Origin of the sequence: Streptomyces sp. CBMA156 (assembly GCF_014596515.1) — a bacterium.
Lineage (GTDB): Bacteria > Actinomycetota > Actinomycetes > Streptomycetales > Streptomycetaceae > Kitasatospora.
This window is the reverse complement of sequence record NZ_MSJQ01000432.1, coordinates 1-54,872: the sequence shown is the minus strand read 5'-3', so window position 1 is coordinate 54,872 and position 54,872 is coordinate 1. Positions and strand designations below refer to the sequence as shown.

General features: G+C 72.6%; 43 protein-coding genes and 2 pseudogenes. 21 read left to right on the top strand and 24 right to left on the bottom strand.

Features of this window, described 5'->3' with window-relative positions; translation table 11 throughout:
* A partial coding sequence (locus BU198_RS38960) for an SAM-dependent methyltransferase (protein ID WP_317620504.1) occupies positions 1-1,359 on the bottom strand: 1,359 nt, incomplete at its 3' end.
* 137 nt (positions 1,360-1,496) lie between these two features.
* Here BU198_RS38960 and BU198_RS38955 point away from each other — a divergent pair.
* Both BU198_RS38955 and BU198_RS38950 read left to right on the top strand, forming a co-directional pair.
* On the top strand, positions 1,497-2,162 hold the full coding sequence (locus BU198_RS38955) for a hypothetical protein (protein ID WP_188301457.1): 666 nt from the start codon (positions 1,497-1,499) through the stop codon (positions 2,160-2,162).
* 112 nt (positions 2,163-2,274) lie between these two features.
* On the top strand, positions 2,275-3,153 hold the full coding sequence (locus BU198_RS38950) for a PIG-L family deacetylase (RefSeq protein ID WP_188301456.1): 879 nt from the start codon (positions 2,275-2,277) through the stop codon (positions 3,151-3,153).
* Positions 3,154-3,219: 66 nt separating this feature from the next.
* On the opposite strand, the gene BU198_RS38945 is transcribed toward BU198_RS38950, so the two are convergent.
* The 4 genes from BU198_RS38945 to BU198_RS38930 form a co-directional block, all read right to left on the bottom strand.
* Complete coding sequence (locus tag BU198_RS38945; RefSeq protein WP_188301455.1) at positions 3,220-3,561, bottom strand: hypothetical protein; 342 nt, start codon at positions 3,559-3,561, stop codon at positions 3,220-3,222.
* Between the two features lie 122 nt (positions 3,562-3,683).
* Entirely contained in the window at positions 3,684-4,508 is an 825-nt protein-coding gene (locus tag BU198_RS38940) for a carbohydrate ABC transporter permease (protein WP_188301454.1), read from the bottom strand.
* A complete protein-coding gene (locus BU198_RS38935) occupies positions 4,505-5,422 on the bottom strand; it encodes a carbohydrate ABC transporter permease (protein WP_188301453.1) in 918 nt (305 codons plus the stop codon). The genes BU198_RS38940 and BU198_RS38935 overlap by 4 nt, the downstream gene beginning before the upstream one ends.
* A complete protein-coding gene (locus BU198_RS38930; protein WP_317620503.1) occupies positions 5,412-6,701 on the bottom strand; it encodes an extracellular solute-binding protein in 1,290 nt (429 codons plus the stop codon). Before BU198_RS38930 ends, BU198_RS38935 begins: the two co-directional genes overlap by 11 nt.
* Positions 6,702-6,990: 289 nt before the next feature.
* Here BU198_RS38930 and BU198_RS38925 point away from each other — a divergent pair, with 289 nt between their 5' ends.
* The 3 genes from BU198_RS38925 to BU198_RS43595 all read left to right on the top strand — a co-directional run bounded on the left by BU198_RS38925 (position 6,991) and on the right by BU198_RS43595 (position 8,618).
* Entirely contained in the window at positions 6,991-7,707 is a 717-nt protein-coding gene (locus tag BU198_RS38925) for a flavodoxin family protein (RefSeq protein WP_188301452.1), read from the top strand.
* A 146-nt stretch (positions 7,708-7,853) separates the two neighbouring features.
* On the top strand, positions 7,854-8,411 hold the full coding sequence (locus tag BU198_RS38920) for an SMI1/KNR4 family protein (RefSeq protein WP_188301461.1): 558 nt from the start codon (positions 7,854-7,856) through the stop codon (positions 8,409-8,411).
* Positions 8,412-8,486: 75 nt separating this feature from the next.
* On the top strand, positions 8,487-8,618 hold the full coding sequence (locus BU198_RS43595; protein WP_262987107.1) for a hypothetical protein: 132 nt from the start codon (positions 8,487-8,489) through the stop codon (positions 8,616-8,618).
* Between the two features lie 228 nt (positions 8,619-8,846).
* Here the strand turns inward: BU198_RS43595 and BU198_RS38915 are convergent, their stop codons facing one another.
* A complete protein-coding gene (locus tag BU198_RS38915; protein WP_223245526.1) occupies positions 8,847-9,674 on the bottom strand; it encodes a YhjD/YihY/BrkB family envelope integrity protein in 828 nt (275 codons plus the stop codon).
* Positions 9,675-10,181: 507 nt separating this feature from the next.
* Here BU198_RS38915 and BU198_RS38910 point away from each other — a divergent pair.
* Positions 10,182-11,372: a hypothetical protein gene (locus BU198_RS38910; RefSeq protein ID WP_317620502.1), complete on the top strand. Its 1,191-nt coding sequence runs from the start codon at positions 10,182-10,184 to the stop codon at positions 11,370-11,372.
* Positions 11,365-11,517, top strand: a complete 153-nt coding sequence (locus BU198_RS38905; protein ID WP_188301451.1) for a hypothetical protein — start codon at positions 11,365-11,367, stop codon at positions 11,515-11,517. The genes BU198_RS38910 and BU198_RS38905 overlap by 8 nt, the downstream gene beginning before the upstream one ends.
* An 11-nt stretch (positions 11,518-11,528) precedes the next feature.
* Here BU198_RS38905 and BU198_RS38900 read toward each other — a convergent pair whose 3' ends face one another.
* The 9 genes from BU198_RS38900 to BU198_RS38860 form a co-directional block, all read right to left on the bottom strand.
* Entirely contained in the window at positions 11,529-12,905 is a 1,377-nt protein-coding gene (locus tag BU198_RS38900; protein ID WP_188301450.1) for a hypothetical protein, read from the bottom strand.
* Between the two features lie 44 nt (positions 12,906-12,949).
* Positions 12,950-14,812: a non-ribosomal peptide synthetase gene (locus BU198_RS38895; RefSeq protein WP_188301449.1), complete on the bottom strand. Its 1,863-nt coding sequence runs from the start codon at positions 14,810-14,812 to the stop codon at positions 12,950-12,952.
* 49 nt (positions 14,813-14,861) lie between these two features.
* A complete protein-coding gene (locus BU198_RS38890; RefSeq protein ID WP_188301448.1) occupies positions 14,862-16,211 on the bottom strand; it encodes a condensation domain-containing protein in 1,350 nt (449 codons plus the stop codon).
* A 76-nt stretch (positions 16,212-16,287) separates the two neighbouring features.
* On the bottom strand, positions 16,288-18,030 hold the full coding sequence (locus BU198_RS38885; RefSeq protein WP_188301447.1) for an acyl-CoA dehydrogenase family protein: 1,743 nt from the start codon (positions 18,028-18,030) through the stop codon (positions 16,288-16,290).
* 8 nt (positions 18,031-18,038) lie between these two features.
* Positions 18,039-18,833, bottom strand: coding sequence for a thioesterase II family protein (locus BU198_RS38880; RefSeq protein ID WP_188301446.1), 795 nt, complete (start codon positions 18,831-18,833; stop codon positions 18,039-18,041).
* On the bottom strand, positions 18,826-20,115 hold the full coding sequence (locus tag BU198_RS38875) for an MFS transporter (protein ID WP_188301445.1): 1,290 nt from the start codon (positions 20,113-20,115) through the stop codon (positions 18,826-18,828). Before BU198_RS38875 ends, BU198_RS38880 begins: the two co-directional genes overlap by 8 nt.
* The gene (locus tag BU198_RS38870) at positions 20,112-20,318 is read right to left on the bottom strand and encodes an MbtH family protein (RefSeq protein ID WP_188301444.1); all 207 of its coding nucleotides are present in this window, start codon (positions 20,316-20,318) and stop codon (positions 20,112-20,114) included. Before BU198_RS38870 ends, BU198_RS38875 begins: the two co-directional genes overlap by 4 nt.
* 34 nt (positions 20,319-20,352) lie before the next feature.
* Positions 20,353-23,292, bottom strand: a complete 2,940-nt coding sequence (locus BU198_RS38865; protein WP_188301443.1) for a type I polyketide synthase — start codon at positions 23,290-23,292, stop codon at positions 20,353-20,355.
* Positions 23,289-25,127 (bottom strand): non-ribosomal peptide synthetase, encoded by a 1,839-nt coding sequence (locus BU198_RS38860; RefSeq protein ID WP_188301442.1) that lies wholly within the window; start codon positions 25,125-25,127, stop codon positions 23,289-23,291. Before BU198_RS38860 ends, BU198_RS38865 begins: the two co-directional genes overlap by 4 nt.
* A gap of 427 nt (positions 25,128-25,554) precedes the next feature.
* Between BU198_RS38860 and BU198_RS38855 the strand changes: the two genes are divergently transcribed.
* Positions 25,555-26,994: an alpha/beta hydrolase gene (locus tag BU198_RS38855; protein WP_188301441.1), complete on the top strand. Its 1,440-nt coding sequence runs from the start codon at positions 25,555-25,557 to the stop codon at positions 26,992-26,994.
* A gap of 18 nt (positions 26,995-27,012) precedes the next feature.
* On the opposite strand, the gene BU198_RS38850 is transcribed toward BU198_RS38855, so the two are convergent.
* Positions 27,013-27,705: a type 1 glutamine amidotransferase domain-containing protein gene (locus BU198_RS38850; protein ID WP_188301440.1), complete on the bottom strand. Its 693-nt coding sequence runs from the start codon at positions 27,703-27,705 to the stop codon at positions 27,013-27,015.
* Between the two features lie 270 nt (positions 27,706-27,975).
* Here BU198_RS38850 and BU198_RS38845 point away from each other — a divergent pair, with 270 nt between their 5' ends.
* On the top strand, positions 27,976-29,163 hold the full coding sequence (locus tag BU198_RS38845) for a cytochrome P450 (RefSeq protein WP_188301439.1): 1,188 nt from the start codon (positions 27,976-27,978) through the stop codon (positions 29,161-29,163).
* A 254-nt stretch (positions 29,164-29,417) separates the two neighbouring features.
* Positions 29,418-30,065 (top strand): hypothetical protein, encoded by a 648-nt coding sequence (locus BU198_RS38840; protein WP_188301438.1) that lies wholly within the window; start codon positions 29,418-29,420, stop codon positions 30,063-30,065.
* 112 nt (positions 30,066-30,177) lie between these two features.
* On the opposite strand, the gene BU198_RS38835 is transcribed toward BU198_RS38840, so the two are convergent.
* Positions 30,178-30,570, bottom strand: a complete 393-nt coding sequence (locus BU198_RS38835; protein WP_188301437.1) for a hypothetical protein — start codon at positions 30,568-30,570, stop codon at positions 30,178-30,180.
* 498 nt (positions 30,571-31,068) lie between these two features.
* Here BU198_RS38835 and BU198_RS38830 point away from each other — a divergent pair, with 498 nt between their 5' ends.
* The 5 genes from BU198_RS38830 (at position 31,069) to BU198_RS38810 (ending at position 36,804) form a co-directional block, all read left to right on the top strand.
* Complete coding sequence (locus BU198_RS38830) at positions 31,069-32,196, top strand: hypothetical protein (protein WP_188301436.1); 1,128 nt, start codon at positions 31,069-31,071, stop codon at positions 32,194-32,196.
* 485 nt (positions 32,197-32,681) lie between these two features.
* Positions 32,682-33,977 (top strand): molybdopterin-dependent oxidoreductase, encoded by a 1,296-nt coding sequence (locus BU198_RS38825; RefSeq protein WP_188301458.1) that lies wholly within the window; start codon positions 32,682-32,684, stop codon positions 33,975-33,977.
* A 2-nt stretch (positions 33,978-33,979) separates the two neighbouring features.
* A complete protein-coding gene (locus BU198_RS38820; RefSeq protein WP_188301435.1) occupies positions 33,980-34,486 on the top strand; it encodes a hypothetical protein in 507 nt (168 codons plus the stop codon).
* Between the two features lie 73 nt (positions 34,487-34,559).
* Positions 34,560-35,414 (top strand): S-methyl-5'-thioadenosine phosphorylase, encoded by an 855-nt coding sequence (locus BU198_RS38815; protein WP_188301434.1) that lies wholly within the window; start codon positions 34,560-34,562, stop codon positions 35,412-35,414.
* The gene (locus tag BU198_RS38810; protein WP_188301433.1) at positions 35,407-36,804 is read left to right on the top strand and encodes a glycosyltransferase 87 family protein; all 1,398 of its coding nucleotides are present in this window, start codon (positions 35,407-35,409) and stop codon (positions 36,802-36,804) included. Before BU198_RS38815 ends, BU198_RS38810 begins: the two co-directional genes overlap by 8 nt.
* A 51-nt stretch (positions 36,805-36,855) precedes the next feature.
* On the opposite strand, the gene BU198_RS38805 is transcribed toward BU198_RS38810, so the two are convergent.
* The 5 genes and pseudogenes from BU198_RS38805 to BU198_RS38790 all read right to left on the bottom strand — a co-directional run bounded on the left by BU198_RS38805 (position 36,856) and on the right by BU198_RS38790 (position 46,089).
* Positions 36,856-37,509 (bottom strand): class I SAM-dependent methyltransferase, encoded by a 654-nt coding sequence (locus BU198_RS38805; protein ID WP_188301432.1) that lies wholly within the window; start codon positions 37,507-37,509, stop codon positions 36,856-36,858.
* Entirely contained in the window at positions 37,506-38,033 is a 528-nt protein-coding gene (locus BU198_RS43075; protein ID WP_223245527.1) for a DUF2064 domain-containing protein, read from the bottom strand. The genes BU198_RS38805 and BU198_RS43075 overlap by 4 nt, the downstream gene beginning before the upstream one ends.
* A gap of 99 nt (positions 38,034-38,132) precedes the next feature.
* Positions 38,133-38,846, bottom strand: a pseudogene (locus tag BU198_RS43070) (glycosyltransferase family 2 protein); the annotation flags it as partial.
* Between the two features lie 209 nt (positions 38,847-39,055).
* Positions 39,056-40,111 (bottom strand): NAD-dependent epimerase/dehydratase family protein, encoded by a 1,056-nt coding sequence (locus BU198_RS38795; protein ID WP_188301430.1) that lies wholly within the window; start codon positions 40,109-40,111, stop codon positions 39,056-39,058.
* A gap of 344 nt (positions 40,112-40,455) precedes the next feature.
* Positions 40,456-46,089 (bottom strand): DUF11 domain-containing protein, encoded by a 5,634-nt coding sequence (locus BU198_RS38790; RefSeq protein WP_188301429.1) that lies wholly within the window; start codon positions 46,087-46,089, stop codon positions 40,456-40,458.
* Between the two features lie 774 nt (positions 46,090-46,863).
* On the opposite strand from BU198_RS38790, the gene BU198_RS38785 reads away from it, so the two are divergent.
* The 5 genes from BU198_RS38785 to BU198_RS38765 all read left to right on the top strand — a co-directional run bounded on the left by BU198_RS38785 (position 46,864) and on the right by BU198_RS38765 (position 52,413).
* Positions 46,864-49,416 carry a collagenase gene (locus BU198_RS38785; RefSeq protein WP_262987106.1) on the top strand — a complete coding sequence of 851 codons (2,553 nt, stop codon included), beginning with the start codon at positions 46,864-46,866 and terminating at the stop codon, positions 49,414-49,416.
* Between the two features lie 201 nt (positions 49,417-49,617).
* Positions 49,618-49,932 (top strand): type VII secretion target, encoded by a 315-nt coding sequence (locus tag BU198_RS38780; RefSeq protein WP_188301427.1) that lies wholly within the window; start codon positions 49,618-49,620, stop codon positions 49,930-49,932.
* On the top strand, positions 49,929-51,524 hold the full coding sequence (locus tag BU198_RS38775; RefSeq protein ID WP_188301426.1) for a hypothetical protein: 1,596 nt from the start codon (positions 49,929-49,931) through the stop codon (positions 51,522-51,524). Before BU198_RS38780 ends, BU198_RS38775 begins: the two co-directional genes overlap by 4 nt.
* Positions 51,521-51,910 carry a hypothetical protein gene (locus BU198_RS38770; RefSeq protein WP_188301425.1) on the top strand — a complete coding sequence of 130 codons (390 nt, stop codon included), beginning with the start codon at positions 51,521-51,523 and terminating at the stop codon, positions 51,908-51,910. The genes BU198_RS38775 and BU198_RS38770 overlap by 4 nt, the downstream gene beginning before the upstream one ends.
* Positions 51,910-52,413 (top strand): hypothetical protein, encoded by a 504-nt coding sequence (locus BU198_RS38765; RefSeq protein WP_188301424.1) that lies wholly within the window; start codon positions 51,910-51,912, stop codon positions 52,411-52,413. Before BU198_RS38770 ends, BU198_RS38765 begins: the two co-directional genes overlap by 1 nt.
* Before the next feature lie 68 nt (positions 52,414-52,481).
* Here BU198_RS38765 and BU198_RS38760 read toward each other — a convergent pair whose 3' ends face one another.
* Positions 52,482-53,357 carry a methyltransferase domain-containing protein gene (locus tag BU198_RS38760; RefSeq protein ID WP_188301423.1) on the bottom strand — a complete coding sequence of 292 codons (876 nt, stop codon included), beginning with the start codon at positions 53,355-53,357 and terminating at the stop codon, positions 52,482-52,484.
* A gap of 261 nt (positions 53,358-53,618) precedes the next feature.
* Positions 53,619-54,101 carry a hypothetical protein gene (locus BU198_RS38755; RefSeq protein WP_411293288.1) on the bottom strand — a complete coding sequence of 161 codons (483 nt, stop codon included), beginning with the start codon at positions 54,099-54,101 and terminating at the stop codon, positions 53,619-53,621.
* 433 nt (positions 54,102-54,534) lie between these two features.
* On the opposite strand from BU198_RS38755, the pseudogene BU198_RS38750 reads away from it, so the two are divergent.
* Positions 54,535-54,872, top strand: a pseudogene (locus BU198_RS38750) (hypothetical protein); the annotation flags it as partial.

The window sequence follows — 54,872 nt, the reverse complement described above, 5'->3', positions numbered from 1 at the left end:
CCGGGCCGCCTCCGGGCTCGGCCGCCGCCGGACACCGCGGGCGGCGGCCTGTACGGCCAGGTCCTCGCGCCGGGCCAGTAGGGCGCGTTCGGCCGGGCCGAGGCCGGCCGGCGGGTGGCCGGCGGCTCCGGGGTCAGTGGCTCCGGGGCTGGCCGTTCCGTGGCCGAGTGTCCCGGGGCCGGACGGGGCCCAGTCCGCCACGGCGGCCGCGGGGTCGCGGACGTAGTGCCGGCGCAGGGCGCTGTCCTCGCCGAGCGCGAGGACGAAACGGGCGCCGGGGGTGTCCTCCTGCCAGTGGAAGCCGGCCGGGACGCGGAAGTCGGCGAAGCCGTCGAGGGCGGCGAGTTCGCGCGGACCGTACTCGTCGATGACCCGCAGCGGGCCGTCGGGCGGGCGGACGGTCAGGCCGGGCGCGAGCAGGCCGAGGCGTTCGAGCACCTGCGGGTCGGCCGGGGCGGCGACGGCGGGCGGCAGGTACCAGGTGGAGGCGCTGGTGACCGTGTGCCGCACGGCCGGGTCGCGCAGGGCGGCGACGGTGTGGTGGTCCGTGACGGGGTCGAGGCCGGGGTAGCGGGCGCCGACGTAGTTGACCACGGGGTGGTCCGGCCCGTACACCTCCTCCAGCCGGTCCAGCAGCACGGGGAGATGGCGGTTGCCGAACCCGCCCCGTCGGTAGCCGAGTTCGCCGACGATGCCGACCTGCCAGAGCACCAGGTGCAGGCCCGGGTCGATGCGCCGGCCCCGGATCAGCAGGTCGGAGGCCTCGAAGGTCTGCATGCCAGGGGTGCTCGGGTCCACGCCGAGGTCGGCGCAGAGCACGTCCAGGGCGCTGATGCCGGGCCGCATCACGGCGCGGTGCCCCTCGCGCCGGGCGATCCGGACGGCGCGGTGGCTGGACAGGACGAAGATGCCCGGGTGTCCGTAGAAGACCGCCGCCACGCGCCGGCCGGCGCGGACGAAGTGCAGGACGGCCTCGGACATCTGGACGTATGTCAGGTAGCGGTCCTTGGCTTCGTCGTAGAGGACGCCGAGGTCGTAGGCGTCCGGCCGCCAGGCGTTGATGCGGACGACCGTGGCGGGGTCGGCCACGCAGTGGAAGACGTGGTCCGCCTCCCGGAGCAGGCGCTCGTCCGCCCGGGTGAAGCCGGCCGCCTCGATGCCGGAGCCGAGGACGGTCAACTCTCCCTTCCGGCCGGTGGATTGACCGCCCGGTGGCGGTCCGGCGGTGGCGATGGCGCGGGACAGTCCGGCCCAGCGGTCCTCGTGCTCGCGGCGGGAGGGGAAGTGCTCGAAGGGGCGGGTGTAGCGGTGCGCGGAGCGGCGGTCGGCCGCGAGGTCCGGGTCGGTCACGGCGGTCACTCGTCCCCTCGGGGCCGCGGGCGGAGGCGGGATCATGCTACCGAGCGGATCTCCGGCCGCCCAGAGGCCGGCCCAGAGGCCGGCCGGCAGACCGTCCCGGCGTCGGCCTGACAGTGCCGCATGGCACAGTTCGCCCCATGAACATCGCTACCACGTTGCACAGTTGGGACGAGTCCGTCGCCCTCTTCGAGCGCCGCGGCCTGCCCGTCTCCTCGTACGAGAACCTCTACGAGGAGGAGTACGACGTCCACTCCGGCGCCCTGTCGGTCGACGGCCACTTCGACCTCGACACCGCCGAGCTGGACGGCACCGGATACATCGTCGACGGCGACCTCACCGTCAGCGGCGCGGTCCTCAACATCGACGACGGCTGCCCCGCGCTGGTCGTCCTCGGCGACCTCAGGGCGGCCGCCGTCTACCTGGAGGGCGATGCCAAGCTCATCGTGCGCGGCAGCGTCCACGTGGAGGCCTTCGTCGGCAACATGACCGACAAGCTGGTCATGCTCCACGGCGACCTGCGTGCCGGGGTCACGGTGCTGTCCAGCGAGTTCGAGCCCGACCTGGTCGAGGGCACCCTGCACGGCCCGGTCCTGGTGCCCCCCTACCTCGCCGACGCCTACCCCGGGCCCGCGGGCGCCGGGATGCCCGCCGCCGAGGCGGTGCTGGTGCCCGAGGTCCTGCGGGCCGGAGCCGACGACTCGGACGGGCTGCGCAGCTTCAACACTCCCGGGGTCCACGGCGGCCGGCTGCTGAGCCGTATCGAGGCCGGTCTGCCCGTCACCCTGGCCGCCGGGCGCCGCTGACCCGGCCCGGGCAGCCGTCCCGGCGCCTGCCCCCGGGCGGATACTGCGGGCGACCACCCGCCCCCGTGGCGCAGACTGGGGGCCAGCACTTATAGATCAGAGGATGGTATTCATGACTGACCGGCCCTTGACACTCATGGCAGTGCACGCCCACCCCGACGACGAGGCCACCGGGACCGGGGGAGTCCTCGCCCGGTACGCGGCGGAGGGCATCCGTACGGTCCTCGTCACGTGTACGGACGGTCGTTGCGGCGACGGACCGGGCGGGGCCAAGCCGGGCGAACCCGGCCACGATCCGGCGGCCGTGGCCGCGATGCGCCGTCAGGAGCTCGAAGCCAGCTGCGAGGTGCTGAAGGTGAGCCACCTGGAGCTGCTGGACTACGCCGACTCCGGAATGATGGGCTGGGAGAGCAACGACGCGCCCGGTTCGTTCTGGCGCACGCCCGTGGCGGACGGCGCGGCCCGCCTCGCCGAACTCATGCGGCAGTACCAGCCCGACGTGGTCGTCACCTACGACGAGAACGGGTTCTACGGCCACCCCGACCACATCCAGGCGCACCGCATCACGATGGCGGCGCTGGAGCTGACCGGTGGGATGCCGAAGGTCTACTGGACGACGGCGCCGCACTCGGCGATGCGGCGGTTCGGCGAGGTCATGCGGGAGTTCGGCGCGGACTGGGAGGAGCCGGAGTCCGCGGAGGAGGGTTCCCCCGAGGCGGGCTCCGCAGACGCGGGCTCCGCGGCGGTGGACGCGATCCCGCCGATCGGACTGCCCGACGAGGAGGTCACCACCTGGGTGGACACCACCGAGTTCGGCGGCCTGAAGTTCGACGCCCTGGCGGCGCACGCCAGCCAGGGCGAGAACATCTTCTTCCTGAAGATGGGCAAGGAGCGGTTCACCGAACTGATGGGCGTGGAGACCTTCGTGCGGGTGAAGGACCCCACGGGGTCGGCCCTGCCGGAGAACGACCTCTTCGCCGGCCTGCGCTGAATCCCGGTGTGGTCCGTGCGAGTTCGCGCGGACCACACCGTCGGGTGGCGCTCACCCCGGTGTCCCTCAGCGGGTCCGCGCGCGGCCGGCGCCCGCCCGGCCGACCGGCGCCGTCGGCGCTTCCACCACGAGCTGGACGGGAGGGTCGAGCTGGACACACCCCTGCGCGTCGAACTCGAAGTCCATCTGGGTGCTCTGCGGCGGGGTCATCAGCACCGGAGCCCCGGACACCGGGACTCCCGTGTCGGGCGGCTGCACGGTGTCGTCGCCGTCCAGCAGCAGGTCGACGTCCACATCGATGTCCAGGACGTCGTGCACGTCCAGAACATCCAGAACGTCCCGGGCATCCAGGACGTCCGGGACGTCCACGGACAGGCTGCTCGCGTTCAGGGTTGTCACGGCGGTCACTCGTCCCCTCGGAGCCACGGGCGGAGGCGAGGCCATGCTACTGAACGGCCGTGCGGCCGAACAGGGTCCTGGCGGCCGGCCCGGGTCCTCCGGCCGGCCGCCCGCTCCTCCCGCGCCAGGGCTCAGCCCTTGACCGCGCCGACGGCGAGGCCGGAGGTGATCCTCCGCTGGACGATGAGGAAGAACACCACGACGGGCAGGGCGGTCAGCGTGGCACCCGCCATGAGGCCGCCGTAGTCGGTCCCGAAGCTGGTCTGGAAGGAGACCAGCCAGATGCTGACCGTCTGCTTGTCCGGGCTCGACAGCAGGACGTAGACGAGGACGTACTCGTTCCACGCCTGGACGAGCGCGAAGACGGAGGTGGCGACGATGCCGGGCGCGAGCAGGGGGAGCACGACCCGGCGGAACGCGCCGAGGCGACCGCAGCCGTCGACCATGGCCGCCTCCTCCAGTTCGACGGGGATCCCGACGATGAAGCCGCGCAGCATCCACACGGTGAACGGGAGAGTGAACACCAGGTAGGTGAGGATCACCCCGCTGAGGCTGTCCGTCATGTCGACGTCGTTCAGCAGCAGGTAGACCGGGATGATCAGAGCCGTCAGCGGGACCATCTGGACGATGAGGATCACCACGGCGAAGGCCTTGCGGCCCGCGAAGCGGAAGCGGGCGAGCGCGAAGGCGGCGAGCACGCCGACGACCAGCGACACCAGGACGGTGCCGAGGCCGATGACCACACTGGAGCGGACGTTGGCCCAGAACGTCTCGGAGCCCAGTGCCCTGGAGAAGTTGCCGAGCGTGGGCCGGCCCGGCCAGAACTGCGGTGGCAGCCTCAGGATCTCGGTGGCGGGCCGGAACGCGGTGAGCACCATCCAGTAGACCGGGAACCCGACCACCGCGGCGACGAGCAGCCCGAGCAGGTCGTGGCCCAGCGACCGCTTGCGTCTCATTCGACCTCTCCCGTCCTGAGCATCTGACGCAGGTACACGACCGATCCGGCGAGCAGCAGCACGACCGTCACGAGCGCGATCGCCGCCCCGGTGCTGTACCGGTTCACGGCGAACGACTCGATGAAGGAGTAGACGCCCAGCAGGTAGTACTCGCGCTCGGGCTGGCCGCCGCGCATGATCCAGATCTGGTTGAAGGTGCCGAAGTTCCAGATGGCCATCAGCGTCGTGACCATGAGCAGCACCGGCCTGATCGAGGGCAGGGTGATGTGCCGGAGGACCTGGGACGACCGGGCGCCGTCGAGCACCGCGGACTCCTCCAGTTCGGGCGGCACCTGCGCCAGTGCGGCCCGCAGGGTGATGGCGGCGAACGGCAGCGAGCCCCACACCACGACGGCGACGATGACGGCGAAGCCCTGCAAGGGATCGGTGAACCAGTTGTGCCGGGCCAGGTCGACCCCGGGCAGCCGGGAGAGCAGCCAGTTCACCACCCCGTAGTCGGCGTCGAAGAGCCAGCGGAAGATCGCCCCGGCGACCATGACCGGCATCGCCCACACGGTGACCAGCACGCCGGAGATGACGGCGCGCACCCACGGGGAGACGCGGTGCATCAGCAGCGCGGTCGCCGTCCCGCAGACCACGGTGAGGACGACGGACACCGCGGTGAAGAGCACGGTGCGGAGCACCACCGTCCAGAAGAAGCCGTCGCCGAGGATCCGGCGGAACTGGTCCAGCCCGGCCCAGGGCGGTGCCGAACCGTTGAACAGCTGCTCGCGGGTCATGTCCTGGAAGGCGAGGACGACCATGTCCACGAGCGGGTAGCCCAGCACCAGGACGAGCGCGACGACGGCCGGGGCCATCAGCAGGTACGGCAGCAGCGTCGGAGGACGCCGCCGCCGGACCCGGTCAGCGCTCATTGATCACTTCGTCGATCCGCCGGTCGGCCTCCCGCGCGGCGTCCTGGACCGACGCCTTGCCGTTCGCGATCCGTTCGAGCATCTCGGGCAGGACGTTGGACTTCTCCGCCGACGTCCAGCCGGGGGCGAACGGGGTCATCCAGCCTCCGGTCGCCGCGGCCTGGGCGGACGGACCGTTGATGCCGCCGGCGGCGACCTCGGCCAGCTGGGTGGTGTTGTTGGGCAGGGTGTTCGCGGCGATCAGCGTCTTCTGCGACTCCCGGTCGGTGAACAGCTTGATCCAGTCGGCGGCCAGCTCCTTGCGCGTCGACTTGGCCGGCACGGCCAGGGTGGAGCCGCCGAGGAACGGCGGCAGGAGCTTCCCGGACGGGCCGGGGAAGGGGAAGGTGGCGAACTTGCCCTTCAGCTTCGGGTCCCCGCCGGAGCGTTCGTCGGCGGCGGCGTCGGCCTCCCAGGTGTTGCCGTAGAACACGCCCACGTGGCCCTGGCCGACGACGCCGGGCTGGTCGCCGTTGTCCTTCGCGCGGTCGCCGACGTAGTAGGTGTCGATCAGCCGCTTCCACTCGGTGAGCCCGGCGACGGACTTCGGCGAGGACAACGAGGCCTTCCAGTGGTCGCCCTCCTTCACGGCGATCTCGCCGCCGGCGTCCTTCACGAAGGCCATCGCCGCGTTCCAGTAGCGGCCGGGCAGGTAGAGGGCGGAGAAGTTCGGGTCCTCGGGGCCGTAGGCGGCCTTGAGGCGGTCGAACGCGGAGAGGAGCTCGGGGTAAGTCTTCGGTGCGTCGGGCACGCCGGCGCGGGCGAAGTAGTCGGTGCGGTAGACGCCGACCCTGGCCCCGACGTAGTAGGGCACGCAGTAGGTCTTGCCCTTGTCGCGGCACGCGTCGGCGAGCGCCGGGAGCCAGGCGTCCGACTGGTCGAAGCGGGCCGGGTCGACCGTGGCGAAGGCCCCGTTGACGATGTAGTTGGTGGTCTCGCTGTTGCCCATCTCCACCACGTCGGGCACGTTCTTCCCGGCGAGGACGGCATCCAGCTTCTGGTTCTTCGTCGGCCACTGCTGGTACTGGACCTCGACCTTGACCCCGGGGTGGGCCTTGGTGAAGCGGTCATTAGTGGACTGGACCAATTCCGGCCAACTCTCCTGGGCGTCGACGGCCAGCCACACCGTCAGTTTGCCGCCGCCCTCCGATCCGCCGCCCGAGCCGGAGCTGCACCCGGCCGCGGCCAGGGACAGGAACAACGTGAGGACCAAGGGGCGGTAGCGCATGCGAATGGCCACGGAATCTCCAAGTTCACTGTGGGGGTGTCTTTCTGACTACCCATCGGCTTCACGGTCCGAGCGGCTGCGCGGACATTCGGCCGGAAGGCGATGTCCGGCGCCCGCGGAGGCCGCCGCGCCGCGGACGCTCCCGGGTGGCGGCCGAAGGCCGGGCTTCGCGTCGTCCGGACAGCCGAACGGGGTCAGCCGGGAGGCCCAGCCTGACGCGCGCCCACGGTGCCTGCCTGGTGGGCTGGGCGGGGGAGTCCGCCACCCGACCGGCCTCCCGGACCACACGGAGGAGGAACCGGTGCCGGACCCGACGACGACGTACACCGACCTGAGCGCCCTGGTGATCAACTGCACCCTCAAGCGCTCCCCGGAACGCAGCCACACCCAGGGCCTGATCGACGTCAGCACCGGCATCCTGGAGCGCCAGGGCGTCCAGGTCGCGGTGCTGCGCGCCGTCGACCTGGACATCGCCACCGGCGTGTGGCCGGACATGACCGAGCACGGCTGGGAGACCGACGACTGGCCGGTGATCTACTCCCAGGTGATGGCGGCCGACATCCTCACCCTCGCGGGCCCGGTCTGGCTGGGCGACAACTCCTCCGTCATGAAGAAGGTCATCGAGCGCCTGTACGCCTGCTCGTCGATCCTCAACTCCGAGGGCCAGTACGCCTATTACGGGCGGGTCGGAGGTTGTCTGATCACCGGGAACGAGGACGGTGCCAAGCACTGCGCGATGAACGTGCTTTACAGCCTCCAGCACCTCGGGTACACCGTCCCGCCGCAGGCCGACGCGGGCTGGGTCGGCGAGGCGGGGCCTGGGCCGTCCTACCTCGACCCCGGATCGGGCGGTCCGGAGAACGACTTCACCAACCGCAACGCCACCTTCATGACCTGGAACCAGCTCCACCTGGCCCGGATGCTGAAGGACGCCGGCGGCATCCCGGCCTACGGCAACCAGCGCTCCGAGTGGGACGCGGGCTGCCGCTTCGACTTCGAGAACCCCGAACACCGCTGAGCCGCACCCGGAATCCCCGGCGGCCCCCTGAAGCGGAGTTCCTGCACGGGCCGGCCCTCGAAGAGGATTTCGTTGCGGAGCCCATGTCCGTCGATATCGCCGCAACCCTGCGCCCTTGTCAGAGCCGGGTGGTACCAATGGGCCGCATGGACACAGAGCACGCGGACCCCCGCGATCTTGCCGCGATTCGAGCAGCCGTCGACGCCGACGATGCCCGGGCGTCGGCGCTGGGCTGGGAGGCCGTGGGTGCCTTCGAGGCGGAGCACGGCGTGGTCCTGCCCGAGCCGTACCGGACGTTCGTCGCCGAGATCGCGGACGGCTCGCGCTCCGGGCCGCCGGACTTCGGGCTCGTGGGACTGGCGGAGATGCCCGGGGACTGGGGTGACGGCCGGCCGGAGCGCCACCTGAGCAGGCCCTTCCCGCTGACGTCGAGGTGGTTGTGGGAGGACGATCCCAGGCCATCCGAGGAGATCGACCCGATCCTCGAACAGGTCTTCAGCCACGGATCGATCGTGTTGGGTACCGACGGCTGCGGGATGTACTGGCACCTCATCGTCACGGGTCCGCACCGGGGGCACGTGTGGAACATCAGTGGGGAAGGCGCGGTTCCCTTCGGCTCGGAGTTCGGTTTCACCACGGCGGAGTCGGGCTTCGGGGGCTGGGTGAAACACTGGTCCGCCGACAAGCCGTGGTTCGACGCGTGAGTGAGGGCTGTGCGGCTCCCGCTCGATCCGGGCGGGGGTCAGTCGTCGATGCCGAAGTACCGGCCGAGGTAGTCGATGATCTCGACGGCGTGCGGCAGGAGTTCGGGCAGCTCGGTGGCGAGCACCTGCCGGGTGGCGGCGGACAGCGCGCCGGTGCTGGTGGCGGCCGGGCGGACGTACGGTTCGAGGCGGCGGATCAGTTCGTAGTTGCTGTCGATGTCCCGGCTGACGAAGGTGGCCTGGTGCAGGACCCGCCAGCGTTCCGAGGGGCCGCCAGGGCTCGAACCCTGAACTCACGGATGGAAAGAGCAATGCGGACCGTGATCCGACGGGGTGGGGCGTGCTGCTGATGACGCCCGGCGACGCGTGCGCGACCGCGTCGGCGACGGGCGCCGAGGAACCGAGGAGGAGCCGGTCCGTTCCGGGGCCTTGCCGTCAGTCCTCGTCCGCAGGGGCCGGGTTCGGAGTCCCCAGCAGCCGGGCCAGTCGGCCCTGGCCCGCCACCACATACCCGATGCCGATCCCGAGCGTGATGGCCGTGAACATCACGATGAGCCAGCTGAGCAGGGTGAACACCAGACCGAGCGGGCCGAACTGCGTCACGCTGCGGTTCAGCGAGCGGGGGATGTAGAGCCGCGATCCCCAGGCGAGCGCCGTCAGCGCGGCACTGGTCAGCACGGCCCCGGGGAGCAGGGGAAGCCAGGGGACCCGGCCACCGAGTAGGAGGTGCTGCGTCCACCACCAGAGAAGAGTGGCCGTGACGAGGTAGAGGATGACCCCGAGGCCGTCCCCCACCCCGAATCCGGTCCGGACCTGCCCCTGGACGGTCAGAGCGGCGATCCACACCAGCAGCCAGGCGAGCCATCGCCACGCCGCCAGGCGCCCTGCCAGATGGGGAAGGTGCCAGCTCCGTTCGCACAGACGCTGCAGGACACGGCTGCAACTCGTGGCCGAGAGCAGGGTCACCACGATTCCGACGACGCCGAAGGCATCGGTGGCGGTGTTCTGGCCGGTCTGGAGCACCTGTCTGATCTCGTCGATCGAGGCACCGTGGAGCCCCAGGACGGTACGAAGGGAATCCGAGACGCTTCTGCGCACCTCCTGCGGCATGAAGGCGGCCAGGACGAACAGCACCGGGAGGGCGGTCAGGAACACTTGCGCCGCGAGACGGGTGGCGGTGTCCAGCACATGGATGTGGATCAGCTGCGCCGCGAACCGGCGGGGGAACGGGGCGTCGCGCAGCGTCGCCGTCCGCCCCCGCAACCAGGCGGATCTGGCACGGATCCAGTGAGCGCGGCTGGGCTGACCACGCTGTTCCGCCACTCCGTCCTCCCTCCGACGTCGGCACTCCGTCCGCCGCTGCGGTCCGTCGCCGGCGCGGGCACCCCGGATTCCGTCCAAGCCTGGGCGACGGGATGGTGTGCGGCATCTCGGGAGGACCGCCGTTCGGCGCAACGGACGGAGGGCCGGGCCGGGCCGGCGGGACGGTCCGGTCGCGGGAGCGCACACCGGTCGCGGCCGCTCGGGAGCGCGCGGCCCGTCGGCCTCGCCTCGTCCGGACGGACCACCCCGGGGTGCCGGTGGCCGGGCTCTACGGGGCAATGGTGGTCAGCGGTGCCACGGCCGCGCGGAGAGCTGGGAGATCCGATGACCGAGCCACCGGGTCCTCCGTCCGCGCGGGGGACGGGCGAGGCGGGGAACGGCGGCTCGCCCTCAGGGACCAGGCGCCCCGCCAGGGCCGGGCGGATCATCGCGAGCACAGCCTCGGCCGTGCTGATCACACTGACCTGCATCCTCGTGCCGGTGTCGCTGCTCACCGTCTGGGTGCACGACATCGCGCTGGACACCGACCGGTACGTCGCCACGGTCGCTCCGCTGGCGACCGACCCCGCCGTTCAGGACGCCGCGGTCAACCGGCTCACCCAGGCGGTGGACGTGAAGGTGGACGGCCCGGCGGTCGCGTCCGACCTGGCCGCCTGGCTTCAGTCGCAGGGTCTGCCGCCCAGGGCCGCCTCCGCGGTCAAGGCACTCGGGCCGAAACTGGACGACGCCGTCGGTCAGGTGGTCACCAAGGCCGCGACGGAGGTCGTGCGCAGCGACGCGTTCGCGACGGTGTGGACGCAGGCCAACCGTTTCGCCCACGCGGCCGTGGTTCACGCCCTCACCGGTCACGGCCGGGGTGCGGTCGGCGTCACCGACGGCACGGTCACCCTCGACATCGGGACGGCCGTCGACCGGCTGAGGGACGAGCTGGTGGCGGCGGGGGTGTCCCCGGCCGCGAGGATCCCGGACGTGAACAAGCAGATGGTGCTCTTCCAGTCCGACGAGCTGGCCGAGATCCGCGGTGCCGCGCACGCGCTCGACGTGGTCGGCAACTGGGTCCCCGTCCTCACCGTGCTGCTCGGCGCGATCGGCGTCCTGCTGGCGCGGCGCAAGCGCCGGGCCCTGGTGACCACCGCCCTCGGTGCGGCCGGCGCCTGCCTGCTGGTGGCCATCGCCCTGGTGATCGCCCGGCACTACTACCTCGACCATCTGTCGTCGGCCGTGCAGTCTCCGGCCGCGGCTGCGGCGATCTTCGACACGCTGCTCCGCTTCCTGCGGGTCAGCCTGCGCACCGCGATCGTCCTGGGCGTGCTCGTGGCGCTCGGCGCCTACCTCTCCGGCACGGGACGGTTCCCCCGCGCCGTCCGCGGGCGGGCGGACGGCGTCGCCGACTCCGCCGCGCGCTGGGGCGACGCGCACGGGGTGCGCACCGGACGGGCCGGCACCTGGACCGAGGCCCACCGCCGCTGGTTCGTCCTCGCGGCGGTGCTGGTCCTGGCCCTGGTGTTCGCCCTGTGGAACCACCCGACCGTGCTGACCGTACTGCTGCTCGTCCTGGTGCTCCTCGCGGTGCTCGTCGTCGTGGCGCTGCTCGCCGCGTCCGGACGGGTGGGTGGCAGGCGGGGGGCCGGTGAGTGAGGCCGGGTGGGCCGGTGCGGCGGCGGCCGGTGCCACTGCCGCAGACATGCTCAAGGACGCCGGCGGCATCCCGGGGTGCGGCAGCCGGCGCTCCGCGTGGGGCGCCGGCTGCCGCTTCGACTTCGAGGACCCCGAGCGCCGCTGAACCGGAAACGGTTACCCGCCGGTGTGCTCACGGGGTGGCAGCTCGTACAGTCCGGTGCCGCCGTGTGCTCCGGTGGCGACGTTGACCACGCCGACGTTGGCTTCCAGGCGGGTGCCGCGGGCCATGATGCCGGCGAAGCCGCGTGCCATGGTGAATACGCCCCAGACCGTCAGCCATGGCTGCAACGTGCCGTCTTCGTCCGGGAACAGTTCGGTGACCGGGCGGATCCGGCGTTGCAGTATGGAGGGCCTGTCGAGCGCGGCGGCGTCGAGGTGCGCGGCCCAGCTCGCCTCGGTCACGTCCTCGCCGAGGACCACACCGCTGCCGCCGTGCAGGACCGTCGGCTTGAGGACGAGGTCGTGCCGGTTGGCCCGGGCGTAGTCGAGCAGGTCCACCGTCCGTCCGCTCTCCAGCGTCACCGTGCCGGGCCGGACGGTCCGGGTCCAGGGCAGGATGCGGTCGAACGCCGCCAGCTCCCCGGCGCTGAACAGGTGCCGGTTGTTCTCGTCCGAGAGCATCGCGAGGGTGGCCTTGCTGGCGTAGAGCTCCGCGTCCAGCGGGACGAACAGCTTCACCTGGCCGGCCGCGGCGGCGCGGACGACCCGGTCCATCAGCGCCGGGGCTTCGGGGGATTCGAGCAGGTCCTCGGCGAGGAAGATCCGGTGGATGACGTCCACGGCCCGGTCGCCGAGCCAGACCCGGCCGTCGCGGTAGTCGAGCTGGCCGATGTGGCAGGGGTGCGCGTCGGCGCCCAGGACCTGGAGATGGGCGCAGAACTCCTTCAGGAAGGCGCCCCAGCCGCTCAGGTAGCTGCTCGGCCAGTCGGCGACCGCGATGACCGGCCGGGCCTCCGGGTCGAACCCGGTGGCGGCGTACATGGTGTGCAGCAGTTCCCTGGCGGTGTCGGCGAAGCCGAGGCCGTGCCGGGCGGCGAAGTCGGCGAGGAGCGGGTGTTCCAGCAGGGCCTGGGCCATCACGCCGTTGTCCATGCCGCCGAGTGAGCTGGTCACGTTGACTTCGACGACCTTGAATCCGCTGTCGTCGACGCACAGGTCCGTACGGGCCATGCGGGTCGCGGCGGCGCCCTGGCTGCGCAGGATCACCTCGATCTGGGTGTCGGTCATGCCGACGGCCCGGGCGAACGCGCCGAGGTCGCCGTCGAAGAGCCGGTCGGGCAGGCTGAACAGCGCGGTGCGGAGCGTTTCCAGGTCCTCCATCAGCTGCTCGTGCTCTTCGTGGCCGAGGAAGAGCGGACGGGGCAGGAAGCGGTTCCGGTAGTAGGTGGTCAGCAGGGTGTCCTGCGGTGCACGACCGAGCAGTTCGGCTGCGGTGGGCGTGCTTTCGCGCAGTTCGGCCAGATACCGCTCGGTCAGGGTGGGGCGGTCCATGGAAGTCCTCTCAGGGGGCGCGTGGGCGGTCGTGGCGGGAGTGTTCAGCCGCGCGCCGACGCCGCGAGGCGGGTGGCGACCAGGGCGGCCAGGGCTGCCAGGTCGGGCTGGCGCATGACCTCCGCGGCCTTGACCCGGATCGGGTAGGTGCTTTCGATCAGTGCGAGCAAGCGCGCGACGGCCAGCGAAGTCCCCCCGGATTCGGCGAAGTTGTCGGTGACCGTGAGGTCGGGCTGGTCGAGCAGCCGGCGGCAGGCCGCGAGCAGGAACGCTTCGGTGTCCTCGGCCCGCGGGGTCTGCCGGGTCGGCGCCGCCCCGGGTGCGGTGGACGCCCCGGGTGCGGTGGACGCCGCGGGGGCGGCCTGCCGGGTGAGCAGTGCGCGGTCGACCTTGCCGTTGGCGTTCAGCGGGAAGGCGTCGACGAAGCGGACCACGGCGGGCACCGCCTGCTTCAGCACCCGGGCGCGGGCGGCGGCCAGCACGGCGTCCTCGTCGGCCCGCGCCCCTTCGGCGAGCAGGAGGAAGGCGGCCAGCCGCAGACCGCCGCCGGTGCCCTGGTACGGGACCACGACGGCGTGCCGGACCGAGTCGTGGGTCTCCAGGGCGGCCTCGACCTCGGCCGGTTCGATCCGCGCGCCGCTGATCTTCACCTGGTCGTCCATCCGGCCGAGGAATTCCAGCGTTCCGTCGGCGCGCATCACCGCCTTGTCGCCGGTCCGGTAGACGCGGTCCACGTACGGTTGGCCCGCGGGGGCCGGCACGAAGCGTTCGGCGGTCCGCTGCGGGTCCACGTAGCCGAGCGCCAGGCCCGCACCGCCGATCCGGACCTCTCCGGCACGTCCTCGGGGCAGGATCCGGCCGTCCTCGTCGGTGATGAGGACGGTGTAGCCGGTCAGCGGCTGTCCGATCGGCACGACGGCGGCCGGGTCGTCGCTCCGGGGACGCACGCGGTGGGTGGTGGTGAGGACGCAGGCCTCGGCGGGACCGTACACGTTGTGCACGACCGCCGCGCACTGCTCGGGCGGCCGCACCCGCATCCGGTCGCCGCCCACCAGGAGGTGGCGCAGGGCCAGGCCGGTGGGCCACGGCTGGGTGAAGGCGAGTTCGGCGAGCGGGGTCGGCAGCAGGCAGTGGGTGAGGCCCGACTCCCGCCACCACTGGAACAGTTCGGCCATCGAGCCGCGGGCGTCCTCGGGCGCGACGTGCAGGGTGGCGCCCGACGACAACGCCTCCCACAGCTCCTTGAGGTGCGCGTCGAAGGTGGTGCCGACGAAGAGGCCCACCCGGGACTCGGGGCCGATCTCCAGCCGGTCGCAGGTCCAGCGGACCAGGTTGGCGATCGCGTCCTGCGGCAGCAGTGCGATCTTGGGCTTGCCGGTGCTGCCCGAGGTGGTGACGGCGCAGAAGGCATCGCTGGGCGCACCCTTGGCCCGTCCGCCGCGACGAGCCACCGTGAGCCCGTCCACCGCGTCGTCCGGCGCGACGGTCCAGCCGGGTGGCGGCGGCGTCGTGCCGTCGGTGAGCAGGCAGTTGATGCCGGCGTCCCCGGTGATCGACTCCACCCGCGCGGCCCCCGGCCGCGCGCCGAGGGAGAGGTAGACCGCGCCGATCCTGGCCAGCGCGACCGCCGCGGCCACCAGCGGCGCGGAGCGTTCCAGGCAGACTCCCACCAGCTCGCCGCGGGTGACCCGGCCGCCGAGGGCCCGCACGATCCGGGCGGCGGCCTGGTCGAGCTCGCGGTAGCTCCAGGTGGTGGTGCCGTCCACGACGGCCGGGGCGTCGGGCTGCTTGGCCAGCCAGCTGTCGAACCACTCGAGTGGTCCCGCCCCCGGTGCGGGGGCGGGCGCGGGCTCACCTCCCCAGGCGATGCCGGGCAGCTGATGGGCGGTCGGTTCGTGGGAGGTCATCCGGGCTCCTCGGTTCGTGGTCCGTGGTTCGTGGTTCGGGGCGATGGGGTCAGCCGTCGGCTGCTGCGGTGAGTGCCGCCAGGCCGGTCGCGGTGTCGGCGAGGTAGGCCTCCAGCAGCGCGGTGAACTGCCGCTGCAGTCCGGCGATCCGGGCGCGGTCGTACACGTCGGTGGCGAAGTCCCAGATCAGCAGCATGCCGCCGGGGCCCGAGCGGGCGTTGACGGTCCGGCGGGAGTCGGGGATCAGCACCACGTCGAGGGCGAAGCGGGAGGTACCGGTGTTGAACGCCTCGTGGACGGACACCTCCAGGTCGAGCCCCTCGACGTGCGGGACCGGCGCGTCGTGCGCGCTGAACATGACGTGGAACAGTGGGTTGTCCAGGCCGGTGCCGGAGTGTTCTCCGAGTTCCCGGGCCAGGTCCTGGACCGGGACGCCCTGGTGCGGCAGCGAGCGGATCAGGACCTCGGTGACCTCGTCGACCGCGTCCAGCGCACTGTCGTCGGGCTCCAGGCGGATGCGCAGCGGGATGGTGTTGACGAACATCCCGACGCACTCCTGGAAGCCGGGCGGGCGGTTGCCCACCGCGCTGCCGATCACCAGGTCGGACCGGCCGCTCTCGCGGCGCAGCAGCTCCGCGAAGAGGGTGAGCAGGACCGAGAACGGGGTGTGTCCGTGGCGGTGGGCGGCTGTCCGCAGGCGCTCGGCCGGCCCGGGCTCCAGCAGTTGGCGCAGTTGGTCGCCGTGCGGGACGTCGCGGACCCGTCCCGGGTCCAGGCCGGGCAGCGGCAGGTCGAAGGCCGCGCCGTCGAGGGCGCCCCGCCAGTACGCCACGGCTCCGTCCCGGTGGCCAGGCCGCTCCTCGGCGGCCACCGACCGGCGGACGTGCTCAAGGTAGGAGCGGGGGTCGGGCAGGTCGGCCGGGATGCCCTGGGCCAGCGCGCGGTAGGTGGTGAACAGGTCGCGCAGGACCAGGCCGAAGGACCAGCCGTCGTGCACCAGGTGGTGCTCGGTGTGCAGCAGCCGGTGGTGCTCCTCGGCCAGCCTGACCAGGGTCCACCGCACCATGGGCGCCTCGGCGGTGTCGAAGGGCTCGTCGTGCTGCTCGCGCCACAGGCCCTCGAAGGCCGCCTCGTGGTCCTCGCCACCGGTCAGGTCCACGGTGCGGTAGCGCGGTGCGCAGGCGGCGTTCACCCGCTGCTTCGGCGGGAAGTCCTCGGGATCGAGTTCGAGGCGGAACGCCTCGTGGCGGGCGAGTACGGTCGCCAGGCTCTGCCGCAGGGCCGGCTCGTCCAGCGGGCCGCGCAGGTCGAGGGAGGCGGTGAAGTTGTAGGCGCGGCTCTCGGGGAAGAGTTCCTCGTGCAGCCAGACGATCTCCTGGGAACGGGAGAGGTTGAACATCGCTGCGGCCCTTTCCGGGTCGGTGGTCGTTCGGTGTGCGGGGCTGGTGGCCGGGGCGGCCTCGGATACCACCTGCTCAGGCGGGTGGGGTGGCGGTGACGGTGTCGCGGAGCAGGAACTCCAGGCCGTCGCCGTGGAGCCACTGGGCGCAGGCGCCGGCGTGGTCGGGTCCGTCGGTGTCGGCCAGGCGCCGCCGGGCGTCCGCCATGCGGTGGCGTGCTTCGGTGCAGAACACGTCGGCGAGGTCCTGGGCCGGTCCGGTGCCCTCGCGGTGCAGCCGGGCGGCATTGGCCAGCACCGCGGACATGCTGAACAGCTCGGCGGAGAGCTGGTTGAGCAGGATCAGCACGCGTTCCTCGGCGAACAGCTCCTCGGGGTCGGGGTGCCGGTCCACCAGGTCGCGGCTGAGGCGCGCGAACCGCACGGCCTGTTCGGCGACGAAGCGCAGGTGGTCCCGGTTGCGCGGGGACAGGCAGTCGTCCGCCGCGGTGAGGTCGGTCGCGGCCTCGGCGATGGCCTGCGGCTTCGGGTAGTGGCGCGAGAGCAGGTGCCTGGCCGCCCAGTGGTCCACGAGGAAGTCCACCCCGCCGGCCACCCGCAGGGCACGCGCGTCGCGGAAGAACCGCTCCACCGGCAAGGGCTGGGCGCCGCGCCGGGCCTTGCTCGTCGCCGTCTCGAAGCCCTCGGCGGCCAGCAGGGACAGGGTGCGGTCGACGATGCGCCAGCTGGTCATCGAGTTGATGTTCTTGGCCACCGTCTGCTCCGGGTCCAGGTCGATCCCCGGGTGGCGTTCCTCGGCCAGCAGGCACCACTCCACCACGCTCTCCATGGCGAAGGTCTCGGCGAGGTTGGCGGCGATGATGCGCTGGATCTCGTCGTACCGCTCCAGCCCGAGCCCGCCGACCGAGCGCCGCCGGACGAACTCCCGGGACCAGTGCAGGCAGAGCCGCCCGATCGCCAGGGCGGGCGCCGAGATGGGGTACATCCGGCCCCGGACGCTGATGGTGTGCAGTTCGGGGGCCAGCCGCCACTCGTCCTCGGCGGTCAGGCCGTCGAGGGTGAAGACCCGGCTGTGCGGGACGAAGACCCGGTCGAAGGTGAGGGCCGCGTTGGGCAGGCCCTTGAGACCCAGGTACTCGTGCCAGGACCTGACCGTGAAGCCGGGGTCGGCGGTGTCGACGAAGAACAGCCGGATGTCCTCCCGGTCCTCGTCGTGCACGGTGGCCGAGACTCGCAGCAGGCCCGCGATCGGGCCGTTCTGGATGAACACCTTCTCGCCGCTGATCCGGTATCCGGTGCCGTCCTCGGTCGGCACCGCGGTGGTGGCCCGGGTCCGGTTGATCGCACCGGCGGGCTCGGTGTCGGCGTCGCCGGAGATCGCGCCCGCGGCGAGCAGCCGTTCGAGTTCGGACTTCAGCTCGCCGTCGGCCAGGATCGGCAGGTAGGCGCCGGCGCCCAGTCCGAGGTGGACGGACATGGCGTAGCAGGCGGTCACCGACCAGCTGGCGGCGGCCTGGATCATCCGGAAGGCGTTGTGGGCGGACAGGCCCAGACCGCCGCGTTCGAGCGGGTCCTGGAGCTTGAAGTAGCCGCGGGCGGCGCAGGCTTCGTGGAAGCCGTCGGGCAGCCTCGCGGTGCGGTCCACCTCGGTCGGGTCGACGGTCTCCTGGAGGAAGCGCATCAGCTCGGCGACGGCGGCGTCACCGCGGGCGCGGTCCTCGTCGGACGGGGTGGGGAAGGGACTGATCAGGTCCCAGCGCACGTGCCCCAGGTGGAGCTCGGCGAGGAAGCCGGCCGGGGTGCTGGTGTCGTGAGTCATGTCTGCCTTCACAGGTCGTGGGAGAGCGAGTCGACGGGCGACCCGGAGTGCCGGCGGTCGGTGAGTGCGGCCCGGACCAGTGCGAGCAGGGCGGCGCGGTGCTCGCGGAGGTAGAAGTGGCCGCCTGGCAGCAGGTTCAGGGCGAACGGTCCGCGGCTGTGGCCCTGCCAGCGGGCGAGTTCCTCGGCGGGGAGCCGGTCCTCGGTGCCGCCGAAGACGTGCAGCGGCAGGTCGAGGGGCTCGCCGGGGGTGTGGCGGTAGCTGTCGACCATGTCGAAGTCGCAGCGGTGCGAGGCCATCATGATCGCGAGCAGGTCCGGGTCCTCGGCCACCTCGTCGGGGAGCGAGCCGTACTGACCCTGGATGGCGGTGAACAGCTCCCGGTCGCCGAGGTGGTGGATCGGCGGCAGTCCGCGGGGCCGGTGCGGGGCCGGGCAGGCGGACAGCAGCAGGCGTTCGGGGCCGTGCAGGCCGTGCGCGCGCAGGGCGCGCGCGGTCTCGTAGGCCAGCAGGGCGCCGAGGCTGTGCCCGAAGAAGGCGAACGGTGCGCGGAACGCGGCCTGTTCCACCAGATCGTGAACCAGCGGGCCGGTCCGGGTGTACCGCGGTTCGTCGAGCCGCGAGCCGCGGCCGGGCAGTTGCACGCCCCACACCTCGATGCCCGGCACGTCGTCGCCCCAGCGGACGTACTCGGCGGCCGAGCCGCCGCTGTGGGCGAAGCAGTACAGCCGAACCGCGGCGTCGGGGCGCTTGCGGCGGTTGACCAGCCAGCGTGGGGCGGGGTGCCCAGGAACGTCAGGCATGAAGGGTCTCCTGGTTCGTCGGTCGGGTGGTCGGTGCGGCGTCGGGCATGGCCCGCAGCGGGTGCACGGCGGAGAACAGCAGCGGCAGCCCGGCGAGGACGCTGCCCGCACCGGCGAGCCAGAGGACGCCGCGCAGTCCGAGCGGGCCGACCAGCGCGCCTCCGAGGAAGGTCCCGACGGGGATGACGCCCCAGACCACGAACCGCAGCGTCGCCGTCATGCGCCCGCGCATCGGGGCGGGGGTGACGGACAGCCGCAAGCTGATCTGGTTGATGTTGAAGACGGAGGCGCACAGCCCGGCCAGGGCCATCGCGACCGCCAGGACGGGCATCGCGGTGCCGGGGGTGGCCAGCGGCAGCAGCAGGATGGTGCCGCCCAGCGCGAAGATGGACCAGGTGAGCGCCGGCCCGACGCCGAGGCGCCGCACCACCCGGCCGTTGGCGAGCGAACCGAGCAGCACGCCCGCGTTGGCGATCGCGAGCGTGGTGCCCAACCCGGCCGGTGAGAGCCGCAGGTCACGGACCGCGTAGAGCACCAGGATCGCCTGGACCATGCCGAACAGGCCGAAGAGGTTGGTGATCCCCGCACTCAGCGCGATCGGGCGCAGCAGCCGGTGCCGGAACACGTACCCGAGGCCCTCCCTGACCTCCGCCACCAGTCCGGGCCGGACCGCGTCGCGGACCGGCCGCTCCTCCACCCGGACCAGCAGGAGCAGGACCGCCGACCCGGCGTAGCTGAGCGCGTCGGCGAGCACGGCGAGTGGCGCGGTCAGCAGCTGGACCAGGAATCCGCCGACGCTGGGGCCGGCCAGCTGGCCGGAGGTCTGGGACAGCTGGAGTTTGGTGTTGGCCTCGACGAGCTGCTCCTCGCCGACCAGGGTCGGCAGGAAGGACTGGGCCGCCAGGTCGAAGAAGACCGTCATGACCCCGACCGCGAAGGCGACCGGATACAGCAGCCACAGGTTCAGTACCCCGGAGAGCGCGGCCGCCGGCACGGTCAGCAGGACCGCGCAGCGGACCAGGTCCGCCGCGATCATGACGGGCCGCCGGCGCATCCGGTCCACCCACGCCCCGGCCGGCAGGCCGACCAGCAGGAACGGCAGGTACTGCACGGCGGCGAGCAGTCCCACCTGGAACGGGGTGGCTTCCAGGACCGTCACGGCCGCGAGGGGCAGCGCGAGTTCGGAGATCTGGGCGCCGAGCACGCTGACCGTCTGGGCGGCCCACAGCCGTCGGAAGCCCTGGTGGCGCAGCAGTCCCGGCGGGGCGGCCGCCTGTGTCATCGGGTGGCCGCCCGTTCACGTACGCTCCTCGGCCGGAGGTCACGCCACAGGCCGTCGATCAGGGTGAGGCAGTGCGCTTTGCCGCCCGATCCGCCCGTTCGCTCCCACCCGGCGGGCAGCGCTCGGCCGGCCGGCCAGATGGAGTACTGCTCCTCGGTGTTGCGGACCACCTGGTAGGTCCGGTCGTCGTTGTCCTCGAACATGGCTGTCCCTTGGGTCGGTGTGTCGGGTGACGGTTCAGGCCGGTTGCCGGGCGGCGTCGACCACCCGGGCCAGTCGGCGCGGGGAGGGGGCGGTGAAGACCTGCTTGACGGTGATGCGGACGTCGAAGGCCGCGCGGACGGCAGAGGCGAGTTGGACGGCGATCAGGGAGTCGCCGCCCAGTTCGAAGAAGTCGTCCTGCGCCGCCACGTGCTCCAGTCCGAGCAGTTGACCGAAGATCAGGGCGAGTCGTGTCCCGGTGTCGCCGTCCTGTGCGGGGTCGGCGGTGACGGTCTGCGCGGGGTCGGCGGTGACGGTCGGTGCGGGGTCGTCGGCGGGGAGCGGTGAGTACGGCCGCGGGCTGAACGGGTAGGTCGGCAGCGGAGTCCGGCCCGGCCGGTGGCCTTCGTGCAGCCGCGGCCAGTCGAGTTCGACGCCGGCCGCCCACAGCTGTCCGGCGGCGGCCAGCGTGGTCCGCAGGGCGGACTGCTCGCCGGCGGGGTGCGGCAGGCTGGGCAGCGCCAGGTGGGCCCCGGTGCGGGCCGGGTGCCGGCGGGCCAGTGTGGTCAGGGTCAGGCCGGGGCCGACTTCGAGCAGGATCCGGCCGGGCTCGGCGAACAGGGTGGTGAGGGTGTCGCCGAAGCGCACCGCCCGGCGCATGTGGGCGGTCCAGAACCCGACGTCCGGAGCGCGGTCCATGCGGACCCACTCCCCGGTGGTGTCCCCGACCCAGGGGATCGAAGGCGCCTTGAGGTCGAGTCCGGCGACCAGGGAGGCGAACCGGTCGAGGATCGGCTCCACCAGCGCGCTGTGTCCGGCGGTGGCGATGTGCAGCCGGCGCGCGTCGACACCGGCCTCCGTCAGCCGTGCGAACACCGCGTCGACCGTCCCCCGCGGCCCGGACACGACGCACTGGTTCGGTCCGTTGACGGCCGCGAGCTCCAGGCCGTCGCCGAGGAGTTCGGTGGCGTCGCGCTCGGCCAGCGGCACGGCCAGCATCGCCCCGACGGGCAGGCTCTGCAGCAGCCTGCCGCGCTCGGCGACCAGCCGCAGGGCGTCGGGCGGGCAGAGCACACCGGCCACGCAGGCGGCGGCGAAGGCACCGAGGCTGTGCCCGGCGACAGCCGCCGGCCGTACCCCTCGCTGCTCCCACATCCGGGCGAGCGCGTACTCCACCACGAAGACGGCCGGCTGGGCCACGCCCATGTCGCGCAGCGACTCCTCGGCCGCCGCGCTCTGCTGCTCGCCGGCGGGGTACAGAACCGTCCGCAGGTCCAGGCCGAGGGTGGGTTCGAGCTGCGCACAGCACGCGTCGACCTCGGCGCGGAAGACCGGGTCGTTCTCGTACAGTTCGCGGCCCATGCCGACGTGCTGTCCGCCCTGCCCGGGGAAGACGAACGCCACCGGCCGCCCGCCGCCCACGGGCGGGTGGCCGGAGGTGCCGGCCCCGGTCAGTGCTTCGACCGCCTCGGTGTGGTCGGCGGCCACGGCGAACCGGCGGTGCGCGAAGGCGCGGCGGCCGGTCTGGAGCGTCCAGGCCGTGTCGGCCAGTTCCCGGCCGGGGTCGGCGGCGCCGGCGGCCTGCCGCTGCAGGTGCTCGGCGAGTCTGGCGGCGGCGCGGTCCAGTTCGGGGGCGGTCCGGGCGGACAGCACCAGCAGGTGGCCCGCGGGCGCGGCGGGCGGGCGAGGCCGCGCGGGCGGCTCCTCCAGGATCGCGTGCGCGTTGGTGCCTCCGATCCCGAACGAGCTGACTCCGGCCCGTCGGGGACCGTCGGGGCGCCACCGGTGCAGTTCGGTGTTCACCACGAACGGGCCGTCCGCGAAGGGGATCTCGGGGTTGGGCGAGGTGTGGTGCAGGCTCGGCGGGATCAGGCCGTGCTGGACGGCGAGCACCGCCTTGATGAAGCCCGCCACCCCGGCGGCCGCGTCGGTGTGGCCGATGTTGGTCTTCACCGAACCGATCCGGCAGAACCCGCGCCGGTCGGTGCCGCGCCGGAAGGCCTGGGTCAGTGCGGCCAGTTCGATCGGGTCGCCCAGCGGCGTCCCGGTCCCGTGCGTCTCGACGTAGCCGATGCTGTCCGGATCGACCTCGGCCACCAGGTGGGCCGCGCGGATGACCTCCGCCTGGCCGGCCACTCCCGGAGCGGTGAAGCCCACCTTGTCCAGGCCGTCGTTGTTCACCGCGGTGCCGCGCAGGACGGCCCGGACGTGGTCGCCGTCCCGGAGTGCGTCGGCGAGCCGTTTGAGGACCACGATGCCGACACCGTTGCCCGCCACGGTGCCACGGGCCCGGGCGTCGAAGGCCCGGCAGCGCCCGTCGGGCGAGATGACACCGCCCTCGGAGTACTCGGGCAGCCGCGCCGGGACGTTGACACTGGCCCCGCCGGCCAGGGCCAGGTCGCACTCGCCGGACAGCAGCGCCTGCGCGGCGAGGTGGACGGCGACCAGGGAGGTGGAGCAGGCGGTCTGCACCGTCACGGCCGGCCCGGTCAGACCGAGCCGGTGGGCGACCCGCGACGTGAGGAAGTCGATGCCGGTCGCCAGCCGCAGCTGCCACTCGCTGACCGGGCCGAGCCGGTCGCGGTGGGCCATCAGCGTGTCCAGGTAGCCGGTCTGGCTGCTGCCCGCGTACACGCCGACCGGCCCGGCACAGGACCGGGGGTCGTACCCGGCGTCCTCCAGCGCCTCCCAGGCGCAGGTCAGGAACAGTCGCTGCTGCGGGTCGAGGATCAGCGCCTCCCGCGGCGAGTAGCCGAAGAACGCCGCGTCGAACCCGTCCGCGTCCTCCAGCACTCCGAGTGCGGGGACGTACTCGGGCGTGGACGGGTCGCCGGGGAAGCGGGTGACCGATTCCGTGCCCTTGACCAGGTTGTCCCAGAACTCGCCGAGGTCGCGCGCTCCCGGGTACCGCCCGGCCATCCCGACGACGGCGAGGAAGGGGCTGTCCGGATCCACCGGCTGCGCCGCCCGCGTCATCGGGCACCCCCGGCGCTCTGGCGGGCGCGGCGCTGCTGGAGCCGGGAGTTCCCGCTGCGCCGCTGGTCGGCCCGCTCGTCGCCGAGCGCGCCGTCGGCCGGCCCGGAGCCGCCGCGCAGATGGGCGGCGAGCTTGCGGACGGTCGGATGGGCGAAGAGCGCGACGCCGGGAACCCGGCGTCCCAGCGCCCCGCTGAGCTTGCGCTGCACCTGGACGAGCAGCAGCGAGTGACCGCCGATCTCGAAGAAGCTGTCGTCCGGCCCCACGTGGCCGACCCCCAGCACCTCACGCCACACGGCCGCTATCTGCTCCTCCAGGCCGGTCAGCGCCACTGCCCGCGGTGCGCCGGACGCGGCGTCGCCGGCGGTCGGCACCGGGAGCGCCCGGTGGTCGATCTTGCCGTTCGCGGTCAGCGGCAGCTCGTCGAGCACCACGTAGGAGGCCGGGACCATCGCGGCGGGCAGACTCATGGCCAGGTGGGCGCGCAGCTGCGACGACTCGACCCCGGCAGCGACCACGTAGGCGACCAGCCGCTTGCCGTCCGCCTCGTCGTCCACCGCCCGCACGTGCGCCTGACGCACCGCGGGGTGCGTGCACAGGGCCGCGCCGACCTCCGCCGGTTCGACCCGCTGGCCGCGGATCTTCAGCTGGTCGTCGGCCCGCCCGGCGAAGGCCAGGGCACCGTCGGCGCGCAGCACCACGAGGTCGCCGGTGCGGTAGAGCCGCCCGCCCGGAGCCTCGCCGAACGGGTCCGGCACGAAACGGTCGGCGGTGAGCCCCGGCAGCCCCAGGTACCCACGGGCCAGCACCGCCCCACCCAGGTAGAGCTCGCCCCGGGTGCCCGCCGCGACCGGCTCCAGACCGGCGTCCAGCACGTACGCCCGTGCCCCGGCCAGCGGCCGCCCGATCGGCAGTGTCTCCCCTTCGGGAACCGAGTCCCCGGTGAACGCCTGGAGCGTGGCGGTGATGGTGGTCTCCGTCAAGCCGTAGGCGTTGACCACGGGCACCGGGGTGTGCCCTCGCCAGCCGGCCAGCGTACGGGTGTGCCCGGTGTCGCTGCCCACGACCAGGAGCCGCAGGGCCTCGGGCACCTCCCGCGGTTCGGCGTCGAGATCGCGGACCCACTGGTCCCAGTACGGCGTCGGCAAGTTGGCCACCGTGACCCGCTCACGGCGCAGGTGCTCCTCCAGCTCCGCGGGCGACGGCACGGCATCGGGAGCCACCACCACCCGGGCGCCGGCCAGCAGGGTCGGGAACACCTCCTCGCCGAACACGTCGAACCCCGGACCGGCGAACTGGAGCACCCGATCGGCCGCGGTCAGTCCGAAGGCCGCGCCGACGGCGACCGCGTGGTTGGCCAGCGAGCCGTGGGTGACGGCCACCGGCTTGGGGCGCCCGGTCGAACCCGAAGTGAAGATCACATAGGCCAGGTCGCCGGGGATGACCGCCACCGCCGGGTTCCGCGCGGACGGCCCGGCCGGCTCGCCGGCAGCCGGGTCGACCACCTCGACCCCCTCACCGCCCCCGGGCCCGATCCGCAGGGTGACACCGGCGGCCTCCAGCTGGTACCTGCGGCGCTCGGCCGGCAGCGCCGGGTCGAGCGGCAGGTAGGCGGCACCGGACTTCAGCACGGCCAGCACCGCCGTCACCAGTCCACGCCCGCGCGGCAGGTCCACCGCGACCACGCTCTCGGCGCCCGCACCACGCTCCACCAGCACCCCGGCCAGCCGGTCGGCGGCAGCGTCGAGCCCCGCGTACGTCAGGCACCCGTCGCGGTCGACGACGGCCACAGCGTCAGGGCTGGCCCGTACCCGCTCCTCGAACAGCTGCGGCACACAGACCGCGGCATGCGGACCGGCCGATTCGGGCGCGTCAGCGGCTCGGTTCTCATCCTCTTGACTCAGTTCAGGCCTCACGAGGCCAACTCCTCTCCAATACGGGGCGCGTGGCAGTCCGCCGGACAACGGCCGGGCGGGGCTTCAGGAAGCCGAAGGGGAAACCGGGCGGGGTATTGCGGTCTTCGATGTCACGGCAGCTGTGGATGGCTGCTGTCGGGCTTGCACCGGAGCGTAGGAATCGCCGGTAGACATCCGATCAACAAGCACGCAAGACGCTTCCCGGAAGCTCCGGGAACTCTCGGAGCCAGGCACATCGGGGTGGCGACGCCCTCGACCTGGTCCTGCGTCAGGATGCGTGGCCGCGGCGGCGTCGCTTACGTTGGTCGTGACGACGTGATCGCGTCGGAGGCCAGGGAGACGTCGGATGCGCAGGAGCTTGTCCATGGTGCTCGGCGTCGCCGTGTTGGCAGCGGCGCTGGTACCGGGGGTTTCGGCGGTGGCCGCACCGAGTGCGGTGCAGTGGGGGGCGTGCCCGGAGGACGCCGCGTGGGCCGGCCTGGAGTGCTCGACGGTCCGGGTACCGCTGGACTACCGGCAGCCGGACGGCAGCAGGATCGAGATCGCGATCTCCCGGCTGGCGAGCCGGAATCCGGCGCAGCGGCGCGGGGTGCTGTTCACCAATCCGGGTGGTCCGGGCGGGGTGGGGCTGCGGTGGGCGGGGCAACTCGGCCAGTTGCTGCCCCAGGACGTGCGGGACGCCTACGACGTGATCGGGATCGATCCGCGCGGCGTCGGCCACAGCACGCCGGTGACGTGTGATCTCACCGAGGAACAGATGACACCGGGCAACCTGCCGTACGCGAGGAATCCGGGCGATGTGGTGAAGCAGGCCGAGATCGCCAGGACCGTCGCCCAGCAGTGCGCCGCCTCGGAGACCGGGTCCATGGTGCCGCACGTCACCACCGCGAACGCGGCTCGCGATCTGGACCGGATCCGGGAAGCCCTCGGCGAGCGGAGGATCTCGTACCACGGGGTTTCCTACGGCACCTATCTCGGCGCGGTGTACGCGCAGCTGTTCCCGGAGCACACCGACCGGATCGTGCTCGACAGCAACCTCGGGCCGGGCGGGTACGACCGCACGGCCATGCGGCTGTTCGGTCGTGGCATGGCGGACCGTTTCCCGGACTTCGCGAAGTTCGCCGCCGCGCAGAACGCGACCTACGGACTGGGCGCCACACCCGAGGAGGTGACGGCGAAGTTCTTCGAGCTCGCCGCGCGACTGGACCGCGACCCGGTCGGAGCGGTCGACGGTTCGCTGTTCCGCGGGATCACCTTCGGCGCCCTCTACAGCGACTTCGGCCTGCCGGAGCTGGCCGAGAACTGGCGGCTGCTCGACCAGGGCCGGCCACTGCCACCAGCCGTGCCCGCTTCCGACAATTCCTCCGCCGCCCGGCTCTACACCCTCTGCGGCGACTCCGGCTGGCCGAAGTCGGTGCCGCGGTACCAGAGGGATGTCGAGGCCGACCGGGTCACGTACCCGATGCTGGGCGCCTCCGGGGCCAACATCACGCCGTGTGCGTTCTGGCCGTCCGAGCCGGTCGAGCCGCGGGTACGCATCACCGGCGAGGGTCCGTCGAACGTGCTCCTCCTACAGAACCTCCGCGACCCGGGAACGCCGCTCACCGGTGCCCAGGAGCTGCGGCGGGCCTTCGGTGACCGGGCCAGGATGGTGACCGTCGACGCCGGCGGGCACGGGTCGTACCTGTTCGCCAGGAACACGTGCGGCGACAACGCGGTGACCACGTTCCTGACCACTGGAGAGCGACCGGCGCGGGACCTCGCCTGCGCGGCCGAGACCGGCTGACCGGACAGCCGTATCCGGCTACGTCAGAACCTTGAGCAGCCGCTGCGCCAAGGCCGCGGCAGAAGCCGGGTTCTGCCCGGTGTACAGATTGCGGTCGACCACCGTGTACGGCTTCCACATCTCCCCGTGCTCGAACTTGACCCCGAGCCCCTTCAACTCGTCCTCCAGCAGCCAGCGGGCCTTGGACGCCAGCCCGACGGCATCCTCCTCGTCGTTGGTGAAGCCGGTGACCCGGTAGCCGGCGAAGGGAGAAACCCCGCGCACCCTGGTGGCCAGCATCGCGGCGGGGGCGTGGCAGACCACTGCGAGCGGTTTGTCCGAGGCGAGCGCCGCGGTCAGCAGGCGGCCCGCGTCGGCATCGAGCGACAGGTCCTCCATCGGACCGTGGCCGCCCGGGAAGTAGACGGCGTCATAGTCCTCCAGGCGGGCGTCGGACAGCCGGATCGGCCGCCGGATCTCCTCCGCGGAACGGATGATGCCCTCCAGCTCCAGGGCGATCTGCGCGCTGCCTGCCATGTCGGGGCGCAGGCTCATCATGTCGACGCTGGGGACCACCCCGCCGGGCGTGGCCACCACGACCCGGTGGCCGGCGTCCGTGAGTGCCTTGTACGGGGCCGTGAACTCCTCGGCCCAGTAGCCGGTGGCGTGCCGGGTGCCGTCCTTGAGCGTCCAGTAGGGAGATCCGGTCAGTACGAAGAGCAGTCTCGCCATCGTTGATCACTCCTGCGCGCAGGTTCGCAGCCCGCGTCCGTGTCGCGGAACCGCTGCTTCCTTGCCACGATCCCGTACGGAGAGGTCGTTCGCACCCGTTCGGCCTGGCGCTGTGCGCGGGGCGGCGACCACCGGCCAGGCCGCCGGGTAAGACTGGAGCGACCAGGGTGCGGGCGCTCCCGCGTCGAGGCCCGCGCCCCGCACTCCACGGGTCGGACGACGTTCCGCCGGGTACGGTTCCAGGGGACGGCATCCGCGAGACCGGAGCTGGTGACCTTGACGAAGCAACTGCCGTTCGACCGCCCCGCCCCGATGGCCGTGGCACCGGAGTTCCAGGAGCTCCAGGCGTCCGGCGAGATCGCGCGGGTGCGCACCTTCGCCGGGCATCCCGCCTGGCTGGTGACCCGGCGCGACGACGTCGTCCGCATGCTGTCGGACGACCGGTTCGGCCGGGTGCACCCCGACCCCCTCGCCGCCCCGGTGCTGTCCGCGACCGGGCAGTTCTACGGGCCGCAGGGCACCGACCACGAACGACTGGAAGCGGAGTTCCGCGTCCTGCGGCACGTCACCGCCAACTCCCTGTCCGTGCGCCGGGTCCGTGAGCTGAAACCGCGGATCGAGGCCCTCGTCGGCCGGCGGCTCGACCACCTGGCCGCCGCCGGCGCGCCGGCGGACCTGCACGCCCTGCTCGCCGAGCCGCTGCCCGTCGAAGTGGTCTGCGAACTGCTCGGCGTGCCGCTCGCCGACCGTGAGGACTTCCAGCGTTGGACCGCGGACGTCGTCCACCTCTCCGAACCCGCGCGTGTCGGCGAGGCCCTGGTCCACCTGAACGACTACATGCGCGCACTGATGGACCGCAAACGCGCCGAGCCGGCCAGGGACGCCCTCACCGACCTGGTCCGCGCCCAGGCGGCGGGGACCGTCACCGAGGATCTCGCCGTCCTGTGGTCCGTCGCGTTGCTGTTCGCCGGGCACGTCACCACCGTCACCCGGATCGGCACCGGCGCGCTCCACCTGCTCACCCACCCCGACCAGCGCCGCACGATGCTCAGCAGCCCCCGGCTGCTCGCGGCGACGGTGGAGGAACTCCTCAGGGTCAGCCAGCCGGACCTGGGCCTGGTGTGGCGCTGGGCCGGTGTCGACGTCGACACCGGCCACGGCCGGATCAACGCAGGTGACCTGGTCCTGTTCGCCAACGGTCCGGCCTGCCTCGACCCCACCGCCTACCCCGAACCCGACCGCTTCGACACCCACCGCGCCCAGCCCCCGCACACCGCCTTCGGCGCCGGACCCCACCTGTGCGTCGGAGCCGCGCTCGCCCGGCTGGAACTCCAGGTCGTCCTCGACCTGCTCTTCCGCCGCTTCCCCGAGCTGCGCCTGGCCGTACCCGAGGAAGAACTCCGCTGGCACGAAAGCCAGCTGACCGGAGGGCTGCTCGCACTGCCCGTCACCTGGTGACCACTGCGGCCCGTACGGCGGGAACCACCCCTGGACGGGGTGACTCAGCCGGCCACCGACCAGAGACCGTCCCCTCACCGGAGGTGATCACCCGGTTCGGCGAGGTGGCGCCGGCGTTCAGGGTGCCGTTGGCGATCAGCGCCAGGGTGTGGTGACGCCCATGGTCCTCTGCGCGTCGCTGGTGCCAGGGGAGAGGGAGGCCGTTACCGGGGGCGGGTCCGGTGCTGTCAGAGGACGCTCCTACAGTGAGGCCCATGGGACTTTCGATATCGGTGGGAATCCTCTACGACCAGGCCCGCAATGACGCCGAGGGGTTCGAATACCACCGCTCCGCCTTCGCCCGCCTCGGCCGGGCGCTCAAGGCGGAGGAAATCAGCTGGCAGGAGCCGGAGATCACCGATCCGCCTGGTACCCGTACCTTCTCCGGTGGCTTCCCCTACGGGTACCTGACCCAGCTGCGCCGCATCCTGGTGCTCACGGACTTCGGTGAACCCGTCACGTCGGCTCTGGAGGTCAGCGAGCACCAGTACGACCTCGATTGCGAGAAGGTCCGGGACGAGATGACGAGGTTCGATTCTCATCTGCTCTGCCATTCCGACAGTGCCGGCTACTACGTGCCGGTCGACTTCGAGGACCCGCTCTTCCTCCCCGACGAGGCGGAAGTCGCGGGCGCCGGAATCGTCGGCTCCAGTCAGCGCCTGCTGGCCGAACTCGCGGGCATGGCGTCGTCGATCGGCATCGACCTCGACGACGGGGGCGTTCCCTTCGCCACGGGGGAGGCCGGGCCGGCTGCGGATCCCGCGATGGACCGGCCGTTCGAGACCGAGCGTTTCGCCTGGTACCAGCTCCACCGGGCATGCCTGGCGAGCATCGCCGGCGGCCACGCCATCGTGTTCCACTGACTCTTCTTCGGCACCGACGCCCGCCCGTACGCCGGCTCCCCGGGCGGGCCGGGGACCGGTGTGCGGCAGGGTGTGCGGCACTGCGCCGCGCCACTTCCCGGCCTGGAAGGTCTCACTTCCGGTCTTCGCAATACGCCCCCTTCTCCTTGAGCTCCGCCAGGATCCTGTCGATCGTCGCCGTGGGGATGTCCTGCAGGTCCTTGTCCTTCTTGGCCGCAGTCTCAATCCTCTTCAGGATCTTCTTCTGCTCGTCATCCGATGCCTTCTTCAGGGGGCCGTTCATGACTTCGGCGTCGACGATCCTCTGGAGCGCCTTGAGTTGGACGTCGGTGAGATGTCCGTCCCTTCCCTTGCGCGCGGAGTTCTCCTTCTCCATCTCCGCGTTGACGCAGGTGACGATCTTTTCCCGCTGCGTGTTCCCGCTCTCTGCCGAGGCGTGGGCGGGACCGCAGAGCAGGAGGGCAGTGGCCGCCATGAGTGTCGCGGCCGGGCGACGCAGATTCATTCCGTTCCTCCGAGATCTCCGGACGCTGCCGTCCGGGCATTTCCGCGTTCGAAGAGGTGCGTTGAGCGCTGACCGGGGCCGAGGCCGGTCCGTCCGTGTCGGATCTTCCTCCTTCCCCGGCAGGTGGCGTCTCCGTCCCCTGGATGTCGGGACGCGTGACGTCCCGACCGGGTGGGTGCGTGGCGCGGCCATCCTGTCACCCCTCGGGGACGAGAAGGATGATCGACTTCATCCGGCCGAATGCCTGCCGGGGCGAAGGCCGGTGGCGGCCGTGCCGAGCCGGCCGGGGCCCTGACGCGGGCGAACATCCGGGGAGCCGCTGCCGTGCGTGTACCGACGGGAGTGGCCAGTGCGCGCCACCCTGGGTGACCGGCATTTGGCCGATGCCGTCGGGCGACCGGGGCGACGGATGCCTAGCGTGGCGGTCCGGGGGGCCACACGGACCACGTCCGCGGGTCGGGACGACCGGTCCGGCCCGTCTTCCGGAAGGCAGTACAGATGAAGCTTCGGGCATGTTCGAGCGTGCTGGTGACCGCCGCGCTCACCCTCGCTCCGACCGCGGCCGCGTCCCCGGCGAGGGCCGGCGAGCGGCCGTTCCTGGACCGGCTGAACACCGTGTCCACCGTCGCCTCCACCGTCCCCGAGAACGGCGACGTCAACCCGTACGGCGTGTTCACGATCCAGGAGAGCACCGGCGACCTGCGCCGCGGCAACGTCCTGGTCAGCAACTTCAACAACGCGGCGAACCCGCCCGCCGGTGAGCAGGGCCTGGGCACGACGCTGGTCCAGATCACCCCGGACGGGACCCGGACCACGTTCGCCACCATCGACCCGAACAACCTGCCCGGCCCCTGCCCCGGCGGGGTCGGGCTCACCACGGCGCTGACGGTCCTGCCCGGCGGCTGGGTCGTGGTCGGCAGCCTCCCCACCGCCGACGGCACGTCCGACACCGCCCAGGCCGGCTGTCTGCTGGTGCTCGACAAGCAGGGCACGGTCCGCGAGACCATCGCAGGGGACGGCATCAACGGGCCGTGGGACATGACCGCCGTCAGCTCCGGCGAGCGCAGCGAACTGTTCGTGACCAACGTCCTCAACGGGACGGTCGCCGGCGGCGGCGCGCAGGTCGACCAGGGGACCGTCCTGCGGATCACCCTGTGCACCGAGGAGGGCGGCCTGCCGCAGCGGGTGGCCACCACCGAGATCGGGTCGGGCTTCCCCGAGCGGACGGACCCGGCGGCCCTGGTGGTCGGCCCGACCGGCGTCGGCCTGGGACACGACGGCACGCTGTTCGTCGCCGACACGGTGCTCAGCCGGATCACCGCGATCCCGCACGCGCTGACCCGGCAGGACAGCGCCGGGATCGGGCGGGTCGTCACGTCGGGAGGTGCCCTCAACGGCCCGCTGGGGATGGCCCTCACGCCCCGAGGCGACATCCTGACGGTCAACGGCGGGGACGGCAACATCGTCGAGACCACCCCGGCCGGCCGGCAGGTGGCGGTCAAGCCGATCAACAACGAGGGCACGCCGCCCGGCGCGGGCGCGCTGTTCGGCCTCTCACTGGACCTCGACGGCGACGCCGTCTACTTCGTCAACGACGCCGACAACGTCCTCGACGTCCTGCACTGAGCGGGAGGCCCGCGGGGGCCGGTCCCACCGGGCTTCGACGCTCAACTCCGAGGGCCGGTAAGCCTACTAAGTGACCGTACGGCCGGCAGAAGGCGAAGCGGATCCTGCGGTCGGCTTTCCCGGTCCCGGTCCCGGTCCCGCTCCCGGCCGGGACCGGCTCCGGGACGCGCCTGTTCGGGTGATCAATCCGCCGGTGCGTGTGGCTCCGCCCGGGCTGCTCCGAAGCGGGTGGTTGGCTGTGCGGCGAGCCGTGGCGGACAGGCCCTCCGTGGTGCCGTGGAGGACGGGCGACCGCCGATTCCTCGCCGGGCGCAGGGGCCTTGGCCGGGGCCCCGGGGGATCCGAGCGGCTGGAGGTGGTCGGTGGTGACGGCTGGGCGTGATGGTGGGCCGTCCGGGAACGAGGTTCGGCCGCGGTGGGGTGCCCGTGCGGGGCGGCGTCTGCGCCTGGCCTTCGGCCGGGCCCGTGCCGCGGTCGGCGCCCGACTGTCGGCGGCCAGGCGCGGGCTCGGCCGGCTGCCCGCGCCGCCGGGGCCGTTCCGGTCCGGGTTCTGGCGCAGTCCGATCCGTGGGCCGTGGCTGACCTCGGTGTTCGGGCTGGTGCTACTGGCCGGGATCCCGGTCCTGTTCGTGACCGGGGCGCTGTCCTACGCCGCGTACAACCCCGACCTCGGCGTGTTCAACGACCAGACACCGGACAAGGGCCTGCTGGGTTTCTACCTCTTCGACTGGCCCACTCGTCCGACCTGGCTCTACCGGCTCACCCAGGGCGTGCACGTGACGCTCGGCGTCGTCCTGGTGCCGGTCCTGCTGGCCAAGCTCTGGTCGGTGATCCCCAAGCTGTTCGAGTGGCCGCCCGTGCGCAGCCCCGCCCACGCGCTGGAGCGGCTGTCGCTGCTGATGCTGGTCGGCGGGGCGGTCTTCGAGTTCGTGACCGGGATCCTCAACATCCAGCTCCACTACGTCTTTCCCGGATCCTTCTACACCCTGCACTTCTACGGGGCGTGGGTCTTCATCGCCGCGTTCGTCATCCACGTCGCACTCAAGCTCGGCAGGCTGGTCCGTGCTCTGAGGTCGCGCCCGCTGTGGAGGGAGCTGCGCACCGGCGTCGCCGGCACCCGCCCCGAACCACCGGACCAGGACGGCCTCGTGGCGGTGGACCCGGCCCCGCCGACGATCGCCCGGCGCGGTGCGCTCGCCCTGGTGGGCGCGGGCTCGCTGGCCCTGCTGGTGGTCACGGCAGGGCAGAGCATCGGCGGCCGGCTCCGGTCCACCGCGCTGCTGGCACCGCACAACCGCGCGCCCGCGAACGGGCCGAACGGCTTCCAGGTCAACAAGACGGCCGCCGCCGTCGGCATCACGGCGGCCATGGTCGGCCCGGACTGGCGGCTGGAACTGCACGGCGCCGGTCCGGTACGGGTGTTCACCCGGGAACAGCTGCTGGCGCTGCCGCAGCGGTCGGCGCGGCTGCCGATCGCTTGCGTGGAGGGCTGGTCCACCGAGGACCAGTCCTGGAGCGGACTACGGCTCGCCGACCTCGCGGCCATGGCCGGGCTCCCGGACGCGGCGGACGTCCTCGTCGAGTCGGTCCAACCGCCCGGCCCCTACACCTCCGTGGTGCTGCGCGGCAACCAGATCCGGGACCCGCTCTCCCTGCTCGCCCTGCACGTCAACGGAGTCGGCCTCTCGCTCGACCACGGCTACCCCGCCCGCATCATCGTCCCCGCCAACCCCGGTGTGAACAACACGAAGTGGGTCGGCCGGCTGACCTTCAGGACGTGACGATGGACCGACGCACCTCCTTCGCCCGCCGGTACGGCGCACGGCCGCTGCACCTGCTCGCGCTGCTCGCCTCCTTCGCCCTCACCGGCTACGCGGTCGAGCGCCTGGTGGCCGACCGGCCCCTCGCGGTGGCGGTCTGGTTCGTCGGCGCGGCCGTCGCCCACGACCTGATCCTGCTCCCGCTCTACTCGATCGCCGATCTCTCGGCCCGGTCCGTGCTGAGCCGGCTGCCCGTGCCGGTGCCGGCCGTGCCCTGGATCAACTACCTGCGCGTGCCGGCGCTCCTGTCCGGCCTCCTGCTGCTCGTCTGGTTCCCCCTGATCCTCCGCCTGTCCGAGCCCTACCGGGGAGCCACGGGTCTGTCGGAGGAGGTCTACCTCGGCCGGTGGCTCGTCATCACCGGGGTCCTCTTCGGGGCGGCCGCCGTCGGCCTCGCAATCCGGATCCGCCGCGCGCGCCGGACCGGGCGATCGACGCGCGCCGACGAACGCGGCGTCCGCGAACCGTAGGGCCGTACTCGGACCATTCCCTTCCGGCCCGCTCCCGCGGTGACCGGGCCTTCTTCGACGAGAGGTGGTGCACATGACGGTGCGTCAGGATTCCCCGCAGGCCGAGCTGGGCGTGATCGGCGGCTCCGGGCTGTACGAGTTGCTGGACGCGGTCACGGAGGTGCGCGTCGACACGCCGTACGGGCCGCCGAGCGACGCGCTGGTCCTGGGCGAGGTGGCGGGGCGCCGGGTCGCGTTCCTGCCCCGGCACGGGCGCGGGCACGCGCTGGCCCCGCACCGGATCAACTACCGGGCCAACCTCTGGGCGCTGCACGCGCTGGGCGTGCGACAGGTGATCGCGCCGTGCGCGGTCGGCGGGCTGCGGCCGGAGTACGGACCCGGGGTGCTGCTGGTGCCGGACCAACTGGTGGACCGGACCTCGGGGCGGGTGCAGACCTACTACGACGGGCAGCCGCTGCCGGACGGCTCGTCGCCGCACGTGGTGCACGTGTCGATGGCCGACCCGTACTGCCCGGCCGGGCGGCTGACCGCCCTGGAGGCGGCGCGCACGGCGGCCTGGGAGCCGGTGGACGGCGGGACCCTGGTGGTGATCGAGGGGCCGCGCTTCTCCACCCGGGCGGAATCCCGCTGGTTCCGCGCGAACGGCTGGTCGGTGGTCGGCATGACCGGGCACCCGGAGGCCGCGCTCGCCCGCGAACTCGGCCTCTGCTACACGTCGTTGGCCCTCGTCACCGATCACGACGCAGGCGTGGAGAGCGGCACGGGCGTCACCCACACGGAGGTGCTGGAGGTCTTCTCCCGCAATGTCGACCGGCTGCGCACCGTGCTGTTCAAGGCGTTGGAGGCCCTGCCCGTCGACCGGGAGTGCCCCTGCCCGCACGCCCTGGACGGCCTGGTGACCGGTCTTCCCGGCGTCCCGGGTGACTGACCGGGCCCGGGCCGGGATCCGTGACCGGGCCCGGAGCGTCCTGCCCTGCGCGCTCGCCCTCGCCGCCCTGGTGACGGTCCTCGCACTGACCGTGACCGGCGGCGGGACGCTCGCCGACCGGTCGCGGCTCCCCGGCTGGTACGTCCTCGACGCCGCCCTGTTCGCGCTCGCGCTGTTCCTGCTGCGGAAGGTGGCCGACCGTCACGTGGCGCCGCTGGTGCTGGCCGGGAGCATCCTGGTCGCCGGGGCCGGGCTGCTGGCACCCCCGCGCACCAGCGACGACGCCTACCGGTACGTGTGGGACGGGCGGGTCCAGGCGGCCGGTGTCTCCCCGTACGCGCACACCCCGGACGACCCGGCGCTGTTCGGGCTGCGCGACCCGGGCCTGTTCCCGGACGGGGACGGGTGTGCGGCCTGGGACGAGCGGAGGACCGCGGCCGGGGACTGCACCCGGATCAACCGGCCCGCCGTGCACACCGTCTACCCGCCGGTCGCGGAGGCCTGGTTCCTCGTCGAGCACCCGTTCGGCGGCGGGGTTCGCGGCGTGCAGGCCGGTGGTGCCCTGCTGGCGGTCGCCACCACCGGGGTGCTGCTCGCCGTCGGCGGGCGGCGCCGGCGGGCGGCGCTGTGGGGCTGGTGCCCGGGCGTGGCGCTCTGGGCGGTCAACGACGCCCACGCCGACACCCTGGGCGCGTTCCTCATGGTCGCCGGGCTGGGCTGTGCGGCCCGGCGCCGGGCCGGTGCCGGTGGCGCGCTGCTCGGTGCGGCGGCCGCGACCAAACTGCTGCCGGCACTGGCCCTGCCCGGGGCGCTGTCCGGGCTGCTGGCCCGGCGGCCGGCCAGGAACGACCTGCTGCTCGCCGCGACGGCCCTCGGGGCCTTCGCGGCGGCCTACCTCCCGTACGTCGCGCTCTCCGGCACCGGCGTGCTGGGGTACCTGCCCGGCTACCTGCGGGAGGAGGGGTACGAGCAGGGGCACCTCGAACGGTTCGGCCTGCTGCGGGCACTGCTGCCCGAGCGCTGGACTCCATGGGCGGCCGCCCTGGTGCTGGCGGCCGTGGCCCTGCGGGTGCTGCGGCACGGCGACCCCGCCCGGCCCTGGCGCGGCGCGCTCCTGGTGACCGGGACCGCGCTGCTGCTCGTGGCCCCGAGCTACCCGTGGTACGGGCTGCTGGTGGTCGCCCTGGCCGCGCTGGACGGGCGGTGGGAGTGGCTGTCGGTACCGGCGGCCGGGCAGGTGCTCTACCTGACGGGTGGGGAGGACGCCCAGCGCGCCGCGTACGGGGTCGCGCTGGCCTGCGTGCTCGCGGTGTCGGCGGTGCGCGGGCGGCTGCGTGGTGCGTCGCGCCGGACGGTGGCCGGTGCGGTACCGGAGATGACCAAATCCTGACCGGTCCGGCCGGGCGGGGGCGGGCCGGGGACCAAGGGGAGGCCCCCGGGCTCATCCCTTGCGCAGGGCGAGGAAGCGGCGGCCGCAGGAGGTCCAGCGTTCGGCCTCGACGAGGCCCGCCGCGCGGGCCAGCCGCAGGGCCGCCGACCAGCCGAGGCGGGCCCAGGGGAAGGAGGGGCCGAGCTGCCCGCCCGGCCCCTCCACCCGGACGACGACGCGCTCGTCCACCTCCTCCGGATCCACCTCGACCAGCAACAGCCCGTCCGGGGCGATGAGTTCGGCGCCCCGGCGGAGCAGCGCCCCCGGGTCGCCACCGATGCCGAGGTTGCCGTCCGCCAGCAGCGCGGCACCCCAGTGCCCCTCGGCGGGCAGGCGGTCGAAGACGGATCGACAGATCGCCCGGCCGCCGAGGCCGACCGTGCGGGCCACCGCGGTCCTGGTCACGTCCACTCCGAGGACCGGCACGCCGAGGGCGAGCAGCGCGGCCACCAGGCGGCCCGGCCCGCAGCCGAGATCGAGGACCGGGGCGCCCAGTCCGGCGCAGCGTCGCAGCAGGCTGTGGTCGGCGCCGGTCGCCGGGGCACACCAGCGTTCGATGTCCAGGTGCTGTCGGCGGCCATCCTCGTGGCGCAGCCACAGCGGGCCGCGGCCGGTACGGACGGCTTCGGCGAATGGGTCGTCGACCCAGGGTGCCGCTACCGTCAACTCGCCACCTCCGGCGTGGCCGTGAGGGTTCGGAGCCGGTCGGCGAAGCGGCTTCCCGGGGCCTCGGCGGCGACCTGCCAGGCGTCGTCGGCGGTGTCCACGTCCGTCAGCACGGGCAGGTGGTGGACGGTCAAGCGGGCTCGCGCCAGTCGGCGCAGGAGCGCCGCGCCGGTGTCCGGGGTGGACATCGGCACGTCGTGCAGCACCCGGGCGGCCAGCTGCGCGGTCGGCCGGGCCAGGCCCAGCGCCCAGAACCCGCCGTCGGCCGCCGGTCCGTACCAGACGTCCACGCCTGGCCGCCGGGCCGCGGACAGCGGCTCGGCCAGTGCGGCCGCCTCCAGCTGCGGGGTGTCCATGCCGACCAGCAGCGCGGGCGCCTCCGGGGCCAGCCGGGCCGCGTGCGCGAAGGCGTCGGCCAGCCGCCGGTCCAGGCCGCCGTCGCACTGCGGGAGGACTTCCCAGCCCGGCGGCAGCCAGTCGCCGGGCTCGCCGTCCAGGACCAGAAGGCGGCGGCCGGCGGGCATCGAGCCCAGGGAGCGCAGGGTGTCCGAGAGTGCGGCCTCGGCGAGGGCCGCCGCCTGGGAAGGGGTGAAGGGCGGGGTGAGACGGGTCTTCACCCGTCCGGGGACGGGCGCCTTCGCGATCACCAGCAGGGTGGGCGGCGGCGCGGCCAGCACCGCCCGCATGTCGCGAACGGCCTGGCGGGTACCGCGCACTGTGCCGGTGACCTTGGACCGGCCGGCGCGCGGCAGGTAGTCGACCGGGGTCTCGGTGATGCGCAGCCCGGCGGCCGAGGCAGCGAGCACCATCTCCAGCGGGTAGCCGGAGCGCCGGTCGCCGAGGCCCAGAGCCAGCAACTGCTCGCGCCGGGCGGCCCGCATCGGACCGAGGTCGTGCAACCGGACGCCCGTGCGGGCCCGCAGCCTGCGGGCGAGGACGGCATTGGCGAGGCGTGCGTGCAGGGGCCAGGCGCGGGCGGTGGCCGGCCGTCGGCGGCCGAGCACCAGGTCGGCCGTACCGGCCAGCACCGGTGCGGCGACCCGGGGGAGTTGGGCGGGATCGAGCGAGCCGTCGCAGTCCAGGAAGCAGACCAGCTCGGCGGTGGCGGCGCGCAGCCCGGTGTGGCACGCGGCACCGAATCCGCGCCGGGGCTCCTCGACCACCGTCGCGCCGAGGGAGCGGGCGAGTTCGGCGGAGCCGTCCCGCGAACCGTTGTCCACGACGATCGCCCGCCAGCCGGGCGGAATCCGTTCGAGGACCCAGGGCAGGGCCTCGGACTCGTCCAGACAGGGCAGGACCACATCGCCGACCGGTGGGGGAGGGGGAGTGTCTGTCACGGCGGTCACGCTAGCCGCCGGGTGGTCCGGCACGGCCGAACCGCGCCCTCACGGACGTGCTGCACCCGTCCGGCGGCACCCGTTCGGGGGAGCCGCCGAACGCGTGGGCCGACATCGGCGGCCGTGGCTCCGGCGAGCGGGAACGGGCGGTCCACCCCCGGCGGGCCGCCGGGGCCGCCGCAGGATACGGACCTTCCGCCCCCCGGGTGTCAGGCGCGGAGCGGCGCCGTCGCGAACTCCGTCATGCCGTCGGCGAAGGCGACCCTGGCCCGCCAGCCGAGCTCCCCGCGCAGCCGCGCGGAGTCGGCGGTGATGTGCCGGACGTCGCCGAGCCGGTACTCGCCCGTCACCACGGGCATCGGCCCGCCGTGGGCGGCGGCGAGCGCGGAGGCCATCTCGCGGATCGTCCGGACCTCGCCGCTGCCCACGTTGTACGCCTGGGAGCTGCCCGGGAGCCTGCTGCGGACCGCCGTGAGCGCGGCGACGTTGGCGTCGGCCACGTCCTGGACGTGGACGAAGTCCCGGCGCTGGGCGCCGTCCTCGAACACCCGTGGCGCCTCGCCCCTGGCCAGGGCCGAGCGGAACAGCGAGGCGACGCCGGCGTACGGCGTGTCCCGGGGCATGCCCGGCCCGTAGACGTTGTGGTACCGCAGCGTCAGGACGCGGCCTCCGCAGGCGCGGGCCCAGGCGGAGGCCAGGTGTTCCTGGGCCAGCTTGGTGGCCGCGTACACGCTGCGCGGGTCGGTCGGAGCGTCCTCCGCCACCAGCCGGGGGCTCAGCCCGGTGCCGCACCGCGGGCACGGGGGCTCGAACAGACCCGCTTCCAGGTCGGCCGGGCGTCGCGGACCGGGCGAGACGTTCCCGTGCTCCGGGCACCGGTACCGGCCCTCCCCATAGACCACCATCGACCCGGCGAGCACCAGGTCCCGCACGTCCGACCGCGCCATCGCGGAGAGCAGCACCGCCGTACCGAGGTCGTTGCAGCCGACGTACGCGGGCGCGTCGTCGAGGTCCAGTCCCAGGCCCACCATCGCCGCCTGATGGCAGACCGCGTCCACTCCGGCCAGTGCCCGCTCGACCACCGCCGCGTCCCGCACGTCACCGTGCCGCGCGTCCACGCCCTCCGGCAGCACGGGCATCACCCCGGAAGGATGGACGGCGGGCAGCAGCGCGTCCAGCACCCGGACCTCGTGGCCCGCGACCGCCATGGCCCGTACGATCGCCGAACCGATGAACCCGGCACCGCCGGTGATCAGAATCCTCATGACCCGCGACGTTACCGGCGGCACCGGGCCGACCGGCCGAGGCGGCCGTCGTGTCACCCTTCGCCCAAGCCCTCGGCGGAGGCCGGACCGCGGGGGAGCCGCGCCACCCCGGCCAGCGCCGCGCGATGCTCAGCAGCCCCCGGCTGCCCACCGCCACGGTCGAGGAACTCCTGCGGGTCGGTCGGCCCGGCCTCGGTCTGGTGTGGCGCTGGGCCGTCACCACCGGCGCCACCGATCGACACCCGTGCCCGCTTCGGCTGCGTCGCCTGGCCGTGGACGTGCGCCTGCCCCTGAGGGGTGCACGTGGCCGGCTGCCACGCGCACCCCCTCAGGGGCACGCCGCGTCAGTGGTTACGGCGCCGCCTGCTGAGGGCGAGGGCGAGGCCGCCGAGGACCAGCAGCGTGCCGCCGACCGCCGCCGCGGTGAGCACGGTGGTGCCGGTGCGGGCGAGGATGCCGGACGGTCCGGACGGCTTGGGGGCCGCGGGGCCACCGGGCGTACCGGGCGCCGCCGGGTCGTCGTGCTCGACCTTCACCGTGACCGAGGCTTCGGGGGAGGTGAGCGTGGTGCTGCCCGCCTTGCCGGAGGCGGTCGCGGTGTTGACGACCTTTCCGTGCGCGGCTTCCTCGGCGGTGATGGTGTGCGGCTTGGCGCCGCACTCCATCGACTCGCCCGGGGCCAGGCTGCCCCTCGGGCAGGTGACGTCACCGGCGGTGGGGTCGTCGACCTTGATGTCGGTGACGGTGAGGGTGCCCTGGTTGGCGACCGTGAGCTTCCACTCGATGCGGTCCCCGGCGTCCGTCCTGCCGTTTGTGTTGACGTCGACGACCTCGGCGGACTTGGTGAGGCCGAGCGCGCCGTGCCCGCTGGAGGGGACGGTCACCTCGGAGGGCGGGGAGACGGGCGGTTCGCCCTTGGGCGGGGTGCCGGTACCCGTGGCCGTGTTCCTGATCGTGCCGGCGTCGACGTCGGCCTGCGTGACCTTGTAGCCGGCGGTGCAGGTGACGGTGGCGCCGGGCGCGAGCGAGGCCGTGTCCTTGGGGCAGGTGACCGGCGAGAGCTTGCCGGTGCCGGTGAACTCGCCCTCGGTGACCTTGATGTCCTTGAGGGTGACGTTGCCGGTGTTGGTGACGGCGAACGTGTAGGTGACGGTCTCACCGGCGACGAGCTTGCCGGGCTTCTCGGTCTCGGCCGACTTGACCACGGACAGGGCCGGCTTCGGCTGCTGCGGCAGCTCCACCTCGCTCGGCGGCGAGACCGGGGGCTCGCCCCGGGGCGGGGTGCCGGTGCCGGTGGCGGTGTTCCTGATCGTGCCGGCGTCGACGTCGGCCTGCGTCACCGTGTAGCCGGCGGTGCAGGTGACGGTGGCGCCGGGCGCCAGGGAGGCGGCCTCCTTGGGGCAGGTGACCGGGTCGAGCTTGCCGTGCCCGGTGAACTCACCCTCGTTGACCTTGACGTCCTTCAGCGTCACGTTGCCGGTGTTGCGCACCGCGAAGCTGTAGGTGATCTTCTCGCCGGCGACGAGCTTGTCGCCCTGGCCGCTCGAAGCGGACTTGACCACGGACAGGCCGGGCTCGTCCTTCGTGGTCACGGTCGTCTCGGACGGCGGCGACACCGGGGGCTCGCCCTTGGGCGGAGTACCGGTGGCGGTGGCCGAGTTCCTGACGGAACCGGCGTCCACGTCGGCCTGGGTGACCGTGTAGGCGGCCGTGCAGAGCACCGTCGCACCCGGGGCCAGGGAAGCCGCCGCGTCCTTCGGGCAGACGACCGGGTCGAGCTTGCCGTGCCCGGTGAACTCGCCCTCCTCGACCTTGACGTCCTTGAGGGTGACGTTGCCGGTGTTGGTGACGGCGAACGTGTAGGTGATGCTCTCACCGGCGACGAGCTTGTCGGTGGAGGAGGTCTTCACGACCGCCAGGCCGGGCTTCTCCGGCGCCGGGACGGTCGTCTCGGTCGGCGGGGAGACCGGCGGCTCGCCCCGGGGCGGGGTGCCGGTGCCGGTGGCCGTGTTCCTGATCGAGCCCGCGTCCACGTCCGCCTGGACGACGGTGTAGGTGGCGGTGCAGGTCATCGACGCGCCCGGGGCCAGCGAAGCGGCCTCGGCGGCCGGGCAGGTGACCGGGTCGAGCTTGCCGTGGCCGGTGAACTCGCCCTCGTTGACCTTGACGTCCTTCAGCGTGACGTTGCCGGTGTTGGTGACGACGAAGTCGTACCTGATCTGCTCACCGAGGACGAGTCCGTCCGGCTTGCTGCTGTGGCCGGTCTTGACGACCACCAGGCCGGGCTCGTCGGTCGTCTTCACCGTCGTCTCGGTCGGCGGGGAGACGGGGGGTTCCCCTCGGGGCGGGGTGCCGGTGCCGGTGGCGGTGTTCCTGATCGTGCCGGCGTCGACGTCGGCCTGCGTCACCGTGTAGCCGGCGGTGCAGGTGACGGTGCCACCGGGCGCGAGCGAGGCCGCGTCCTTCGGGCAGGTGACCGGCGAGAGCTTGCCGCTTCCGGTGAACTCGCCTTCGGTGACCTTGACGTCCTTGAGGGTGACGTTGCCGGTGTTCTTCACCTCGAACTTGTAGATGATCTCCTCACCCGCGACGAGCTCGCCGGTGGACGCCGACTTGACCACGGACAGGCCGGGTTCGTCCTGCGTGGTCACCGTCGTCTCGGACGGAGGCGAGACCGGCGGCGGACCGCTCGGCGGGGTACCGGTCGCGGTGGCGCTGTTCTGCACGGAGCCCGCGTCCACGTCGGCCTGCGTCACCGTGTAGCCGGCAGTGCAGGTGACGCTGGAACCCGGGGTGAGGGAGGCAGCCTCCGCCGGGCAGGTGACCGGGTCGAGCTTGCCACTGCCGCTGAACTGGCCCTCGGTGACCTTCACGTCCTTGACCGTGACGTTGCCGGTGTTGGTGACCCGGAAGCTGTACGTGATCTTCTCGCCGGCCACCAGCTTGTCGGTGGAGGAGGACTTGGCCACCGTCAGGGCGGGAGCCGGAGGCTCGGTGATGGTCACCTCGCTCGGCGGGGAGACCGGCGGCGGGCCGCTCGGCGGGGTGCCGGTGGCGGTCGCGCTGTTCTTGACCGTGCCGGCGTCGACGTCCGCTTGGGTGACGGTGTAGGTGGCGGTGCAGGTCATGGAAGCGCCCGGGGCCAGGGATGCGGCCTCGGTGGCAGGGCAGTTGACGGCCGGCGCGGTGCCGGTGCCGGTGAACTGGCCCTCGTTGACCTTGACGTCCTTGAGGGTCACGTTGCCGGTGTTCTTCACCTCGAACGTGTAGGTGACCTGCTCACCGGCGACGAGCTTGTCGGTGGAGGCCGTCTTGACCACCGTCAGGGCCGGGTCGGACGGCGCCGGGACGGTCACCTCGCTCGGCGGGGAGACCGGCGGCGGGCCGCTCGGCGGGGTGCCGGTGGCGGTCGCGGTGTTCTTGACGGAGCCGGCGTCGACGTCGGCCTGGGTGACGGTGTAGCCGGCGGTGCAGGTCATCGTCGTGCCGGGGGCCAGGGATGCGGCCTCGGCGGCCGGGCAGTTGACGACGGGCGGGGTGCCGGTGCCGGTGAACGGACCCTCGGTGACCTTGATGTCCTTGAGGGTGACGTTGCCGGTGTTCTTCACCGCGAAGCTGTAGGTGACCTGCTCACCGACGACCAGCTTGTCCGGCTGGCCGCTGCTCGCGGTCTTGACCACCGTCAGGGCCGGGTCGTTCGGCGCGGTCACGGTCGTCTCGCTCGGGGGCGACACCGGCGGCGGACCGCTCGGCGGGGTACCGGTCGCGGTCGCGCTGTTCTTGACCGAGCCCGCGTCCACGTCGGCCTGCGTCACCGTGTAGCCGGCGGTGCAGACGACGGAGGCGCCCGGCGCCAGCGAAGCGGCACCGCTCGGGCAGGTGACCGGGTCGAGCGTGCCACTGCCGGTGAACTGGCCCTCGGTGACCTTGACGTCCTTGAGGGTGACGTTGCCGGTGTTGGTGACCCGGAAGCTGTACGTGACCTGCTCACCGGCGACGAGCTTGTCGGTGGAGGCCGTCTTGACCACGCTCAGGTCCGGGTCGGACGGCGTCGGGACGGTCACCTCGGACGGCGGGGAGACCGTCGGGGGACCGGTCGGCGGGTTGCCGGTGCCGGTCGCGCTGTTCTTGATCGAGCCCGCGTCCACATCCGCCTGGACGACGGTGTAGGTGGCCGTACAGGTCATCTGCGCGCCCGGGGCCAGCGAAGCCGCCTGGTCGGCGGGGCAGTTGGCGACCGGCGCGGTGCCGTGACCGGTGAACGGGCCCTCGTCGACCTTCACGTCCTTCAGCGTGACGTTGCCGGTGTTGGTGACGACGAAGCTGTACGTGATCTGCTCACCGGTGACCAGCTTGTCCGGCTGGCTGGTGGTGGCGGACTTGACCACCTTCAGGCCGGGGCTGGACGTGGTGGTGACGGTCGCCGAGTCGGGCGGGGAGACCGTCGCAGCGGTGTCACCCGGCGCGGTGCCGTGGCCGGTCGCGGTGTTCTTGATCGAGCCCGCGTCCAGGTCGGCCTGGGTGACGGTGTAGGTGGCGGTGCAGGTCACCGACGCCGCCGGGGCCAGCGGACCGGTCGGGCAGCTGACGGCCGGAGGCGTGCCGGTGCCGGAGAACGCCGTCTCCGTCACGCCCGGGGCCGACAGCTCGACGTTGCCGGTGTTGGTCAGCAGGAACGAGTACTTCACGCTCGCGCCGACGGCGCTCACGGTGCCCGGATCGGCCGACTTCTTCACCGTCAGCGCCGGCGCCGCGGCACAGGTCTTCACCGAGGACTGGTTGTTGCCCGGCGTCGGGTCGTTCTCGTTGGCCAGGACCGACCCGGTGTTGGTGACACAACCGGTCATCGTGGCGGGGCTGTCGGCCGTGACGGTGATGGTGTTCTCGGCTCCCGCGAGGGTGCGCCCGCCGACACACGTCACCGTGTTGCCGGCCACGGTGCAACCGGGCGTCGAGGTCTTCACGTTGGTCAGCGGGGCCGGGACGGTGTCGGTCACGGTGTAGCCGCTGGAGTTGCCGGGCCCGTTGTTCCTGAGCTTCAGCGTGTACGTCACGGCGGATCCCGGCTTCACGAGGTCCGGGCCGCTCTTCACGATCGAGAGGTCCGTGGGCAGGCCGGGTGAGGCCGCACCGTCGTTGTTGCCGCTCGCCGGTCCCTGCGACGTGGAGACGATGGTGAACGTCGGGCTCGCCGCCGCCGGATTGGTGATCCTGACCTGGTAGACGATGCCGGACGCGTTGTCGGAGACGCCGATGTTGCCGTTGCCGAACGCCCAGGCGGCACCGTAGCCACTGGCCGGCACCATCGGGGTGGGGAAGATCGTGACCGTCTTGGTCGCGCCGAGCAGATCGACCCGGACCATCCTGCCGGTCGGTTCGATGCCCCAGAAGTAGCCGTTCGCATACGTGAGATCGGGAGCGGGGGGCACGATCGGCAGCTTGATCGTCGCGGTGACCTTGCCGGTGGTGACATCGACCCGGTAGGCCACGTCGGCACCGCTGGAGCCGACGTAGAAGCCGCCGTCCGGGCCGAAGGAGCCCCAGTTCGCCCAGCCCACCGTGGTGTCGGTGCCCACACGTGTGACGACGCCGCCCTGCCCGATCCGGAGGATCGAGCCGGCGGGCATGGTGGCGGGCCCGTCCGTGACCACCGCGTACAGGTAGTTGTCCGCCGTGTTGTAGCCGAGGGCGTTGTAGGTCAGGCCGGGAACGGCGCCGCCCTCGGGCTGGAAGGTGACGGTGCCGGAGGCCCCGGTGATCGACCGGTAGAGCCGGGTCGGCACATCCTGCGCGACGAACACCTGCGGATCGGCCGGGTCGAACGGGTCACCGGCCGCCGCGTGCGACTGCGACGCGGTGATGAACGGGGTCGCGAAGGCGCCTGCTCCGAACAGCAGGGCCATCAGCAGCAACCCGATGAGTGAGCGGCGCGGCCGCCCTCGGTGCCGCCCTGTGCGGCTGCGAACTATGGTGCTCATTCAGTACCTTCCGGATTCTGCCGCGGTATACCGCGGAGCACGGTCCGTGCTCGATGCAACTGCCGACTGCTGAACCACTTCTCGGCCTGCTCGGCGGCTGCGCCGGCGGCGGTCTCCTCCTGCCCGGAGGCCGCCGCGGGGACGGTCGTCGAGGATCCGCTGTCGTCCTGCGTCGCTTCCGGCGACGTCGACGACGGCGGTGGTGACGACGGGGGTGGCGTGAGGGGATCGGGCGTCGGTCGGCCGGACGCCGACCGCTGCTTCGGCGAGCCCTGTCCCGGCCGCTCCGGGGCAGCTCCCAACCACCGCTTCAACCAGTCCACTTCGGTACAGCCCTCCCGGTCAGAGCCACGGGCACGCGCGGCACCAGACCCGTCCGCGTGCCGAACCAGGCTGGCGAGCACCTGATTCTGAGAAGGGAGTTAAACACCGTTTTATCGAAACTTGTCGTATTTAAGGACTTCTTGTGTCGGCGTCTCCATCCCGAGGGAAGCTCCATCCGCCGCGAACCGGCGCGTGCGGTGCTCGGTCGCCACGGGGTGGCCGCCCCCGAGGTGCGTGGTCGCCCGGGGGAGTGGCGCGCTGACGGGCCGTTGGCGACCGGTCACCGAGGGCTCATGGTGTGACCGGAGACACATCAGTGACATGTCACACCCTATTGATGGGTCTGTTCATCACATGAAACGGTTCCTCACGCGCTCGAATGCCTCCACTCCCCCTTCACGGCGCGTTCACGTGGTTCCCCCACACCCCCACCCTCCTCTAGGAGCGACGTTGCGTCAGCTTCCTCGCCTGCCCGGACTGCTGGCCGCAGTCACCGCGGCGGGTGCCCTGCTGCTCGGTGTGTCCGCCACGCCGAGCCTGGCCGCGGCCCCCACGCCCAGGCCAGCGGCCACCCCCACGGCCGCCCCGCTCGGGAACCTGCCGGCCGGCGACCACCTGCCCCCGGCCGGCGCCACCACCGAGGACCCCGCGGGCCCGGCCGCGCCGCTGGACCACCGTCTGACGGCCGTCCAGCTCCCGCCGCTCAGCCCGCCCGTCCCGGAGGCGGCCACCGCGTCCGCACGGGCACCGCAGTCCCGCGCCCTCGCCCAGGCGGCCCCGCCCGCCGCGGCGTCGTGCACCGCCGGCGACTTCAGCAGCCGCTCCGGGGCGGCCCTGGTCTCCTTCGTCAAGGCCTCGACGACCGATTGCATCAACACCCTCTTCGGCGTCTCCGGGTCCAACGCCTACTGGACGTTCCGCCAGGCCCAGATGGTGACGGTCGCCGACGCCCTGCGGACCACCGCCGCCGGCTACCCCGGCGACAACTCCACCAGCGCCCTGCAGCTCATCCTGTTCCTGCGCGCGGGCTACTTCGTGCACTACACGTACCCGGGCACCGTCGGCAGCTACGACGCCCCGCTCACCGACGCGGTGGCGCGCGGCATCGACGCCTTCGTGGCCTCCCCCCACTTCACGGACGCCACGGAGGCGAACGCCCCGGTCGCCGGCGAGGCCCTGGTCCTCACCGACAGCGCCGACCTCCAGGGCCGCTACCTCGCGACCTACCAGCACGTGCTGAACGGCTACACCAACGCGTACAACGACTCCCGGCCCCTGGTGAACTTCTTCAACAAGGTCTTCACCCCGCTCTGGCGCGGCCACCAGAACGCGGCCTACGTCGCCGCCGTCACGGCGGACCCGGGCATCATCGACACCCTCGACGCTTTCGCCCTCAACCACCGGGACCTGCTGGGCACCGCCGGCTCCGTCCTGGCGTCCAACGCGGGCCTGGAGATGTCCCGCTTCGTCAAGTACCCGGCGCTCCAGCCCAAGGTCCGGCCCCTGGTCAAGGGCCTGCTCGACGTCTCGTCGATGACCGGCCCGACCGCCCCGCTCTGGGTCGGCGCCGCCAACCTGGCGTCCTTCTACGACCAGGCCCAGTGTTCGTACTACGACGTCTGCGACCTGTCGAAGCGGCTGGTGAAGGCCGTGTTCCCGGCCAGCCACACCTGTGACACCCGCACCATCCTGTCCCAGGACCTGACCGCGGCCGAGCTCGCCGCCGTCTGCGCCGACCTCAAGGGCGAGGACGCCTACTACCACCAGCTGGTCCGCGACAACGGTCCGATCCCCGGCCAGTACGAGTCGACGGTGCAGATCGTGGTGTTCGCGAGCCGGGAGGACTACCAGACCTACGCCGGGGCGATGTACGACGTCCCCACCGACAACGGCGGCATCACGCTGAACGGCGACCCGGGCGACCCGGCCAACCTGCCGGTCACGCTGATGTACCGGCAGCCCTACGACAACGGCTTCACCGCGGGGATCTGGAACCTCGACCACGAGTACGCCCACGTCCTGGACTCCCGCTACAACATGAAGGGCAAGTTCGCCCAGCAGATCAGCCACCCCGCCCTGTGGTGGATCGAAGGCTCCGCCGAGTACGCGTCGTACGCCTACCGCAACGTCACCGACACCCGGGCGATGGCCGAGGCCGCCAAGCACACCTACACCCTCAGCAGCCTGTTCCAGAGCACCTACAACAACAGTGACACCAACCGCACCTACATGTGGGGCTACCTCGCCATCCGCTACCTGGTCGAGCGCTCCCCGTCCACCGTGCAGACGGTGCTCTCGAAGTACCGCACGGGTGACTACGCCGGCGCCTACTCCTACGTCAACTCGATCGGGACCTCCTACGACAGCGGGTTCGACAGCTGGCTCACCCGCTGCGCCGAGGGCGACTGCCTGGCCGACGGCACGCCGGCCGCGGACTTCGACACGGCCGTCTCGGGTCTGAGCGTGAAGCTGACCGACCGCTCCACGCAGACCGGCAACGGCTCGATAGCCTCCCGCGTCTGGGACTTCGGCGACGGCACCGCCTCCACGGAGGCCGCCCCGACGAAGGCCTACGCCAAGGCCGGCTCCTACCGGGTCGCCCTGACCGTCACCAGCAGCACCGGGATGACGGCCACCGTCACCAAGTCCGTCACCGTCGCCGTCCCCGTCCCGCAGCCCTGCACCGGGAGCAGCGGGCAGGAGATGGGCCAGAACTGCTACCGCACCGGCCGCTCGGCCGCCGCCGGCGCCCTGGACTACCTCTACGTCTACCTGCCGGCCGGCACGACGACGCTCACCGTCACCACCACCGGCGGCACCGGAACCGCCTACCTGTACTACAACCCCACCACCTGGGCCACCGCCACCAACGCCACCGTGTCCTCGACCGCCGGTGGCACCACCCAGAGCCTGACCGTCACCAACACCACGGCCGGCTACCGCTTCATCAGCCTGTACGGCGCGACGGAGTTCAGCGGCGTCACCGTCTCCACGCAGTACTGATCCTCGCCGTACCGGGCCGCTTCCGGCGCGCTTCCGGCGCACGAGCGGCGGCCCGGGCCCGCAGACACCTGCCGGCCCGGGCCGCCGGGCCCGGCCGGCCGGATGGACCCCGGAACCGGGACCCCGTCCGCAGCGTCTATGCTCGTCGACCGTGCTCGCCGATCATGGCGAGCCGTGGAGCTTCTTGGGGGAGAGCAGCCGATGCCCGAACTGGTGGGGTACACCGTCCAGCCCGACGCGCTGGACCACGTGAACACGGCACTCGGCAACGTCGCAACCGACCTGGCCTCGGCCAACCAGGCCTACACCGCGCAGAAGCTCTACCAGTCCGCCGACTTCGGCGAGTTCGGTGTGGACCTGGCGTGGGCGGGCTTCGACACCAACTGGGACCAGGAACTGCACGTCACCCAGCGCGCCGTGGCGGAACTGGTGCAGAAGATGACGGCCACCAGCGCCAATTACCGCGCCGTGGAATCGCAGCTCGCCGCCTCGCTGACCCCGGCGCAGGCCCGATGAGCAAGGTCGCGGACCTGCAGAAGGCGCAGCAGGCCATCACCCACCCCGGCTCCGGCTTCTACCTCGGACTCACTCTGCTCAAGGCGATCGACAAGGCCCTGGCCGTGGCCGGGCCGGCCGGGAACCCGGGCGTGATACGTGAGCGGGCCAAGGCGTACACGGAGACCGCCAAGGCCTATGCCAAGGCGTCCGCCGACCTCAAGGAAGTCACCGACAACCGGCTGCCGAACGCCTGGACCGGCTCGGTCGCCGAGAACGCCACCCAGTCCATCCGGGCGCTGGCGAACGAACTGGCCGTCTCCCAGAAGTCCCTGGAGCAGGCCGCCACCGAGCTGAACGCCTGGGCGGACGGTCTGGAGGGGGCCCGGAGCACCGACGCGCAGGGCGTGACCGCGCTGGAGAACGTGCAGAAGTCACTGGCCCACGACGCTCTCGACATCGGCAAGGCGATCGCCGCCATCGACCCCGCCAACGCCGCCGTGGGAACCAGGATCTCGGCCGCCCAGCGGGCGGAGAGCAGCGGCACCCGCGCCGCGAGCATGCTCAACCAGCTCGCCGCCAGGGCCCGCACCGAGCGCGCCGGACAGGGGCCGATCGATCCTCTCGCGGCGCTGGTCCTGGCGAACGAGAAGGGCCCCGGCGGCGATGTGGACGGCGACTACATCCTGACGGACGGCCAGCTCGACCGCGCCAAGCAGTTCATGTCCGTGATGAACGGCACCGACCAGCTCGCGTTCCAGAAGCTCCTGTCCGGCGCGAAGTCACCGGAGGAGGCCGCCTACCTCTGGAAGGCCCTGGCGGCCGGCCACCCGGTGGCCGACGTCCAGCAGTTCGCCGCGCTGATCCACCCCCACGGCGACGACCCGCGCTGGCTGTCCGAGCACCTGGTTCCGGCGCTCGGTACGGATTCCCTGCAGGAGGAGTCCACCAGCCAAGCGGTACGGCTGACCTACAAGGGTGCCGAGGTCCTCGACGGCTACGACATCTACAGCCAGCGCAACGTCGGCGACTGCGTCGCCGCCTCCACGGTGGTCGCGAGTCTCAGGCTCGACCCGGTGTCGATGCTCCAGCTCACCACCGGCAACATGGCCGACGTACCGGGGGCCGACTCGCCCGAGTACTTCAAGCAGCGCCTCCAGCAACTGTTCATCGGTCAGTACCAGCAGGGGCAGCTGGCCGACGGCAGCCAGAAGATCTACCCGGAGAACGGCGGCGGGATCGGCCCGAAGGGCGGCACCTTCCTCGCCGACCAGAACCTCGGGAAGGCCACGGGCTCGACCTACGAGTACGTCAACCTGGACACCGACGACGACCGGCGCGCGGCCGTCACCCGGATAGAGAAGGCCCTGGACGAGGGCAAGCCGGTGCCGTTCTGCGCCTTCGACGAGGCCAGCAAGGCGGCCGGCAAGGACGGCAGTTACCACCAGATGGTGATCGTGGCCAGGGACGGTGACCGGCTGCAGGTCTACAACCCGTGGGGCCAGTCGGTGTGGGTGACCGAGGACCAGTTCATCCACAACCACCTGAACGACGGTGGCCTCACCGACACGGCGAACATCAACCGGCCCTACGGCGTGGAGCTGCCGAAATGACCGACATCCTCCCGGACTCCGAACTGATGACCGGCTACGACGTCGAGGCCGCCGTCACCCGCGGCCTGCTGATCGACGGAGTCCCGCGCCGGGTGCTCTTCGGCGAGGCGGCGATCGCCGCCTCGTACCAGGCCGAGGCCCTGCACATCGGCCCCGAACCGCTGGGCGTCCTGGCCCAGTACGTCCGCGCCGGCGGCTTCGCCGGCGCGCTCGACCTGCCCGAGCCGGTGATCGGCCGGGAAGCGGGCGAGCTGGTCCGTGACTGGCTGCGCGCGGGCGCGGCCGGCGGGGCGGACCTCGGGCGCGAGGTCCTGTTCGCCCGCTGGCTGGCCGAGGTCGCGCTGCTGATCACCATGCGTCGCCGGGTCCGGGAAGAGGGCAGCTGATGCGCCGAACCGTCATCGCCACCGGGGTGGCGCTCCTGGCCGCCGCCCTGCTGCTCGGCTCCTACCTCGACGGCTGGTGGTCCGACTCAGGCCCGGCCGGCACCACGGTCGCCACCGCCACCCGGCCACAGGTGGAGGTGCCCCTCCCCACCGAGGCGGGGAGCGCCACCATCCCGTACCCGCCCAGCACGGTGACCCTGGCGGTCGGACAGCAGCTCGGCGTCAGGACGACCGGGGGCGCCCGGCCGAAGAGCTGGCACCTCGACTCGGCGGGCGACGCCGGCGTGCTGCGGCCCGGCCCGGACTACGTCATCAACCCCTGCCCCGCGGACCCGCCCGCGGCGGGCTGCGGCTCCGAGTTCGACCTGACCTTCAGCGCCCTGGCGCCCGGAACCACCACACTGACATGGGTGTTCGGCCGGGGAGGTTGCCAGGCCGGCGTACCGAAGTACGCGGGGGACCGGTGCGACATCTCCAAGAGCATCCAGGTCACCGTCCGCTGAACGTCACCAGGGATCCCGACGGCCCCGGCCGCCCCCCACATCACCTCGGACACCGCCCGGATCCGCGGCTAACCGAGTGCCGGGCGGCGTCCCCAGGCCGAGATCAGCGGCGCGAGTGTCAGGTCGAGTTCGCCCGCGTGGATGGCGGCCAGGTGCGCGTCGATCTCGGCGTCGTCGGCCAGGCCGGCCGCGAGCAGCTCACCACGCACGTGCCGGAAGGTCGCCGCCTCCAGCCGGTCGCAGGCCGGGCCGCCGACCGGGAAGGTGCCCGTCGCGGCGACATCCACCAGGCCGGCCTCGCGCAGGGCCCGCGGCAGCGTCCGGCCGTAGCGCAGGTCCGCGCCGCGGCGGGCCAGCAGCTCCCGGACCGCGTCGCGCAGCCGGTTGGCCCGCCGCTGCGCGGGGCCGCTGTCGTCCAGGCACGCCAGCGGCTGCAGGGCGGTGTCGGCGTCCTCGACCAGCAGCCAGCCGCCGGGCCGTAGCGCTGCCGCCATGGTGGCCAACGCGCGGGCCCGGTCGGGTACATGGACGAGTACGAGCCGGGCGTGCACCAGGTCGAACGTCCCCTGCTCCGGGGGCGGATCGGCGGCGACGTCGTGCTGTCGCACCTCGTACCCGTCGCCGCTCTTCAGCCACGACGGGTCGAGGTCCGTGGCCAGGACGTGTCCGGTCGGGCCGACGGCCGCCGCGAGCGCCTCCGGGATGCCGGGGCCGCCGGCCCCCACCTCCCAGCAGCGCGAGCCGGCCCTGACCCCCAGTCGGTCGAAGTGCCCGCGTGTCACACCGTCGAACAGCTCGGCCAGCCAGACGAACCGCTCGCCCGCCTCGGCGCGCGCGTTGTCCAGCAGGTACCCGCGGGCGGGGGCGGACTCTTCACCGGGTGCGGCGGTCCCTGTCGGATCCGGTCGGCCATCGACGTGCGGAGAACGGGGAGAGGAGGTCATGCCTCCATGGTCGACCTCCCCGGGCCGCCGGCGCCACGGGGACGGGAGTCGGATGTCTCACACGGCCGGCGAAACCCCGCACGCCCCACGGCGCGGTTTGCACCGTGCTGTGACGGAAGGGGCGCAAGTGTCCGGTGCGGACGGACACCCGGGAGCCGGAGCCGGTTCCCGGGTGTCCGTCCGCACCGGCAACTCCACTTCCGCATACGGCAACCCCGGGTGCCGCCCCTCGGGGAGGCGGCACCCGGGATCGGTGTCACGTCAGTAGATGAGGATGTCCCAGTGGCTGCCCTCGTTGCAGTACAGGTTGCCCGACGCGGCCTTCCACTGCGGGTAGCCGTCGCCCCGGAGGCCGATGTAGGTGAAGCTGTTCTGGATGTAGTTGTCGATGCAGGAGCTACGGGCGATGTCGACCTTGTAGCCGTTGTAGTGGCTGTAGGTGCCGGAGGCGTGGCCCACCTCGGTCCCGCCCGTGATGTTGATGGAACAGCCGCTGGCCTGCTTGAGGGTGATCACGGCGCTGACCGTGCCCGAGTTGATCTGGTCGAACGAGGTGCAGGTGGAGTTGGACCTGGTGGTGCAGCCCCCGCTGGAGCTCCACGTGATGCCGGCGCTGCTGAACTGACCGGCGGCCGCCGACTGCGACAGCTTGCTCCCGCTGGCACCCGCCGTGGGCGCCGAGAAGGCGAGGCCGGCCACGGTCAGGGCGACGAGGGTTGCTGCGGTGCGTGGCTTCATCTGCATCTCCCGGTGAGGATGGTGTGCATCCGACTGGACCCCCGCTCTCCTGCCGCGCCTCGGCGGGAGGGCGGGAAGTCCGGCGCCGGGCCTGTGGAACCGGCCCGGACGAAGGGGTCGTACGCAGTGCTGTGACGCGGCAGTGCTCCGGCGCGAGGGCCGACCGATCCGTCCGGCGCGGCCACCCGCGGTTCCCGGGGAACGAGGGGCGGGCTTCGAGCGCCGGCATCGCACCAGGATGGCCCACCGTTGTCTATGCGAGTAGACCCCGGTTTGTGAATTTCGCGTGACGGAGGGTGTCCGTCCGGGCGTCGAAACGCTCCACGGGATGGCGCCCGCGAGCGGGCCGGCTCGGGTAAGGCTTGCCTTGCCACGCGTCCGGGGCCTCCCCTAAGGTGAAGTCCTCAGAGGACCTGATGACCTGAGGAGTAACTGACTCATGACCGACCTCCATGAACTGACGCTGGCCGAACAGGCCGCGGCCGTCCGGCGACGCACCGTCTCGCCGACCGAACTGGTCGACCACCACCTGCGCCGCATCGAGGAGTCCGACGGCCTGCTGGGCGCCTACCGCACGGTCGACGCGTCCGGCGCCCGCCGGGCCGCCCTGCGCCACCTGGTCGAGCAGCGCGACCCGGCCGCCGTCGAGCTGATCGAGGCGGCCGCCGCGGACGTGGACGACCGGATCGTCCGGGCCGCCCTGGAACTGCTCGGCCGGATGCGCGGCCCCGAGGTGCTGGCGCAGGCCCGCCGCTGGGCCGACCCGGCCACCGGCGG

Bases quoted from the DNA above. Each gene is read 5' to 3' on its own strand.
- BU198_RS38840 (WP_188301438.1), top strand. From the start codon at position 29,418: ATGGGACTTTCGATATCGGTGGGAATCCTCTACGACCAGGCCCGCAAT.
- BU198_RS38935 (WP_188301453.1), bottom strand. From the start codon at position 5,422: ATGAGCGCTGACCGGGTCCGGCGGCGGCGTCCTCCGACGCTGCTGCCG.
- BU198_RS38855 (WP_188301441.1), top strand. From the start codon at position 25,555: ATGCGCAGGAGCTTGTCCATGGTGCTCGGCGTCGCCGTGTTGGCAGCG.
- BU198_RS38795 (WP_188301430.1), bottom strand. From the start codon at position 40,111: ATGAGGATTCTGATCACCGGCGGTGCCGGGTTCATCGGTTCGGCGATC.
- BU198_RS38835 (WP_188301437.1), bottom strand. From the start codon at position 30,570: ATGAATCTGCGTCGCCCGGCCGCGACACTCATGGCGGCCACTGCCCTC.
- BU198_RS38780 (WP_188301427.1), top strand. From the start codon at position 49,618: ATGCCCGAACTGGTGGGGTACACCGTCCAGCCCGACGCGCTGGACCAC.
- BU198_RS38815 (WP_188301434.1), top strand. From the start codon at position 34,560: ATGACGGTGCGTCAGGATTCCCCGCAGGCCGAGCTGGGCGTGATCGGC.
- BU198_RS38755 (WP_411293288.1), bottom strand. From the start codon at position 54,101: ATGCAGATGAAGCCACGCACCGCAGCAACCCTCGTCGCCCTGACCGTG.
- BU198_RS38870 (WP_188301444.1), bottom strand. From the start codon at position 20,318: ATGTTCGAGGACAACGACGACCGGACCTACCAGGTGGTCCGCAACACC.
- BU198_RS38830 (WP_188301436.1), top strand. From the start codon at position 31,069: ATGAAGCTTCGGGCATGTTCGAGCGTGCTGGTGACCGCCGCGCTCACC.
- BU198_RS38875 (WP_188301445.1), bottom strand. From the start codon at position 20,115: ATGACACAGGCGGCCGCCCCGCCGGGACTGCTGCGCCACCAGGGCTTC.
- BU198_RS38765 (WP_188301424.1), top strand. From the start codon at position 51,910: ATGCGCCGAACCGTCATCGCCACCGGGGTGGCGCTCCTGGCCGCCGCC.
- BU198_RS38885 (WP_188301447.1), bottom strand. From the start codon at position 18,030: ATGACTCACGACACCAGCACCCCGGCCGGCTTCCTCGCCGAGCTCCAC.
- BU198_RS38865 (WP_188301443.1), bottom strand. From the start codon at position 23,292: ATGACGCGGGCGGCGCAGCCGGTGGATCCGGACAGCCCCTTCCTCGCC.
- BU198_RS38770 (WP_188301425.1), top strand. From the start codon at position 51,521: ATGACCGACATCCTCCCGGACTCCGAACTGATGACCGGCTACGACGTC.
- BU198_RS38950 (WP_188301456.1), top strand. From the start codon at position 2,275: ATGACTGACCGGCCCTTGACACTCATGGCAGTGCACGCCCACCCCGAC.
- BU198_RS38790 (WP_188301429.1), bottom strand. From the start codon at position 46,089: ATGAGCACCATAGTTCGCAGCCGCACAGGGCGGCACCGAGGGCGGCCG.
- BU198_RS38850 (WP_188301440.1), bottom strand. From the start codon at position 27,705: ATGGCGAGACTGCTCTTCGTACTGACCGGATCTCCCTACTGGACGCTC.
- BU198_RS43595 (WP_262987107.1), top strand. From the start codon at position 8,487: ATGATCTCGACGGCGTGCGGCAGGAGTTCGGGCAGCTCGGTGGCGAGC.
- BU198_RS43075 (WP_223245527.1), bottom strand. From the start codon at position 38,033: ATGCCCGCCGGCCGCCGCCTTCTGGTCCTGGACGGCGAGCCCGGCGAC.
- BU198_RS38880 (WP_188301446.1), bottom strand. From the start codon at position 18,833: ATGCCTGACGTTCCTGGGCACCCCGCCCCACGCTGGCTGGTCAACCGC.
- BU198_RS38775 (WP_188301426.1), top strand. From the start codon at position 49,929: ATGAGCAAGGTCGCGGACCTGCAGAAGGCGCAGCAGGCCATCACCCAC.
- BU198_RS38900 (WP_188301450.1), bottom strand. From the start codon at position 12,905: ATGGACCGCCCCACCCTGACCGAGCGGTATCTGGCCGAACTGCGCGAA.
- BU198_RS38920 (WP_188301461.1), top strand. From the start codon at position 7,854: ATGGACACAGAGCACGCGGACCCCCGCGATCTTGCCGCGATTCGAGCA.
- BU198_RS38760 (WP_188301423.1), bottom strand. From the start codon at position 53,357: ATGACCTCCTCTCCCCGTTCTCCGCACGTCGATGGCCGACCGGATCCG.
- BU198_RS38890 (WP_188301448.1), bottom strand. From the start codon at position 16,211: ATGTTCAACCTCTCCCGTTCCCAGGAGATCGTCTGGCTGCACGAGGAA.
- BU198_RS38895 (WP_188301449.1), bottom strand. From the start codon at position 14,812: ATGACCTCCCACGAACCGACCGCCCATCAGCTGCCCGGCATCGCCTGG.
- BU198_RS38940 (WP_188301454.1), bottom strand. From the start codon at position 4,508: ATGAGACGCAAGCGGTCGCTGGGCCACGACCTGCTCGGGCTGCTCGTC.
- BU198_RS38955 (WP_188301457.1), top strand. From the start codon at position 1,497: ATGAACATCGCTACCACGTTGCACAGTTGGGACGAGTCCGTCGCCCTC.
- BU198_RS38820 (WP_188301435.1), top strand. From the start codon at position 33,980: ATGGACCGACGCACCTCCTTCGCCCGCCGGTACGGCGCACGGCCGCTG.